Annotated in this window: 51 protein-coding genes, 2 tRNA genes and 2 pseudogenes (1 of these 55 running past the window's edge); 34 read left to right on the plus strand and 21 right to left on the minus strand. The window is 69.8% G+C overall.

The window, feature by feature from the left end; translation table 11 throughout:
* Together ISG29_RS19715 and ISG29_RS21165 are read left to right on the plus strand one after the other, a co-directional pair.
* Positions 1-824 (plus strand): annotated as a pseudogene (locus tag ISG29_RS19715) (IS3 family transposase); the annotation flags it as partial.
* Positions 812-2,219: pseudogene (locus ISG29_RS21165) on the plus strand (IS1634 family transposase); the annotation flags it as partial. The pseudogenes ISG29_RS19715 and ISG29_RS21165, both read left to right, overlap by 13 nt.
* Before the next feature lie 84 nt (positions 2,220-2,303).
* Here ISG29_RS21165 and ISG29_RS19725 read toward each other — a convergent pair.
* Positions 2,304-2,576, minus strand: coding sequence for a hypothetical protein (locus tag ISG29_RS19725; protein WP_194505172.1), 273 nt, complete (start codon positions 2,574-2,576; stop codon positions 2,304-2,306).
* A 536-nt stretch (positions 2,577-3,112) separates the two neighbouring features.
* On the opposite strand from ISG29_RS19725, the gene ISG29_RS19730 reads away from it, so the two are divergent.
* Complete coding sequence (locus tag ISG29_RS19730) at positions 3,113-3,625, plus strand: ATP-binding protein (RefSeq protein WP_207793395.1); 513 nt, start codon at positions 3,113-3,115, stop codon at positions 3,623-3,625.
* 935 nt (positions 3,626-4,560) lie between these two features.
* Positions 4,561-4,836 (plus strand): hypothetical protein, encoded by a 276-nt coding sequence (locus ISG29_RS19735; protein WP_194505244.1) that lies wholly within the window; start codon positions 4,561-4,563, stop codon positions 4,834-4,836.
* Positions 4,837-4,982: 146 nt separating this feature from the next.
* Here the strand turns inward: ISG29_RS19735 and ISG29_RS19740 are convergent, their stop codons facing one another.
* A complete protein-coding gene (locus ISG29_RS19740; protein WP_407940250.1) occupies positions 4,983-7,676 on the minus strand; it encodes a replicative DNA helicase in 2,694 nt (897 codons plus the stop codon).
* 455 nt (positions 7,677-8,131) lie between these two features.
* Between ISG29_RS19740 and ISG29_RS19745 the strand changes: the two genes are divergently transcribed.
* From ISG29_RS19745 to ISG29_RS19755, 3 genes are all read left to right on the plus strand, one after another.
* Positions 8,132-9,499, plus strand: a complete 1,368-nt coding sequence (locus ISG29_RS19745) for an MATE family efflux transporter (RefSeq protein ID WP_194505175.1) — start codon at positions 8,132-8,134, stop codon at positions 9,497-9,499.
* A gap of 38 nt (positions 9,500-9,537) precedes the next feature.
* Positions 9,538-10,107: a hypothetical protein gene (locus tag ISG29_RS19750; protein WP_194505176.1), complete on the plus strand. Its 570-nt coding sequence runs from the start codon at positions 9,538-9,540 to the stop codon at positions 10,105-10,107.
* An 81-nt stretch (positions 10,108-10,188) separates the two neighbouring features.
* Complete coding sequence (locus ISG29_RS19755; protein ID WP_194505177.1) at positions 10,189-11,385, plus strand: hypothetical protein; 1,197 nt, start codon at positions 10,189-10,191, stop codon at positions 11,383-11,385.
* Positions 11,386-11,490: 105 nt separating this feature from the next.
* Here the strand turns inward: ISG29_RS19755 and rplI are convergent, their stop codons facing one another.
* The 4 genes from rplI to rpsF all read right to left on the minus strand — a co-directional run bounded on the left by rplI (position 11,491) and on the right by rpsF (position 13,341).
* Entirely contained in the window at positions 11,491-11,937 is a 447-nt protein-coding gene (rplI, locus tag ISG29_RS19760) for a 50S ribosomal protein L9 (protein WP_194505178.1), read from the minus strand.
* Positions 11,938-11,951: 14 nt separating this feature from the next.
* The gene (gene rpsR / locus ISG29_RS19765) at positions 11,952-12,188 is read right to left on the minus strand and encodes a 30S ribosomal protein S18 (RefSeq protein ID WP_194505179.1); all 237 of its coding nucleotides are present in this window, start codon (positions 12,186-12,188) and stop codon (positions 11,952-11,954) included.
* 116 nt (positions 12,189-12,304) lie between these two features.
* Complete coding sequence (locus ISG29_RS19770; RefSeq protein ID WP_194505180.1) at positions 12,305-12,892, minus strand: single-stranded DNA-binding protein; 588 nt, start codon at positions 12,890-12,892, stop codon at positions 12,305-12,307.
* A 158-nt stretch (positions 12,893-13,050) separates the two neighbouring features.
* On the minus strand, positions 13,051-13,341 hold the full coding sequence (gene rpsF, locus ISG29_RS19775) for a 30S ribosomal protein S6 (RefSeq protein WP_194505181.1): 291 nt from the start codon (positions 13,339-13,341) through the stop codon (positions 13,051-13,053).
* A gap of 166 nt (positions 13,342-13,507) precedes the next feature.
* Here rpsF and ISG29_RS19780 point away from each other — a divergent pair, with 166 nt between their 5' ends.
* The 3 genes from ISG29_RS19780 to ISG29_RS19790 are packed head-to-tail and all read left to right on the plus strand — an operon-like array spanning position 13,508 to position 16,600.
* The gene (locus ISG29_RS19780; RefSeq protein ID WP_194505182.1) at positions 13,508-14,332 is read left to right on the plus strand and encodes a deoxyribonuclease IV; all 825 of its coding nucleotides are present in this window, start codon (positions 13,508-13,510) and stop codon (positions 14,330-14,332) included.
* Positions 14,333-14,367: 35 nt separating this feature from the next.
* Complete coding sequence (locus ISG29_RS19785) at positions 14,368-15,534, plus strand: lipid II:glycine glycyltransferase FemX (protein ID WP_328829951.1); 1,167 nt, start codon at positions 14,368-14,370, stop codon at positions 15,532-15,534.
* 10 nt (positions 15,535-15,544) lie between these two features.
* Complete coding sequence (locus ISG29_RS19790) at positions 15,545-16,600, plus strand: alanine racemase (protein WP_194505183.1); 1,056 nt, start codon at positions 15,545-15,547, stop codon at positions 16,598-16,600.
* A gap of 447 nt (positions 16,601-17,047) precedes the next feature.
* Here the strand turns inward: ISG29_RS19790 and ISG29_RS19795 are convergent, their stop codons facing one another.
* Together ISG29_RS19795 and ISG29_RS19800 are read right to left on the minus strand one after the other, a co-directional pair.
* Complete coding sequence (locus ISG29_RS19795) at positions 17,048-18,481, minus strand: glycosyltransferase family 87 protein (protein WP_194505184.1); 1,434 nt, start codon at positions 18,479-18,481, stop codon at positions 17,048-17,050.
* A complete protein-coding gene (locus tag ISG29_RS19800; protein ID WP_194505185.1) occupies positions 18,478-20,844 on the minus strand; it encodes a transglycosylase domain-containing protein in 2,367 nt (788 codons plus the stop codon). Before ISG29_RS19800 ends, ISG29_RS19795 begins: the two co-directional genes overlap by 4 nt.
* A gap of 231 nt (positions 20,845-21,075) precedes the next feature.
* Here ISG29_RS19800 and ISG29_RS19805 point away from each other — a divergent pair, with 231 nt between their 5' ends.
* Positions 21,076-21,726: a PadR family transcriptional regulator gene (locus ISG29_RS19805; protein ID WP_194505186.1), complete on the plus strand. Its 651-nt coding sequence runs from the start codon at positions 21,076-21,078 to the stop codon at positions 21,724-21,726.
* Positions 21,727-21,754: 28 nt separating this feature from the next.
* Entirely contained in the window at positions 21,755-22,840 is a 1,086-nt protein-coding gene (locus ISG29_RS19810) for an inositol-3-phosphate synthase (RefSeq protein ID WP_194505187.1), read from the plus strand.
* Positions 22,841-23,112: 272 nt separating this feature from the next.
* Here the strand turns inward: ISG29_RS19810 and ISG29_RS19815 are convergent, their stop codons facing one another.
* The 3 genes from ISG29_RS19815 to ISG29_RS19825 form a co-directional block, all read right to left on the minus strand.
* Complete coding sequence (locus ISG29_RS19815; RefSeq protein ID WP_194505188.1) at positions 23,113-24,162, minus strand: MerR family transcriptional regulator; 1,050 nt, start codon at positions 24,160-24,162, stop codon at positions 23,113-23,115.
* A 121-nt stretch (positions 24,163-24,283) separates the two neighbouring features.
* Entirely contained in the window at positions 24,284-24,754 is a 471-nt protein-coding gene (locus tag ISG29_RS19820) for an SRPBCC family protein (RefSeq protein WP_194505189.1), read from the minus strand.
* A 9-nt stretch (positions 24,755-24,763) separates the two neighbouring features.
* Positions 24,764-26,194: a CCA tRNA nucleotidyltransferase gene (locus tag ISG29_RS19825; RefSeq protein ID WP_194505236.1), complete on the minus strand. Its 1,431-nt coding sequence runs from the start codon at positions 26,192-26,194 to the stop codon at positions 24,764-24,766.
* A 157-nt stretch (positions 26,195-26,351) separates the two neighbouring features.
* On the opposite strand from ISG29_RS19825, the gene ISG29_RS19830 reads away from it, so the two are divergent.
* The 7 genes from ISG29_RS19830 to trxA all read left to right on the plus strand — a co-directional run bounded on the left by ISG29_RS19830 (position 26,352) and on the right by trxA (position 35,292).
* Positions 26,352-28,697 (plus strand): DUF6049 family protein, encoded by a 2,346-nt coding sequence (locus tag ISG29_RS19830; protein WP_194505190.1) that lies wholly within the window; start codon positions 26,352-26,354, stop codon positions 28,695-28,697.
* Positions 28,694-30,334: a murein biosynthesis integral membrane protein MurJ gene (murJ, locus tag ISG29_RS19835; RefSeq protein WP_328829955.1), complete on the plus strand. Its 1,641-nt coding sequence runs from the start codon at positions 28,694-28,696 to the stop codon at positions 30,332-30,334. Before ISG29_RS19830 ends, murJ begins: the two co-directional genes overlap by 4 nt.
* 100 nt (positions 30,335-30,434) lie before the next feature.
* Entirely contained in the window at positions 30,435-32,255 is a 1,821-nt protein-coding gene (locus ISG29_RS19840) for a protein kinase family protein (protein WP_194505191.1), read from the plus strand.
* The gene (gene sigM, locus ISG29_RS19845; protein WP_328829958.1) at positions 32,252-32,938 is read left to right on the plus strand and encodes an RNA polymerase sigma factor SigM; all 687 of its coding nucleotides are present in this window, start codon (positions 32,252-32,254) and stop codon (positions 32,936-32,938) included. The genes ISG29_RS19840 and sigM overlap by 4 nt, the downstream gene beginning before the upstream one ends.
* 45 nt (positions 32,939-32,983) lie before the next feature.
* Positions 32,984-33,751, plus strand: coding sequence for a hypothetical protein (locus ISG29_RS19850; RefSeq protein ID WP_194505192.1), 768 nt, complete (start codon positions 32,984-32,986; stop codon positions 33,749-33,751).
* A gap of 100 nt (positions 33,752-33,851) precedes the next feature.
* A complete protein-coding gene (gene trxB / locus ISG29_RS19855; protein ID WP_194505193.1) occupies positions 33,852-34,856 on the plus strand; it encodes a thioredoxin-disulfide reductase in 1,005 nt (334 codons plus the stop codon).
* Positions 34,857-34,965: 109 nt separating this feature from the next.
* Positions 34,966-35,292 (plus strand): thioredoxin, encoded by a 327-nt coding sequence (gene trxA, locus ISG29_RS19860; protein WP_194505194.1) that lies wholly within the window; start codon positions 34,966-34,968, stop codon positions 35,290-35,292.
* Here trxA and ISG29_RS19865 read toward each other — a convergent pair.
* A complete protein-coding gene (locus tag ISG29_RS19865; RefSeq protein ID WP_194505195.1) occupies positions 35,264-35,920 on the minus strand; it encodes a GNAT family N-acetyltransferase in 657 nt (218 codons plus the stop codon). The two genes, trxA and ISG29_RS19865, sit on opposite strands and share 29 nt — an antisense overlap.
* A gap of 167 nt (positions 35,921-36,087) precedes the next feature.
* On the opposite strand from ISG29_RS19865, the gene ISG29_RS19870 reads away from it, so the two are divergent.
* Together ISG29_RS19870 and ISG29_RS19875 are read left to right on the plus strand one after the other, a co-directional pair.
* Positions 36,088-37,401, plus strand: a complete 1,314-nt coding sequence (locus ISG29_RS19870; protein WP_194505196.1) for an aminotransferase-like domain-containing protein — start codon at positions 36,088-36,090, stop codon at positions 37,399-37,401.
* A 47-nt stretch (positions 37,402-37,448) separates the two neighbouring features.
* Positions 37,449-38,210, plus strand: a complete 762-nt coding sequence (locus ISG29_RS19875) for a lysophospholipid acyltransferase family protein (RefSeq protein WP_194505197.1) — start codon at positions 37,449-37,451, stop codon at positions 38,208-38,210.
* 154 nt (positions 38,211-38,364) lie between these two features.
* On the opposite strand, the gene ISG29_RS19880 is transcribed toward ISG29_RS19875, so the two are convergent.
* The 8 genes from ISG29_RS19880 to rpmH form a co-directional block, all read right to left on the minus strand.
* Complete coding sequence (locus ISG29_RS19880; RefSeq protein WP_194505198.1) at positions 38,365-39,375, minus strand: ParB/RepB/Spo0J family partition protein; 1,011 nt, start codon at positions 39,373-39,375, stop codon at positions 38,365-38,367.
* On the minus strand, positions 39,372-40,343 hold the full coding sequence (locus ISG29_RS19885) for a ParA family protein (protein ID WP_235960461.1): 972 nt from the start codon (positions 40,341-40,343) through the stop codon (positions 39,372-39,374). The genes ISG29_RS19880 and ISG29_RS19885 overlap by 4 nt, the downstream gene beginning before the upstream one ends.
* A gap of 169 nt (positions 40,344-40,512) precedes the next feature.
* Entirely contained in the window at positions 40,513-41,163 is a 651-nt protein-coding gene (gene rsmG / locus ISG29_RS19890) for a 16S rRNA (guanine(527)-N(7))-methyltransferase RsmG (RefSeq protein ID WP_194505239.1), read from the minus strand.
* Positions 41,164-41,248: 85 nt separating this feature from the next.
* Positions 41,249-41,725 (minus strand): Jag family protein, encoded by a 477-nt coding sequence (locus ISG29_RS19895; RefSeq protein WP_194505200.1) that lies wholly within the window; start codon positions 41,723-41,725, stop codon positions 41,249-41,251.
* On the minus strand, positions 41,722-42,732 hold the full coding sequence (yidC, locus tag ISG29_RS19900; protein ID WP_194505201.1) for a membrane protein insertase YidC: 1,011 nt from the start codon (positions 42,730-42,732) through the stop codon (positions 41,722-41,724). The genes ISG29_RS19895 and yidC overlap by 4 nt, the downstream gene beginning before the upstream one ends.
* 3 nt (positions 42,733-42,735) lie before the next feature.
* Positions 42,736-43,047: a membrane protein insertion efficiency factor YidD gene (gene yidD, locus ISG29_RS19905; protein WP_194505202.1), complete on the minus strand. Its 312-nt coding sequence runs from the start codon at positions 43,045-43,047 to the stop codon at positions 42,736-42,738.
* A complete protein-coding gene (gene rnpA / locus ISG29_RS19910; RefSeq protein ID WP_194505203.1) occupies positions 43,044-43,397 on the minus strand; it encodes a ribonuclease P protein component in 354 nt (117 codons plus the stop codon). Before rnpA ends, yidD begins: the two co-directional genes overlap by 4 nt.
* A 15-nt stretch (positions 43,398-43,412) precedes the next feature.
* Positions 43,413-43,550 (minus strand): 50S ribosomal protein L34, encoded by a 138-nt coding sequence (rpmH, locus tag ISG29_RS19915; protein WP_109507056.1) that lies wholly within the window; start codon positions 43,548-43,550, stop codon positions 43,413-43,415.
* 546 nt (positions 43,551-44,096) lie between these two features.
* On the opposite strand from rpmH, the gene dnaA reads away from it, so the two are divergent.
* From dnaA to ISG29_RS19965, 11 genes are all read left to right on the plus strand, one after another.
* Positions 44,097-45,548: a chromosomal replication initiator protein DnaA gene (gene dnaA / locus ISG29_RS19920; protein WP_328829966.1), complete on the plus strand. Its 1,452-nt coding sequence runs from the start codon at positions 44,097-44,099 to the stop codon at positions 45,546-45,548.
* Between the two features lie 365 nt (positions 45,549-45,913).
* Positions 45,914-47,047 (plus strand): DNA polymerase III subunit beta, encoded by a 1,134-nt coding sequence (gene dnaN / locus ISG29_RS19925; RefSeq protein WP_194505204.1) that lies wholly within the window; start codon positions 45,914-45,916, stop codon positions 47,045-47,047.
* A gap of 30 nt (positions 47,048-47,077) precedes the next feature.
* On the plus strand, positions 47,078-48,043 hold the full coding sequence (gene gnd, locus ISG29_RS19930) for a phosphogluconate dehydrogenase (NAD(+)-dependent, decarboxylating) (protein WP_268927803.1): 966 nt from the start codon (positions 47,078-47,080) through the stop codon (positions 48,041-48,043).
* Positions 48,044-48,079: 36 nt separating this feature from the next.
* Entirely contained in the window at positions 48,080-49,252 is a 1,173-nt protein-coding gene (gene recF, locus ISG29_RS19935; protein WP_194505206.1) for a DNA replication/repair protein RecF, read from the plus strand.
* Complete coding sequence (locus ISG29_RS19940; protein ID WP_328829968.1) at positions 49,249-49,848, plus strand: DUF721 domain-containing protein; 600 nt, start codon at positions 49,249-49,251, stop codon at positions 49,846-49,848. Before recF ends, ISG29_RS19940 begins: the two co-directional genes overlap by 4 nt.
* A gap of 185 nt (positions 49,849-50,033) precedes the next feature.
* Positions 50,034-52,187 carry a DNA topoisomerase (ATP-hydrolyzing) subunit B gene (gene gyrB / locus ISG29_RS19945; protein WP_194505207.1) on the plus strand — a complete coding sequence of 718 codons (2,154 nt, stop codon included), beginning with the start codon at positions 50,034-50,036 and terminating at the stop codon, positions 52,185-52,187.
* Positions 52,188-52,368: 181 nt separating this feature from the next.
* Positions 52,369-55,104 (plus strand): DNA gyrase subunit A, encoded by a 2,736-nt coding sequence (gyrA, locus tag ISG29_RS19950; RefSeq protein ID WP_194505208.1) that lies wholly within the window; start codon positions 52,369-52,371, stop codon positions 55,102-55,104.
* Positions 55,101-55,649 (plus strand): DUF3566 domain-containing protein, encoded by a 549-nt coding sequence (locus ISG29_RS19955; protein WP_194505209.1) that lies wholly within the window; start codon positions 55,101-55,103, stop codon positions 55,647-55,649. The genes gyrA and ISG29_RS19955 overlap by 4 nt, the downstream gene beginning before the upstream one ends.
* Positions 55,650-55,721: 72 nt before the next feature.
* Positions 55,722-55,795 (plus strand) — tRNA-Ile (locus tag ISG29_RS19960).
* Positions 55,796-55,851: 56 nt separating this feature from the next.
* Positions 55,852-55,977 (plus strand): DLW-39 family protein, encoded by a 126-nt coding sequence (locus tag ISG29_RS21170; protein ID WP_235960463.1) that lies wholly within the window; start codon positions 55,852-55,854, stop codon positions 55,975-55,977.
* Positions 55,978-56,008: 31 nt separating this feature from the next.
* Positions 56,009-56,081: transfer RNA gene (locus ISG29_RS19965), tRNA-Ala, on the plus strand.
* 47 nt (positions 56,082-56,128) lie between these two features.
* Here ISG29_RS19965 and ISG29_RS19970 read toward each other — a convergent pair.
* Positions 56,129-56,794 (minus strand): SDR family NAD(P)-dependent oxidoreductase, encoded by a 666-nt coding sequence (locus ISG29_RS19970; RefSeq protein ID WP_194505210.1) that lies wholly within the window; start codon positions 56,792-56,794, stop codon positions 56,129-56,131.
* Between the two features lie 86 nt (positions 56,795-56,880).
* Here ISG29_RS19970 and ISG29_RS19975 point away from each other — a divergent pair, with 86 nt between their 5' ends.
* A complete protein-coding gene (locus ISG29_RS19975; RefSeq protein ID WP_194505211.1) occupies positions 56,881-57,591 on the plus strand; it encodes a FadR/GntR family transcriptional regulator in 711 nt (236 codons plus the stop codon).
* A gap of 26 nt (positions 57,592-57,617) precedes the next feature.
* Positions 57,618-57,671: the 5' portion of a sterol desaturase family protein gene (locus tag ISG29_RS19980; protein WP_194505212.1), read on the plus strand. It continues 798 nt past the right edge of the window; the window shows 54 of its 852 coding nt (coding positions 1-54); its start codon is at positions 57,618-57,620; its stop codon lies off the right edge, out of view.

Raw genomic sequence — 57,671 nt, forward strand, 5'->3', positions numbered from 1 at the left:
TTACGCCTGGCTCAAGTCAGCTCCCGCACGCGAGGAACGTGCCCGGGCTGATGCCGAGCTCGCGCAGCGGATCAGGGCCGTCCACGGCGAGGACAACACCCAGGGTGCGCCACGGATCACCGCTGAGCTCAACGACGGCACCCAGCCCCAACGATCGGGTCAACCACAAGCGCGTCGCCAGGGTGATGCGCGCCGAAGGCATCCGCGGCTACGCGAAGAAGCGCCGGGTGCGGACCACCATCCCTGAACCCTCGGGGCAGAAGTACCCCGACCTGCTCAAGCGGAACTTCACCGCCGATGCCCCGAACCGACGCTACGTCGGAGACATCACCTACCTGCCGTTGACCGACGGCACGAACCTCTATCTGGCCACCGTCATCGACTGCTACTCCCGGCGGCTTGCCGGGTGGGCTGTCGCTGACCACATGCGCACCGAGCTCGTCGAGGACGCGCTGAAGGCTGCCGCCGCAACCCGGGGCAGCCTCAAGGGCGCGATCTTCCACAGCGACCACGGGTCGGTCTACTGCTCGAAGGCCTACGCCAAGTTCTGCATCAAGCTCGGCGTCACCCAGTCGATGGGCGCCATCGGCTCCTCGGCAGACAACGCGTTAGCCGAGTCGTTCAACGCCACCATGAAGCGCGAGATCCTCCAAGACGCCGCCTGCTGGGCCGACGAGCTGGCCTGCCGCCGGCAGGTCTTCCGCTGGCAGGTCTTCAGGTGGCTCGTCCGCTACAACACCCGCCGCCACCACACCTGGTGCGGCTACGTGTCCCCGTCCACCTACGAGGCCCGCCGCGCCGCTACGCTGCCGACCGCCGCGTAATCACACCCCGTGTCCAAGATCCGGGGGTAGGGCCCAGGCGTCTGGTTACCCCGACCCGGATCCTGCGGACCTCCAGCGAGGTTCTTTACGAGGCTCTGAGGGCGGTCTATGCGGGGTTGGGCTTCGATGCCGTTGACGACGCGGTGTTCCGCGACCTGGTCATCGCACGCGTGGTCGAGCCGACCAGTCTGCTCGACGCCGATCGAGTGCTCGCTGACCTCGGGCGGGTCGCGGCCAGCCATTCCACCCGCAAACGCACCCTGCGCCGCGCTCAGGACGGCGGATACCGCGACCAGATCGCGGCTGCGTGCTTTGCTCACGCCGCCAGTGCCGGTGATGTGAGCTTGGTGCTCTACGACGTGACCACGTTGTACTTCGAGGCCGAGAACGAAGACGCGCTACGCCGGGTGGGGTACTCCAAAGAACGACGCGTGGACCCCCAGATCGTGGTCGGGCTGCTGGTCGACCGGACCGGGTTCCCGCTGGAGATCGGCTGTTTCGAGGGGAACAAGGCAGAGACCACCACGATCGTGCCGATCATCAAGCAGTTCCAGACCCGCCACGACCTGCTGGAGATGGTCGTGGTCGCTGATGCCGGGATGCTCTCCGCAGCGAACCTGCGGCAGCTGGACGAGGCCGGTCTACGGTTCATCGTGGGGTCGCGGGTCACCAAGGCCCCGGTCGATCTTCGAATCGCACTTCCGCTGGCACGGCGACGCCTTCGCTGATGGGCAGCTCATCGACACCATCACCCCACGGCACGGCAACCGTGCCGGCGCGTCCTCGGACCCGATGCTCAAGGCCGAACCGGTCTGGAAACCGAGCGTGCACACGGGCTCGTGGCGCGCGGTGTGGGCGTTCCCAGCCAAACGCTCCGCACGCGACAACAAGACCCTGACCCTGCAAGAGAACAAGGCCCGTGCGGCCGTGGCCGGTGAGAAGGCCGCCCGGACACCGCGGTTCGTCAAGACCCGCAACGGCGCCACCATGCTCGACGAGGCCTCGCTGGCCCGAGCTCGTCGGCTGGCCGGACTGAAGGGCTACGTCACGAACATCCCCGCAGACCTGATGCCGGCCGGGGAAGTCATCGCCAGCTACCACGACCTCTGGCGCGTCGAGCAGTCCTTCCGGATGTCCAAGACCGACCTACGCGCGAGACCGATCTTCGCTCGCACCCGCGAGGCCATCGAGGCACACCTGACCATCGTGTTCACCGCGCTCGCCGTGGCTCGCGAAGCCCAGATCCGCAGCGGGTACTCGATCCGCCACATCATCCGGGCCCTCAAGCCACTGCGCTCAGCGACCCTGCACACCAACGGCACCACGCGCAGCATCCCGCCCGCCATCGACCAAGCCCAGCAGACTCTCCTCGACCACCTCCACGCAAGGCACTAAGCCCCGTGACCCAACTCAGGTGGCCATTACGTATGCGATTGTTGCTTCTCGGGGCCGTCGCCTCCCGTCCTGAGCGCGACCACTTCACTGCGAGCCGCTATGTCCCGCCTCATACATGTGGGCAATCTTTGTCGCGACTTCGCTCCGGCGGTACGACGAAAGCGATTCGGCTGGCATCTGCAGGAGCAGTGTTGCAACAAACTGGTCAACATCAAGAAGTCCGCATATTTCATCTAGGAGTTCGTCCCTGTCGCTTGCAGCTCGAATCGCCCGCAGGAGATCCTCGGGATGCTCCAGAACTTTGAGAACTTTTGCCAAGTATTCTTCGGGGCCGAGGCCATCGCTAGACGCGTTCATCGTGGGTCTCCTGTCTCAATCCCATTCCGCTTCTTGCCGGTCTCTTGATTTTCATGACTCTTAACGTTGACAACTAGGCGGCTTGTGGGTTGCATCGGGCCGTGCTGCATTGGGGTCGGCTGAGCGTGAGTACCTCTACCTGCTGAACTCCATGGGGTCGTCACGGCCTGTGCATGGGGCGACGCCGGTGACCGTTCGAGAGCCCGTTCGAGGAGCTATCCACGCGCTTCGCGAGTCTGCACGGTTCGTGCTCTGGCCGAATATTCCGACGCGGTGAATTCAGCTGGGCGGCCTTGCGCAAGGCTAGAGAAGCGTACTGGGAGCCGATGGGATGTCGGCCCCCTTCAACTGCGTTGGATGCACTACGCGACGCGGTCTGAGCCCGAGGCCACATGAAATCAAGACCTTTCAAAGTTCGGCGCGACCAAAGCGCCCCGATTGGATGGCCTCGATCATGCCCCAGCCTACGGCCTGCCGTAACGCACGCCGTCCCTCTGCGACCTCGCCCATATGACCGCTTCGATCCTTTCGTCGAAGTGAACGTTCACGCCATCAAGGTCGCCGAGCGCGTTGGCTTCGCGGCCTTGGTTTTCGAGGCATCAGCTGGTGCGATGCGACTTGGACCGCCAGGAGTGAGGCGGACGACAATCACTGTCGGGCTCGCCGTAGCGGCCTGTCAGGCCGGGTTCTCGATCTACTTCACTATCCTCGACGATGTCGTCCGCAAGCTACGAGCCGCTGGGGCCGTCGGCAGGTTCAACCGGCAACTCGCCTCTTACCTACGCCTCGCAGTGCTTGTCGTCGAAAAGGTCGGCTACCTGTCTCTGGACCGCGACGAGGCCAACATGGTCTTGCAGCTCGTCTTACTCCGCTACGAACGCGGCTCGATGGTCATCACCAGCAACAAGGCCGTCACCGAATGGGGCACCGTGGTCCGCGACGACGTCCCGGCCACCGCAATTTTTGACCGGCTCATGCACCAGCGCGACGTCCTCGCCATTAACGACCCTCGGACCGACTCACGGACCGCCTCAACCTCGTCGCCGTGAGCCCATGCCATGATCCGCAGGCCGGGGCCGACACGTCGGGCTGTACTCCAACGGACACCTGACGTCAAACGCCGAAACGCGCGAGCCTCGGCCGTCAAGGGGTGCCCGGATCCGTCTGAGCCGGGCAGGTCGTCCAAGGCACCGGCGGCGCAGGTGAAGTCGAAGTCTGTACGCCCACGATAGCCGATCGCCCGCGTCGTTGCCCGGCAGGTCACACGACCCGGTGAGCGACTTGGTCGCAGGCTTCATACACGGCCGAGAACGGGTCTCCATGCCCCTCCCTGGGCTCGATACGCCCGATCTTGCCTGCGCCATCGTCGCAGGCCTGTTCCCCCGGCTTCCCGGATGGAACCGGCACCAACCCCTCACCGCCGAGACACGCGGTCGGTGGCGTGGTCTCGCGCGCGCGGCGCAACACCGCTGACGGGTGGCGCCAGGCCGTAACCCGACCGGGCCGGGCTCCGCATCGGCGCCGACCGCACCAGCGTTCACCTCGGCACGGGCGCGCACAGATGAACTAGAACCGCGTCGGGCAACGCCAACCCGTGGGACACCCTCCCGCCCGAGGGAGCGTTCGCACCGATGGTTGCGGGCGATCACGATGCGGTGCGGCGCTCCTACACTGAGTTGATGGAGGAACTCCCGCAGCGCGAGAAGGATCTGCTGCACGGGCTCGGAGTGCCCTACGAGTCGATGACCGCAGAGGCGAACGCACGGGCCATCGCAGCGTCGACCGCCAAAGGAGAAGAAGTCCGAGCGGCTCTTCCAGAAGACCCCTACGCAGACATGCCAGGCGCTAAGGAAGTCCTCGCCACGGCGAGCACGTTGGGAATGTCTCCGCTGACTCTGTACGACGTCATGACATGCGACACGCCCTGCCAGATAGGGGGTGTCAGATGGTCTGTGTAAGCGGTTGGTCCTGAGAAGGGATCAAGATGGCTGCTGTGACCACTGAGAACGATGAGGTAGACGTGACTGTGAGCAGCTGGGGGAGCGGCGTGGGACGTGCTGCTGCTCGGCGTACCGCACGAGCTGAGATGCCGGGCTATCAGGCTGCGGCCGACCTCGCGGCTTCGGGCGCGCTGGATGAGCTGTTCGCTCAGATCGATGCCGGTGAGATTGAGTTGACTGGCGATGGTGGGTTCAAATGCATGGGCAATCTTGCCCTCCCAAGATCAACGGATCATCACCCTGCTTGGGTTCTTCCCTGACTGACACCGGCTGGCGACCCCTAAGCGTGCGGCTCACGGATCCGTCGTTCGCAATCGTAGCGACGCTTTCGTCCAGGAATCCGCCTCGCTATCCGAGAATTCTGCGCTTCGTCCGGAAATCGGCGAGCGTCGGCAACACTGGAGACTCAGTGCGCCATGTCGACGAATCGGCTGTAGTGGCCCTGGAAGGCGACGGTGATGTCGCGGGTGGGGCCGTTGCGGTGCTTGGCGACGATGAGGTCGGCCTCGCCGGGGCGGGTCGACTCCTTCTCGTAGACGTCTTCGCGGTGCAGGAGCACGACCATGTCGGCGTCCTGCTCGATGCTGTTGTGCAGGGCGATGCCGTTGGCGACGAAGTTGTGGACACCGAGCACGGTGGCGTCGTAGACCTCCTCCTCGCCCACGGGTTCGATGCGGGCGATGGAGTCCCAGTAGATGTCGTTGGTGGCCATCACCTCGAGGTCGACGTCGCCGAGCACCTCGGCGACCTTCGCCATCCGCTCACGACTCGGGGCGTGCTTCCACATCGTGGAGCCGGAGAACGACGTGCCCATCGCCGACGCGAACTCGCGGTGGGTCAAGCCCTGGTCGTTGAGCACACCCCGCACCTTGTTCCACACCTCCACCGGGACGGTGTCGAGGTTGGTGTTCGGGCGCACGTCGCGCAACAGCGCGGCTACGCGCGTGACGGCCTCACCGCGAGCACCGTGCACGCCGATGTCGTCACAGAACCGAAGCTGGTTCTCGGCGCCGACCACGTGCACGTGCCAGCTGTCGCGGTACCCCGCCTTGCGGGCGCGCTTGATGCGCGTGAACACGTTGTAGCGGGCGAGCAGGCGGGCGACGTCGTCGGCCAGGCGTCGGCTCGTGGAGGCGTAGTAGATGCGGCCCATGCCGCGCTTCTCGTCGAGGTGCACGCAGCCATCGGTGGCCCAGAGGTGGCGAAGGAACAGCCCGACCTGGTCCTTCGGCAGGCCGAACACCCAGTCGGGGACGAACTTCTCGTGGCTGCGCAGCCCGAAGAGACCGTCCTCGTCGAGCCAGGCGGCGATCGGGTTGCGACGTCCGCGCGCCAGTCGGTACGGCGCGGGCAGACGCAGGGTGGTGACCCGGGCAGCCTCGTACTCGTCGCGCACCGCGGTGATGCCGAAGCGGCGGTGCGCCGCCTCGGCGACCGCAGTGAGGTTGGCCTCGTCGATGCTGGCGTAGCGGATCGGCTGACGCTTCACGAACGAGCCGTCGCCCAGCAGGTGGGCGAGCAGCAGCACCTCGTCGGGGTCGCGTGGGGTGATCAGCATCGGCGGCGGCACGTGGCGAACCGACCCGACCCGGGCTCCCGGAGGGATCTCGGCCAGCGGCATCCAGCCGTCGTAGGTGAGGAAGGGATGGTTGCCGGTGGCGCGGACTCGGCGTCCGGAGGCGAGCGTGACCTCGAAGGTCTGCTTCACACCGCTCGGGAAGGCGTGGGTGAGCGTGCGGGGCACCAGCTTGAGCCGCTCGTCGAGTGCCCAGACCGGCACGTCGCGCGCCTCGCCGGCCATGAGGTCACCCAGCGTGATCTCGGCGTTGGTGTCGGCGCGAAGCAGGCGGGTGTCGGCGGTCAGGCAGCCGGACTCGCGCAGGTCGCTCATCATCGGGCGCTTGTCGCCACGCTGCTCGGGGCCACGGTTGAGCTGGGAGAGCGCGATGATCGGCACCTCGAGCTCCTTGGCCAGCAGCTTGATCTGCCGGGAGAACTCCGAGACCTCGAGCTGGCGCGACTCGACCTTCTTGCCCGAGCTCATCAGCTGGAGATAGTCGATGACGACGAGCTTGAGGTCGTGCTTCTGCTTGAGCCGCCGCGCCTTGGCGCGGATCTCCATCATCGTCATGTTCGGGGAGTCGTCGATGAACATCGGGGCGCCGGAGACCTCGCCCATCTTGCGGGCCAGTTTGGTCCAGTCCTCGTCGGTCATCGCGCCGTTGCGGATGTGGTTCAGCGGCACCTTCGCCTCGGCCGAGAGCAGGCGCATGGTGATCTCCGAGCGCGTCATCTCCAGGGAGAAGAAGCACGAGGCCAGGTTGTTGTGGATCGACGCGGCCCGACACAGATCGAGAGCCAGCGTCGACTTACCCATGGCCGGGCGCGCCGCGACGATGATCATCTGACCCGCGTGCAGGCCGTTGGTCAGCTCATCGAGATCGGCGAAGCCGGTGGGGACGCCGTAGAGACCGGCCTCGCGGTTGCTGATGGCCTCGATCTCGTCGAGGACGCCGTCCATGATGTCGGCGAGCGGGGCGTAGTCCTCACCGCCGCGCTTGTCGGCGATCTTGTACACCTCGGCCTGCGCCTCGTCGACGATGTCGTCGACCTCTCCGGCGCCGGCGTAGCCGATCTGCACGATGCGGGTACCGGCGTCGACCAACCGGCGCAGGATCGCCTTCTCGCGCACGATCTCGGCGTAGTAGGCCGCGTTGGCCGCGATCGGCACGTTGGCCGACAGCGTGTGCAGGTAGGGGGCCCCGCCGATGCGCTGGAGCTCGCCGCGCCGGTTCAGCTCATTGGCCACCGTGACCATGTCGACGGGCTCGCTGCGGCCGTAGAGGTCGATGATGGCGTCGTGGATGGTCTCGTGGGTCGGGCGGTAGTAGTCGGCGCCGCGCAGCACCTCGGAGACCTCGGCGATGGCGTCCTTGCTGATGAGCATCGAACCCAGCACCGACTGCTCGGCCGCCATGTCCTGCGGTGGCGTGCGGTCGGTCGGCCCGCCGCTCGGACGCTCGCCCGGCGCGTAGGAGACGGGGCCGTCGCCCCAGTCGTCGAAGGGCGGCTGCGGGGTGTAGCTGGTCTCGTCGGTGATGCTCACCTGGTCTCCTCCTCGCCGATGCACGAGACGCTAGCCACGGGCACCGACACCTCCGCTCCGAGAACATGCGGCGGAGTGCTCGAGAGCCGCCTGGAGGACGCGACGCTACGTGCCGGAACGGGTCCGGGAACAGGGCCCTATCCACAGGCATTGGGGATAACTCGGCGACTTCCGTGGAGGACGGGGGATTTCATGTGCACAGGGTGGGGAGAGAGCTGTGGAGAACTCCCGTCCGGGTTGCCGCAAACCCATCCTGACCTGCGACGATGGTCAGTCACACGTGTGGAGCGAAAACAATCGGGAAATCGGTGGCGTTCACCTGCGTGTTACCTGCGCCACACCTGTCGGTATGTCGACACAAACGGCTCGGTTCCTGATATCCACAGAGCCCACGGAGTTATCCACCGCATGGTCCGAACGGACTATCGCCGCTCGAAAGGCCGACTGGTATGACCGGGCCATCGCGCCGTCCCAGACTCCGCCATAGCCACCCCGACGCCGGCCATCGAGCCACCGACCGTGCGATCGTGCGGCTCGCCGTGCCGGCGTTCCTGGCCCTCGTCGCCGAGCCCTTGTTCCTGCTGGGCGACGCCGCCGTCGTCGGGCACCTCGGCACCGCTGAGCTGGCCGGACTCGGGCTGGCCTCCGTCGTGCTCCAGACGATCGTCGGACTCTGCGTCTTCCTCGCCTACGGCACCACCGCGGGCGTGGCCCGCAGGCTCGGTGCGGGCGATCGCGCCGGTGCTCTGGCTCTCGGTCTCGACGGCGCATGGCTCGCCGTGATCATCGGCGTCGTCGCCACCGGCCTGGGCCAACTGCTCACCACACCGGTGCTCTCGCTGCTGGACGTACCGGCCGCGACCCTCGACCACGCCACCACCTACCTGCGCATCGCCCTGCTCGGCGTCACCCCCCTGCTCGTCATGCTCGCCACCACCGGCGTGCTGCGCGGTCTCCAAGACACCCGCAGCCCGCTGCTGGTGGCCGTGATCGGCAACCTCGCCAACCTGGGACTCAACGTCGTGCTCGTCTTCGGTCTCGGGCTCGGGATCGCCGGCTCGGCACTCGGCTCCGTGCTCGCCCAACTCGGCAGCGCCGCCGCCCTGCTCGTCGTCGTGGTACGCGGAGCCCGTCGCGAGGGCGCTCGCCTCCGGCCCGACGCGGACGGCGTCCGCCAGGCCGCGCGCGCCGGCGTCCCGCTCGTCGTGCGCACCCTCACCCTGCGCGCCGCCCTGCTCGCCACCACGGTGGCCGTCACGGCCGGCAGCGCGGTCGGGAGCACCGACGTCGATCTCGCGACGCACCAACTCGCCATGACGCTGTGGGGGTTCTTGGCCTTCGCCCTCGACGCTCTCGCCATCGCCGGCCAAGCGCTGACCGGGCGCAGTCTCGGGGCCGGTGACCTCGAGCAGACCCGGGCCCTGACCCGCCGTCTCGTGCGGTGGGGTTGGCTCGGCGGCCTCGTGGCCGGAGTCGCGCTCGCCGCGGCCAGTCCGCTGCTCGGGCCGTTGTTCACCTCCGACCCCGACGTGCACCGGCGGCTGGTCCCCGTGCTCGTCATCGCCGCCCTCGGCCAGCCGGTCGCGGGGGTCGTCTTCGTGCTCGACGGCGTGCTCATCGGCGCCGGCGACGGCCGCTACCTCGCCTGGGCCGGAACCCTCTGCCTGGTCCTCTACCTGCCCCTGCTCGGCTGGGGAGCCAGCGCCGGCGGCCTGCTCGGCACCTGGGTCGCGTTCGCGGCCGGGTTCATGGGCGCCCGCTGGGCGGTGCTGGTCCGGCGAGAGCGCGGCACCGCGTGGCTGGTGACCGGGGCGTGAACGAGGTCACTGCGAGCGGTGCTGCGTAGGTTGGCCCCATGCCACCCCTGCAGCTGGTCGCCCTGGGCCTGGCGGTCATCACCCTGGTCGCCCCCGCCCACGGGTACGACCTGCTGCCCGACCCGGTCGGCTGGGTGCTCGTGCTGGTCGGCCTGCGCCGGCTGCCGGCCTCCGACGCCGTGCGCCGCACGCTCCTGACGACGGCGCTGATCGCCCTGGTGGTGGCCGGCATCGTGTGGATCCCCTCGGTGCACGCCCGCGTCGACGGCGCCGACCCCTCGATCTCGTGGGCGCTCAGCCTGCCCCAGCTGGCCGTGCTCGCACTGCTCGGCCGGCACCTGCGCGCGGTCTCGGGCGAGGCTGGTGACCGCCGGGCCTCGGCGTGGTGGGCGACCTTGACGTCGCTCGTCGTCGCCGCGGCCCTGCTCCCGGTCGTCGTGCTCGGTGCCGGCGTCGGCCGGCTCACGACCGTGACCGCAGCCGTGGCCGCGCTGAGCCTCCTCGGCACGATCCTGCTCTGCTTCGCCCATGGGCAGCGCCCCTGGGCGATGCCACCCGCTCCGGTCGAGATCGACGGTTCGGCCACGAAAGGCCGCGCGGATTCGTAGCCTGGCCACTCGGCGCTCGTTGGATGACTCGGCACCACCCGGCTGCCGTCGTCGTCCGCACTCCCCCCGCCGAGGCCCTTGATGCGTGTTCCTTCCCCGTTCCGCCGCACTCCCGCGAAGCCGCTGACGTGCGCCCTGGCCGCCTCGGTCGTGGCCGGAGCGCTGCTCCCGGTCGCCTTTGGCACCAGCGCCCACGCCGCGGACGCCTGCACCACCGAGGTCGCGCCGACCAACCAGCTCGGCGTCCGCTCGGGGGCTCCGTGTGACGACCAGTCGCCTCCGGAGACCACGATCACCGCTCAGCCGCAGGTGAGCGCGGCCGGCTACGCCTCCACGCACACGCTGACCTTCGACTTCACCGGCGCCTACACCGACGCCGACACCGACCCCATCGTCTTCCAGTGCCAGTTCTTCCAGGGCACCGCGCCCACCGACTGGAGCGACTGCACCAGCCCCGTGACCTACGACGAGTCCGACGGCGTCAAGGACACCACCGACACCCCCTTCACGTTCCGCGTCCGGGCCATCGACCGCGCCGACCACCAGATCGACGCCACCGCAGCCGGCCCGTTGGGCCCGACCCTGCAGCCGGGGGCGGCCACCGACCTGCCCGACCTCGACGAGAGTCCCGCGCAGGCCCAGGTCTTCGTCGACACGACGGCTCCGCAGACCTACATCTTCGGCACGCCCAGCGACCTGGAGTCGCCCCAGCGGCCGATGACCACCACCAACAGCCCGACCCTCCAGCTCGCCGCCTCCGAGCGCTCGGTGGCCCTGGCCTGCACGGTCAACGACCGGAGCGTTCCGTGCTCGACCGGCAAGCAGACCTTCCGGCGGTTGGCGCCCGGCGAGACGACGATCACCGCCCAGGCCACCGACCGCGCCGACAACGTCGGCAACATCGCGCAGACCACGTTCTGGGTGCCCGCCGACATCACGGTCTCCGACCAGCCGAAGTGGACGACCTACAAGAAGGGCGGGTACTTCGGCCGCACGCTCGCACGCACCACCCGACGAGGCGCCACGCTGTCGTTCGAGGGCACCGATGTGCGCGAGGTCCGACTGCTCGCCACCACCGGCCCCGGACAGGGTCTGCTGAAGTACAAGACGCCCGGCATGAAGTGGTGGAAGAAGATCCCCCTCGGCGGGAAGACCCTGGAGCGTAAGGACGTCGTGCTGGTGCGGGGCACCCACGCCAACTCCTTCACCGGGGCCTTCCGGCTCAAGACGTTCCGCGGCGGCAGGCCGGTGAGTCTCGACGCGATCATGATGCGCTGAGCGCGTCGGCCAGCAGATCAGCCGGAACGGCAGCGGGGCCGGACCCCTCCGTGTGGGAGGGATCCGGCCCCGCTGTCGTCATCGGGTCGTGCCGGTGGGCCGAGGTCAGCCCTTGACGACGTTGAGCGCGACGGTGGCGCTCACCTCGTCGTGCAGGCGCACGGTGACCTGGTGGGCACCGAGGGACCGGATCGGGTTGCTGATCGCGATCGTGCGCTTGTCGATGGTCTCGCCGCTGGTCTCGGCGACCGCGCCGGCGATCTCCGCCGGCGTGACCGAGCCGAAGAGGCGTCCGCTCTCGCCGGCCTTGACCGTGACGTTGACCGTGCCCTGCTCGAGGGCGGTCTTGATCTGCTCGGCGTGCGCGAGATCGCGCACCGAGCGGGCCGAGCGAGCCGAGCGGATCGACTCGACGGTCTTCTCGGCGCCGCGGGTCCAGCGGATCGCCACGCCCCGCGGGACGAGGTAGTTACGGCCGTAGCCGTCCTTCACCTCGACGATGTCGCCGGGGCCACCGAGTCCGGTGACCTCCTGGGTCAGGATGAGCTTCATGGTGCGACTCCTCCTCAGCGACCGGTCGAGGTGTAGGGCAGCAGAGCCACCTCACGGGCGTTCTTGACGGCGATGGCCACGTCGCGCTGGTGCTGGACGCAGTTGCCGGTCACCCGCCGAGCGCGGATCTTGCCGCGGTCGGAGATGAACTTGCGGAGCAGGGTGGTGTCCTTGTAGTCGACACTGCCCGACTTCTCCTTGCAGAACTGGCAAACCTTCTTCTTGGGCTTGCGCATCACTGCCTTGGCCATTGTGGTGCTTCCTCTCGTGAAGCCCGTTCCGGAGTGGCTACCGGATCGGAATGGTTGGGGTGTGGATGGATGGGTTGATCGATGCGATCAGGGAGCGTGAGCGCTCAGGCGGGAGATCAGAACGGGGGCTCGTCGCCCACGCCCGGGGCACCCCAGGGGTCGCCGCCGGAGGGACGAGACGAACCGCCCCCCTGGCCACCCCCCTGGCCGCCGCCGGAGTCGCCCCAGCCGCCCTGACCACCGGAGCGTCCACCGCCCTGCTGGGGACCAGACGTCGCCCACGGGTCGTTCTGGGCGCTCCCGCCACCGCCACCGCCGGAGTAACCGCCCCCGGAGCCCCGAGAGGCCTTGGTGACCTTGGCCGTGGCGTACTTCAGCGACGGGCCGACCTCTTCGACGTCGAGCTCCATGACGGTGCGGCGCTCGCCCTCGCGGGTCTCGTACGAGCGGCTCTTGAGCCGACCCTGCACGACGACGCGGGCTCCCTTGGTGAGGGACTCCGCGACGTTCTCGGCCGCCTGCCGCCAGATCGAGCACGAGAGGAAGAGGGCTTCGCCGTCCTCCCACTCGTTGGTCTGGCGGTTGAAGGTGCGCGGCGTCGAGGCGATCCGGAAGTTCGCCACGGCCGCACCCGACGGGGTGAAGCGCAGCTCCGGGTCGTCGACGAGGTTGCCGACCACCGTGATGACGGTCTCGCCTGCCATGGGGTCTCCCTAGATGGTGATGTCAGTGGATCCGTGGGTTGGCCACCCTCGGTGGCCCCGGTCAACGCGTCGATCCTCGCAGGGATCTTCGAGCACCGGGAGGTGGTCGTCCACAGGTCCAGCGATCGATCGATCAGCCGGATCGTTGCGGTTCGGGCTCAGCGGAGCTCGGGCCGCAGGACCTTGGTGCGCAGGATCGCCTCGTTCAGGCCGAGCTGACGGTCGAACTCCTTGACCGTCGCGGGCTCGGCGGTGAGCGAGATGACCGCGTAGATGGCCTCGGTGTTCTTCTTGATCTCGTAGGCCAGGCGACGACGGCCCCACACGTCGAGGGACTCGACGGTGCCGCCGTCCTTGGTCACCACGCCGAGGTACTTCTCCAACGACGGATTGATCGTCCGCTCGTCGAGACTCGGGTCGAGGATGACCATCACTTCATAGGCACGCACAGCGGTCTCCACCTCCTCTGGACTGGAAACGGCCACGGTCTCTCCGTGGCAGGAGGGCTTTGCGTAGTGTGCGCCGACCCATCGGTGGGCACGACGCGACAGGGCAGGCTACCAGCGCGGCGACCGGGCCGGCGATTTGTCGTCGACGCCTCCTAGGGTGGCGGGCATGAGCAGCCAGACCCCCGCCGGCAGCGCGCCCCAGATCATGATCGGTGCCCACGTCGAGCAGACCGACCCGCTGGCCGAGGCGGCCCAGCGCGAGGCGCCGCTGGTGCAGTTCTTCCTCGGTGACCCGCAGGGCTACCGGGGCCCCGAGATCCGCTACGAGGGTGGGGCCGCGAAGCTGCGGGCCGACGCCGAGGCGGCCGGTGTCGCCCTGTACGTGCATGCGCCGTACATCGTCAACGTCGCCACGACCAACAACCGCATCCGCATCCCGAGTCGCAAGCTGCTCCAACAACACATGGACGCCGCCGCCGAGATCGGCGCGCGAGGCCTGATCGTGCACGGCGGTCACGTCAACAAGGCCGACGACCCGGCGAAGGGCTTCGACAACTGGCGCAAGGCCATCGAGGCGACCGACCTCAAGATCCCGCTCCTGATCGAGAACACCGCCGGTGGCGACAACGCCATGGCTCGCCACCTCGAGCGCATCGAGCGGGTCTGGGAGGCGGTCGGCCGGGCCGAGGGTGCCGACCGGGTCGGGTTCTGCCTCGACACCTGCCACGCCCACGCGGGCGGCATCGAGCTGACCGACGTGGTGGCACGGATCCGCGCGATCACCGGGCGCATCGACCTCGTGCACTGCAACGACAGCCGCGACGAGTTCGACTCCGGCGCCGATCGGCACGCGAACTTCGGCGCGGGCCTCATCGAGCCCGACCTGCTGGCCCACGTGGTCCGTGAGGCCGCCGCGCCCGTGGTGTGCGAGACCCCGGGGCCCGCAGAGGCGCACGCCGCCGACTTCGCCTGGCTGCGCGAGCGGCTCTGATCGATCACCCCCACGGCGCCGGTAGCCTCCCGACTGTGTCTGCCAACGATCCCCTGACCGTCCGCGCGATCGACGAGGCCGACCACCTGGCCTTCATCGCCACGCAGCCCTCGGCCAGCTTCCTGCAGACCCCGGCCTGGGGCCGGGTCAAGGCAGAGTGGCGCCGGGAGTCCCTCGGGTTCTTCGACGGGCCCGACCTCGTCGGCACCGCGCTGGTGCTCTACCGCCAGCTGCCGAAGCTCAAGCGCTTCCTCGCCTACGTGCCCGAGGGGCCGGTGCTCGACTGGAGCTCGGAGTGGGCGGGCTCGCAGTTGGCTCAGGCCCTGGTGCCGCTGGCCCGCCACTGCAAGGCGGCCGGCGCCTTCGGCGTCCGTATCGGCCCTCCTGTGGTCACGGCCCGCTGGAGCGCGCAGCAGGTCAAGGACGGCATCGCCGATGAGTCCGTCGCCCGGCTCACCGACCTCGCCCCCGACGAGCGCGGCCCCGCGGGGGCTCGCGTCGTGGCTCAACTGCGCGAGCTCGGCTGGCAGCAGCAGCTCACCGAGGGCGGCTTCTCCGCCGGCCAGCCGCAGTACAACTTCTGGGTTCGGCTCGCTGGCGACGACGGCGCGCCTCTCGACGAGGACGCCGTGCTGAAGACCATGAACCAGCAGTGGCGCCGCAACATCAAGAAGGCCGCCAAGGCGGGCGTCGAGGTCAGCGGCACGACCGGAGCCGACGAGGCGCTCGCGGTGCTGGAGGAGTTCCACGGCCTCTACGTGCACACCGCCGAGCGCGACCACTTCACCCCGCGCCCGCTCGGCTACTTCCGCACCATGGTCGAGGCGATGGCCGCCGAGGCTCCCGACCGGATCCGGCTCTACACCGCCCGGCACGAGGGCGACCTCGTGGCCGCGACCATCGCGGTGCGGGTCGGTCGGCACGCCTGGTACTCCTACGGCGCCTCCTCGACCGAGAAGCGCGATGTACGCGGGTCGAACGCCGTGCAGTGGCAGATGATGCGCGACGCCCTCGCGGCGGGCGCGACCGTCTACGACCTGCGCGGCATCACCGACACCCTCGACGCCGACGACCCTCACGTGGGGCTGATCCAGTTCAAGGTCGGCACCGGCGGCGAGGCGGTCGAGTACGCCGGCGAATGGGATCTGCCGCTGAACCGGGCGCTGTACAAGGCGTTCTCGCTCTACATGGCCCGGCGTTGAGGGTTCTGCCATGAGCCTCGTGCTGCACGTCGACGGCGACCGCTGGCGCAACCACCTGCGCGAGACGCACGCCGCGTCACCGGGCCTGGTGCCGGTGGCCAAGGGCAACGGCTACGGTCTCTCGGTCGGTCGGCTGGCGCGGCGGGCCCAGTGGCTCGGCGTCGACACGCTGGCCGTGGGCACCTACCCCGAGCTGCCCGAGGTGGTGCAGCGCTTCGACGGCGACCTGCTGGTGCTCACTCCGTGGCGCGCGACCGACCCACCGCTCGCCGCCGCCGCCGAGCGCGTCGTGCACACCGTCTCGCGCGGCGACGACCTCGTGGTCCTCCTCGAGCGCAACCCGCGTGCGCGGTTCGTGCTCGAGCGCGCCACCTCGATGCTGCGCCACGGCATGACCGCACGCGAGCTCTGGGACGCCGCACGCGTCGTCCGCTCGACGCGCGGCGCTCGGTGCGAGGGCGTGGCACTGCACCTGCCGCTGGGCCGGGGCGGCAACCTCGCCGAGGCGGAGCGACTGCTCACCGAGGTGGTGGGCGCCGACCTGCCCGGCGCCGCGAGGCGCACCGTATACGTCTCACACCTCTCTCGTGCCGAGCTCGGCACCCTCACCCAGCGGTGGCCCGACCTCGTCGTCCGGCCCCGCATCGGCACCTCGCTGTGGCTCGGCGACCGCGACGCCTTGCGGGTCAGCGCCGAGGTGCTCGACGCGCACGAGCTGCCGCGGGGCACCGCCTTCGGCTACCGGGGGCGCAGCTTCGCGCGCAGCGGACACCTGCTCGTCGTCTCCGGCGGCACCGCCCACGGCATCGGCCTCGAGGCACCCACCGGGGATCTCGGCGCCCGCGGCCGCGCCGCCACCCTCGCGCGGGGCGGTCTCGGGGCGCTGGGCCTGGTGCGCTCGCCGTTCTTCGTCGACGGTGCCCAGCGGCTCTTCGCCGAGCCGCCGCACATGCAGGCCTCCATGCTCTTCGTGCCCGCCGGTGACCGCGTGCCCGCGGTCGGCGACCGAGTCGACGTCCGGGTGCGCTACACGACCACGACCGCCGACCGCGTCGAGATCGACTGAGCCGCAGGCACCGAGTCGGTACGAGCCCCGCTCGCGCCGGATCCACCTCGAGCCGGCTCGGTGTGGGGCTGGGTTCCCCTGGGCGAGTTCGTTCACCTCTTCGGGTGAAGTGCGGTGGGACGAGCCCGCCCGACACTGCTCCGGGTTTGGGGCCGGTGCTCTGGATCCCCCCAGGGGGGCGCACCGGCCCCACCGCCGTATCCGTGCCCCCGCACGCGAAACGACGAACGGTGGGCCAGCGGTGTGAGTGCGGTGGCCCACCGGATCGCCGTCGCCCCCCGAGCGACGGCGATGAGACCACTGTGGGCGGTGACGCGAACCGAACACAAGGCTCTGGCCATCGCGTCTGCGCCTGAGCGGATTTTGTTGCTTGTGTGTGCAATCTTTGTGGAGGGTTGTTGGAAGAGGCCCGGGCCGGAGGCGCGCCGCCCGGTCTCTCGGGAGCCCTCAGCGACCCACGGGTACGGCGGACTCCGAGACGTCGGGCCGTATCCGCGGCGCCGAGGGCCCACGCAGCAGGTCGCGCACGATCAAGGCGACCAGGTACAGCTCGCCGGCCATCCGCACCGCGATCGCGAGCCAGTAGAACCCGGCGTCACCGCCACCTCCCGGCTTGAGCTCACCGCCGAGGTACCACCAGACGGAGGCGAAGTAGAGCACCTCGCAGGCCTGCCACACGATCTGGTCGCGCCAGCGCGGCCGAGCGAGCACCGCGAACGGCAGCAGCCACAGCGCGTACTGCGGGGAGTAGACCTTGTTCACGAGCAGGAAGCCCACGACCAGCAGGAAGCCGAGCTGCGCGAACGTCGGTCGGTTCGGCGCCCGGAGGCCGAGCACCAGCACGCCGAGGCACCACGCCGCGAAGAAGACCAGCGACACCTCGTTGATCGTGGACGGCGAGATCGTGGTAGCGAACGCCTGGTCGATGACCAGCCAGATCGAGCCGAGGTCGGCACCGCGATCGGAGTTGAAGGTCCAGAAGACCTGCCATTGCGAGAACCCCGAGATCATCGCCGGCAGGTCGACCACCAGCCACGCCACTGCTGCCGCCACGCTGGCCAGGGCGAGGTCGCGCCACCGCCGTTGTCGCCAGCAGAGCACGAGCAGCCCGCCGAGCAGGAACAGCGGGTAGAGCTTGGCGGCGGTGCCGAGCCCGATCAGGACTCCGGTGAGCAGCGGACGGTCGCGCGCCCACGACCATAGGATCCCCGCGACGATCGCGACGGCGATGAGATCCCAGTTGATCAGCGCGGTGAGGGCGAGCACCGGGGCCGCGGCGAACGCGGCGGCGTCCCACGGACGACGCGGTGTCACGCCGGCGAGCAGCCACGTGGCCAGCAGCGCCAAGGCAGCGAACCCGAGCGCGTTGACGATGACGAACGCCCGGATCTCGCGCTGCACGTCGGGTCGGCCGTAGAGGTCCGCGGTCGGCCCGGACTCGCGGTCGGCGAGATCCGGCCAGCCGGTCAGGGCCTGCGCCGCGAGCGCGGTGCCGTAGGCCCAGTACGAGATCCCGACCGGATACTCCATGACTTGCGGGTAGCGGGCCCGCACGTCGGGATCCTCGGAGTAGGGCCAGGCGCGCTCGGCCAGCCCGCGACCGGTGTAGAGGTAGGGCAGGTCGGAGTAGCACATGTGCGTGTAGCGCTGCTGCCCGTTGGTCCAGGTGTCCTCGTAGCAACCCGACTTCTGCGCCATGCCAAGCACGAAGCACAGCGCGGTGAGCGCCAGCAGCACCCGCACCGGCGTCCAGAACCAGTGCCGACCCGCATGCTGACCCCGAGGGCCCCCGACGACGGCACTGAGCCGGCCGACGACGGGGTCGTCGAGCGTCGGCGCCACGACGGCGTCCCGCAGAGCGGGTCTGCCAGGACCGGTCACGACAGGAGCATCCGCCACAGCAGCAGACCCGCCGAGACCTCCTCGGCCATCGGCTGACGCCCGTTCGGGTTGCCACCCGCGGACGGCGAGGCGCTGGCGCCGCCGCTCGAGCTGGCGCTCGGGCTGGGACTGGAGCCGCCGGAGCCGGAGGAGGAGGGCGAGTCCGAGGGGTTGCACAGGATGCCACTGCACCCAGACGACGACGCCGTGGGCGAGGGGGTCTTGGTGGGCGTCGAGCTCGAGGTCGGCGAGCTCGACTTCGTGGGCGAGGGCCTCGTGGTGGGCGAGGCCTTCTTCGTCGGCTGCGGAGTCAGGGTCGGCGAGGGGTCGTGCCCGCTGGTGGGCGCGGTGCCGTCGACGTAGGCCGGCTCGGGGAAGTCCTCGACCTTGCGGCCGGCCATGATCGGCTCCATGATCGCGGCCCACGTGTCGGTGGGGTAGTCGGCGCCGAAGTACGACGGCAGCCACCCGTCGAGCTGGTCGTCACCGTCGCCGCGCACGTACATGACCGCGGTCGAGACCTGCGGGGTGTATCCCACGAACCACGCGGAGGAGACCTCGTCCTTGTCGTTGGTGGCCGTGCCGGTCTTGCCGGCTGCCGGTCGCCCGATGGCCTGCGCCGCCTGACCGGTGCCATCGGTCACGTTCTCCTGCAGCGAGTAGGAGACGTCGGAGGCGATGTCGGAGCTCATCGCCTTCTCCTGGGACTGCTTGTAGCTGTAGTCGTCGGCCTGGCCGTCGGTGGACTCCACGCTCTCGATGAGATGCACCGGCACCCGCTCCCCGCCGTTGGCGATGGTCGCGTAGGTGTTGGCCATGTTGATCGGGCTGACCCTTGCACGGCCGAGGGTGATGAGGGTGTCATCGGGGCTGAGGTCGCGACTGGTGCTGGGGATGCCCGGGTAGGCGTCGTCGGCCTCGGTCGGCGGGATGCCCATCTTCTCGGCCTCGGCGTAGATCTTCTTCGGACCGTCGGGGATCGAGTTCGACATGTCCACGAAGGCGGTGTTGATCGACTTCTCCATCGCGGTGATCGCGTCGACCGACGTGCCGTAGTCCTCGCCCTCACCGTCGGGTCCGGTGCCCTCGTTGCGCACCTTCAACCCGTCGGGGAACTCGAAGGGGGAGTTGCCGGCGAAGCGGTCCTTGAGCGAGAAGCCGGCCTGGAGAGCGGCGGTGAGAGTGATCGGCTTCATCGTCGAGCCGACCATCCCGCCCGCCGTGGCCCAGTTGATCTGGGAGTCCAGGAAGTCCTGGCCGGCGTAGAACCCGAGCAGCTTGCCCGTGCCGACCTCGACGCTGGCGCTGGCGGCGTGCAGCTGCTTGTCGCCGAACCCGTCGGGGCGCGCCGAGATGATGCCGTCCTCGTTCGCCTTCATCGCCTCGGGCGTGAGCGTGGTCGTGACGCGCAGGCCGCCGCCGTCGATCTGGTCGTCGGTGTAGCCCAGCGCGTGCAACTGGTCGCGCACCAGCGTGAGCACATGGCCCTTCTGGTCGCCGTAGCTGCTCTGCGCGTCGATCTCGGGGAACTTCGGCAGCCGCTTGATGGCCTGATCGTGCTCGGCGGCGTCGATGGTGCCCATCTTGAGCATGGAGTCGAGGACGTACTCGTAGCGGCCCTTGAGCGCCCGCTTGTTGGCCTTGCCGTTGGCGGGGTCGAAGCGGCTCGGGTTGTTGAGCACCGCGGCGAGCACCGCCGACTGCCGCAACGTGAGTCGTCGTGCGGGCTTGTCGAAGTAGGCCTTGGCGGCGGCCTGCACGCCGTAGGCGCCGCGGCCGAAGTAGATCGTGTTGAGGTAGTTCTGGAGCAGCTCGGTCTTGCTCACCTGGCGCTGGAGCTTCAGGGCCAGGATCGCCTCCTTCAGCTTGCGCTTGTAGGACTGCTCCTGGGTCAGGTACATCACCTTCACGTACTGCTGGGTGATGGTGGAGGCGCCTTGGGTGCTGTTGCCCGAGGCGTTGTTGAACACTGCACGCAGGATGCCCTTGACGTCGATGCCCGAGTCGGTCCAGAACGTCTGGTTCTCGGCCGCCACCACGGCGTCCTTCACCGTCTGCGGCATCTGGCCGTACGGGATCGACGTGCGCCGCTGGGTCGCGAACGAGCCGACCTCCGTCTTGCCGTCGGCGTAGTAGACGAACGACGTCTGGGTCTCGAAGTCCTCGTTCGGCGTCGGGATGGGTGTGGTGCGGTAGAGGTAGTAGAAGGCACCTGCACCGATGAGGGCCACGACGACGAGGCCGACCGTGCCCCAGAGGGCGAGGCGCCCCAGGCGCTGCTTCCAGGTGCGCTTCGGCTTAGCCGCCTTGCTGGTGGGCTTCCGCGTCTCAGGAGGGCCTGCGGCCCGGCGCTTGCCAGTCACGTGCTCGTCTACTCCGGTGCTCGGGGGGCGAAGAGGGCGCCCCCGGGAGGAGTCGCCGACGCCCCAGGGTACGGCCCGACGGGTCGACGGGCGGACGCCTCGCTCGCGCCGACGCCCGTGGCGGCGTCCCGACGACGAGGTGGCGGGATCCTGATCGACGCGGTCGGGCGTGACACGCGTCTCGATAGGACGAGTTGTGGGATCGGGTGGATATATCGCTACGATGCATCCATGGCACGTCGTGGTGAGACCATCGAGCTGGCAGTCCTCGGGCTGCTGCACGAGGGCCCCATGCACGGCTACGAGCTGCGCAAGCGGCTGAACCTCATGCTCGGGTGGGGGCGGGTGCTCTCCTACGGCTCCCTCTACCCGGCGCTGAAGAAGATGCTGCGCGCGAACCTCATCGAGGAGGCGACCGTGTCGCCGGCCCCGGTGAGCAAGCGGCAGCGGATCGTCTACGAGGTCACCCCCACCGGGCACGACGAGTTCGAGCGGCTGATGTCGGAGGTCGGTCCCGCCGCGTGGGAGGACGACACCTTCGACATCCGGTTCGCCTTCTTCTCCTCCACCGACATGGAGATCCGGCTGCGCGTGCTCGAGGGCCGTCGCACCCGGCTTCAGGAGCGGCTCGAGAGAGTGCAGCAGCAGCTGTCGATGACCCAGGCCGAGGTCGATCGGTATGCGGCCGAGCTCCAGCGCCACGGCGTCGAGTCGGTCGAGCGTGAGGTGCGCTGGCTCAGCGAGCTCATCGACGCCGAGCGCGGCGTCCACGTCCGGGATGCCGAGCAGCCCGGTCCCGGTCCCCAGTTCCAACAGACCACGTTCCAACAGACCACCACGCCTCACACCGGTGAGGACGTTCGGCCGCCCACAGGCCGTTGATCACCCAACCAAGGAAGGAAGCGACCCCATGGGTTCGGTTCGAGTAGCGATCGTCGGAGTCGGCAACTGTGCCAGCTCCCTGGTCCAGGGCGTCGAGTACTACAAGGACGCCGACCCCGCCGGCACCGTGCCCGGCCTGATGCACGTCACGTTCGGTGAGTATCACGTCAACGACGTGGAGTTCGTCGCGGCGTTCGACGTCGACGACAAGAAGGTCGGCAAGGACCTCTCCGAGGCCATCAACGCCTCGCAGAACAACACCATCAAGATCTGTGAGGTGCCGACCCTCGGTGTCGAGGTGCAGCGCGGCCCGACCTACGACGGCCTGGGCAAGTACTACCGCCAGATGATCGAGGAGTCGGCGGCCGACCCCGTCGACATCGTCGCCACCCTGCGCGAGACGCAGGCCGACGTGCTCGTCTCCTACCTGCCGGTGGGCTCGGAGGAGGCCGACAAGTTCTACGCCCAGTGCGCCATCGACGCCGGCGTCGCCTTCGTCAACGCACTGCCCGTGTTCATCGCCTCCGACCCCGAGTGGGCTCAGAAGTTCACCGACGCCGGCGTGCCGATCGTCGGCGACGACATCAAGAGCCAGATCGGCGCCACCATCACCCACCGGGTGATGGCCAAGCTGTTCGAGGACCGCGGCGTCACGCTCGACCGCACCTACCAGCTCAACGTCGGCGGCAACATGGACTTCAAGAACATGCTCGAGCGCGAGCGTCTGGAGTCCAAGAAGGTCTCCAAGACCCAGGCCGTCACCTCCAACCTCAAGGGCGAGCTGGCCGACAAGGTCTCCGACCGCAACGTGCACATCGGTCCCTCCGACCACGTCGAGTGGCTCGACGACCGCAAGTGGGCCTACGTCCGCCTCGAGGGCCGCAACTTCGGCGACGTCCCGCTCAACCTCGAGTACAAGCTCGAGGTGTGGGACTCCCCGAACTCGGCCGGCATCATCATCGACGCCCTGCGCGCCGCGAAGATCGCCAAGGACCGCGGCATCGGCGGCCCGATCGTCTCGGCGTCCTCGTACCTGATGAAGTCCCCGCCGGTGCAGCTGCCCGACGACGAAGGACGGCGCCGGGTCGAGGCGTTCATCGCCGGAGACGAGTAGCCCGACGGAGGAGGGCCACTCCTACCGCCCGCAGGTCGAGCAAGCCCGCGACTGAGGAACGAAGTCGCGCCCGGTGTGTCGAGACCCCGGGAGACGAGTGACCCTCACTCTCGTCTGACTCACCCACAGCCCGCCCGGATTCGATCCGGGCGGGCTGTGGCGTTCGGCGGGAGTTTTATCGGGGGCCCGATAGAACTGCGACTCCCCCGATGAGGCTTCATCGGTGAACCGGAGGATTCAACGGCCCCCCGATAAATCTCCCGGCCACCCGCCTAGGCGTCGACCACGACCACGCTGTAGTTGTCGTCGGCACCATGGGTCTCGACGGCGTCGGCCACGGTCGCGACCACCGCCTCGGGCGGTCCGGGGTCGAGCAGGAGCGTGGCGAGGTCGGCGGGGTCGAGTCGGCCGTGCACGCCGTCGGTGGTGAGCACGTAGCGGTCCCCGGGGTGCAGGGTGTGGACGGCGAGATCCGGCTCGCACGCCACCCCGGCCGCGACGGCACGGTTCAGCTGCACCCGGCGGTCGTCGTGCCGTGCCTCCTCGGTGGTCAGCCGACCCTCGTCGACCAGCGTCTGGGTGACGGTGTGGTCGCGGGTGAGCAGTTCGAGGCGCCCCTCGCGCACCCGGTAGCAGCGCGAGTCTCCGAGGTGTCCGATGAACACCCGGTCGGCGCCGATCACCAGCGCCGTCAGCGTGCAGCCCGCCCGGCCCGCGGCGTCCAGCCCGGTGACCACAGCCTGCGCCGACCCGAACGCGGCATCGAGCGCCGCAACCGGATCCGGGCCCGTCAGGCTCCCCACGTCCAACGCGGCCAGCGCCGACTCTGCGATGGCGGCACTCGCCCCGAATCCGTCGGCGACGGCGTGCAGCGCTCCCTCGCTCCGGAGCGCGTCCAGCTGGAGCTCGCGGGCGCCCTGGGCGAGGCAATGGGCCACCGCAGGAGTGGGTGTGGTGAGGGTGGTGGACATGTCGGCCTCCTGACCGCTCAGTCGCCCGGCGAGGAGGAGCAGGTCGGCCGACCGGCTGCCGGCGTCGGCCCGCAGCTGCCGCGCGAACGAGGTGACGGCGGCTGCCACCACGTCGTTCGGCTGGCCGATGACACCGCGGATGTCGGTCAGCCCCACGCCTGCTCGGCGCAATGCTGCGACCAGGCGGGCGTCGTCCAACTGGGACGCCGCGTAGCGGCGGTACCCGTTGAACGGGTCGACCTCGACCGGCCGCAGCAGATCGAGCTCGTCGTAGAGCCGCAGCGCCTTGGGCGTCAGACCGCTGGCGCGGGCGAAGTCGCCGATGACCATCAGGTCGCTCGGTGTACTCACGTCGGCACCTTCCTCGTCGTGCACGGCCGGTGACTCTCACCGGCCGATCACGACGCTCGGCCCTACCCCTGGGGGAAGGTCAACCGGAGATCACGCGATGCAAGGGCCGGCCAACCCGAGCTCACGCAGCCGCGGAGGCCTCGACGTCGGCCTTCAACTTGCTGAGGGTCTCGCGCATGCCCGACTCGAGGCGCGCGGTGAACCTCGCCACCCCTCCGAGCGCGACCCTGGTGAGCACGATGGACACCGTCGAGATGCCGTGGGGCAACTCGCGACGCTGGGTGACCAGGGTGCCGCCCTCGATCGGGGTCAGCTCGAAGGACCACACCGTGCCGTTCTCGTTGATCCGGAAGGCCAGGTCACGACAGGGCTCGAAGCGCACGACCTTGCCGTGGGTGGGCCATCGCAGCCAACCCTGGCCGTTGAGGTTGGTGAAGGTGGCGCCCTGCTCCACCACGCCGTCCTTCACGGTCGAGCGGATCACCTGCGGGCTCCACTGCGCCATCCGCGGGATGTCGGAGACCAGCGCCCAGACCTGCTCGGGCGTGGCGGCGATCTCGATGCTCTCGGAGAGCTCCTTGTACCGGGTCATGGCCGGACGCTAACGCCCGGCGCCACCCTCGGCCTGTGACGCCCACCACGCGCGGAGCTCGGCGGTGGCACGTTCCTCACCCAGCGGACCGTGCTCCATGCGCAGCTCGAGCAGGTACCGGTAGGCCTCGCCGACGACACGGCCCGGGCCGATGTCGAGCAGGGCCATGATCTGGTTGCCGTCGAGGTCGGGGCGCATCGCGTCGAGCTCCTCGGCCGCGGCCAGGCGGTCGATGCGGGCCTCGAGGTCGTCGTAGGTGCGGCGCAGCCGGTCGGCCTTGCGCTGGTTGCGGGTCGTGCAGTCGGCCCGGGTGAGCACGTGCAGCCGGGCCAGCTGGTCGCCGGCGTCGCGCACGTAACGGCGCACCGCGGAGTCGGTCCACTCCCCCGAGCCGTAGCCGTGAAAGCGCAGGTGCAGCTCGACGAGGTGCGAGATCGCCTCGATGTCGTCGTTGGCGAACCGCAGCGCCTTGAGCCGCTTGCGGGTCATCTTGGCGCCGACGACGTCGTGGTGGTGGAAGGTCACCGTGCCGTCGTCGGCGAAGCGGCGCGTGCGCGGCTTGCCGATGTCGTGCAGCAGTGCCGCCCAGCGCGACACCCGGTCGGGGCCATCGCCGGGCAGCCGCTCCTCGAGCTCGATGGCCTGCTCGAGCACGGTGAGGCTGTGCTCGTAGACGTCCTTGTGCCGGTGGTGCTCGTCGCGCTCCAGACGCAGCGCCGGCAGCTCCGGCAGCACCCGCTCGGCCAACCCCGTGTCGACCAGGAGCGTCAGGCCGCGCCGAGGGAACGGGGCGTCGACCAGCTTGACCAACTCGTCACGCACCCGCTCGGCGGAGACGATGTCGATGCGCTCGGCCATCTGCGTCATGGCCTCCTGCACGTCGTCGCGGACGGCGAACCCGAGCTGGGCGGCGAACCGTGCCGCCCGCATCATGCGCAGCGGGTCGTCGCCGAAGGAGTCCTCCGGCCGACCGGGCGTGCGCAGCAGGCCCTGCGCGAGGTCGATCACCCCGCCGAAGGGGTCGACCACCTCGCGCCCCGGGAGCATGACGGCCATCGCGTTGACGCTGAAGTCGCGTCGTCCGAGGTCGCCCTCGAGGGAGTCACCGAACGCGACCTCCGGCTTGCGCGAGGTCGCGTCGTAGCTCTCCGAGCGGTAGGTGGTGACCTCGACCTGCCAGGGGCCCTTCCGGCACCCGATGGTGCCGAAGGCCCGCCCCATGTCCCAGGTCGTGCCGGCCCAGCGCCCGAGCAGCTCCTCGGTCTCGTCGGGACGGGCCGAGGTGGTGAGATCGAGGTCGTGGTGCGCCCGCCCGAGCATGGCGTCGCGCACCGGGCCGCCCACGAGCGCCAGCTCGTGACCCGAGCCCGTGAAGAGGGCACCCAACTCCTCGAGCAGGGGTGCCAGTCGGTCGAGCTCCGCAGCGAGGTTGCGCTGCATCTCGACCACGCTGGGCACGGTGGGCCGCTCGGCGCTGGTCGACGTCGGATCGGGTGCTGGCACGGGCGGTCACTCTAAGACATCGCGCGATCTCCCACCGCCCGCGCCCGCGCTCGGCGCCGCGGCGGGCGCCCGACCACCCACTACAGTTCCGCAGGTGGTTCCTCCCCGACCCCCGGCTGCGGCAGCGCGCCGTCGGGTCGTGTCCGCGCTCCTGCTCGCCTGGCTGACCAGCGCCGTGGCCCTGACCGGCGCCGTGATCGCGCCCGCCCACGCCGAGCTGCCGGACGGCGCCGACCCGCTCGCGGTGACGATCGACCGGCTCACACCCGGCCAGATCCCGCGCAGCGGGAACATCACGATCAGCGGCACCATCACCAACCGCGACGACCAGCCCTGGACCACCCTCAACGTCTACCCGTACCGCAGTCTCACCCCGATGACCACGGCCGCCGAGGTCGCCGGCAGCCTCTCGGTCGACACCCACCAGGAGATCGGGGCTCGGGTCACCGACCCGGGTCCGTACCAGACCATCGACGAGCTCGACCCCGGACAGACCACCACGTACTCCATCACCGTGCCGCGATCTCGGCTCGGACTGACCGAGCAGGGCGTGTACTGGTTCGGCGTGCACGTGCTCGCGCAGCGCGATGCGCCCCGCGACGGGATCGCCGACGGGCGGGCGCTCACGCTGATGCCGCTCGTCGACACCGGGCGCCGGGTGCCCGACCGGCAGCCCGTCTCCGTCGTCGTGCCGCTGCGCTCGCAGGTGACCTACGCACCCGACGGATCGCTCGCCGACCCGGAGGGCTTCGCCGAGCTGCTGGGGTCCGGCGGACGGCTCGGGGCCCTGGTCGACCTGGGGCTCCAGGCGGCGCGGCGCGGCAAGGCCGCCCATCTCACCTGGCTGGTCGACCCCGCCGTCGTCGACGCGGCGGCGCGCCTGGCAGCGGGCAACCCGCCCCGCTCGATCGCACCGACGATCGATCCCGACGCCACGTCGGGTTCCAGCGCCTCCCCCGACCCGACCGAGAACCCGACCGACGACTCGACCGACGACTCGACCGACGAGCCCACCAGCCCGGCGTCCACGCTCACCGCGAGCGGCCAGGCGAGCGCCGGCAGCGACGACGCCTCCCCGAGCGGGGAGACCAGCTCGACCAGTCCGGTGCCGAACCCACCCGACTCCGTCGACCCGTCCTCGCTGGATCCCACCCTCGAGGCAGCCGCCGACCGGGCTGCGTCGTTCCTCGCCGACCTCTCGCGGGTCCTCGAGTCCGGCGGCCAGGTGCTCGCCCTGCCGTACGGCGACGTCGACCTCGCCGCCGCGGCGGAGTACGACGACGAGGCCTATCCCCGGGCGCGACGACGTTCCGGCGACACGCTCGGAAGCCTCGGCATCGCGACGTCTCCCGGTCTCGCGACGCCGTCCGGCTTCCTCGACCTCGCCGGGATCGACGCCGCCGAGCCGGACGAGACGCTGCTACTCACCGACCGGGCGATCCGAGGCGGTGCGGCCGCTGCGGTGGTGCGCACCGTCGACGGGCACCGCGTGGTCACGACCTCCGGGGGCACCAGCGAGGGGGGCCCGGGAGCCCAGCCGTTGAGCACCCTCTCCCTGCGTCAACGGATCCTCAGCGACGCCGCCGTGCGCGCGCTCGCAGGTGAGCAGGGCCGGCCCCTGGTCGTGGTCCTGCCCAAGTGGTGGACCCCTGACGATCCGGCCGCTCTGCTCTCGCAGCTGCGCACCGCCTGGACCCGTGTCGCCACCGTCGGGAAGGCTACGGACGGCTTGGCCGCCACGCCGGTGCGCGGCGACCTGCGCTACCCCGGCTGGGAGCGCGACGCCGAGCTCCCGGCGTCCAGCTTCGCGACCTCCGCGCAGCTCGTCGACACCGGCGACACCCTCCAGCAGGTGCTGACCCTCAACGACCAGGTCGGCAGTCTGGTCTCGGCCCAAGCCTTCACGGGCGTCTCGTACGCCGACCGCCGCAACCCCGCCGTGGCGTCGCGTGCGCTCATCGGGGCCACGAGCTACCTGACGACCCTCCTGGGCCGGATCACCGTGTCGACGCCGCCCGGCGTCACCCTCTCCAGCGCCAGCGGCGGACTGCCCGCCACCATCGTCAACCACCTCGACCAGCCGGTGACGGTGGCGCTCGACGTGCACTCGACCCCACCGATGAAGGTCCGAGTGCCGCAGAGCGTCGAGGTCGAGCCCGACGGGCAGGTGAGCGTGCTGCTCGAGGCGACCACCGAGCAAGAAGGCCTGCACAACGTCACGATCTCCCTCACCGACCGCAACGGCGCCGCGATCGGCAGCGAGGCCTCGCTGCCGATCCGCGCCGCCGAGGTGAGCAACGTGATCTGGCTCGTGATCGGGTCCGGTGCCGGCCTGCTGCTGGTCGCCATCGTCGTGCGCGTCGTCCGCCGGATCCGCGGCGAGCGCCCCGGCTCCCAGCGCACGAGCGGTCCCGCGGAGCTGGCGGAGCCGACATCGTGAGCGACGCCACGGCCGAGCGCAGCTCGGTGCTGTCGTCGTCGGCGGTGATGGCCGCCGGGACGACGTTCTCCCGGGCCAGCGGCTACCTGCGGGCCCTGCTCCTGGCCGCGGCTCTGGGCAACGCGGTGCACGCCGACGCGTTCACGATCGCCAACACGATCCCGAACATGCTCTACATCTTGTTGGCAGGCGGCGTGTTCAACGCCGTCCTCGTGCCGCAGCTGGTGCGAGCCCTCAAGGTCGACGCAGACGGCGGCGCGGCGTACACGAACCGCGTCATGACCCTGGCCGTCCTCTTCCTCGCGGGCGTCACGCTCGTGCTGGTCGTGGCCGCTCCGCTGGTGGTCGACCTGCTGACGTCGTCGCGCTTCCCGCCCGACGTTCGCGACTCCACCGTCGTCTTCGCCCGGCTCTGCCTACCGCAGGTGTTCTTCTACGGCATGTTCGTGCTGGTCGGGCAGGTGCTCAACGCCCGCGGCCGGTTCGGGCCGATGATGTGGGCGCCCATCGCGAACAACGTGATCGCCGTCGGCACCCTGATCGTCTACCTCGTGGTGTTCGGGGCGGCGCGAGGCCCCGAGCGGGTCGGCGGCTACACGGGTAGCCAGGAGCTCCTGCTCGGCGTCGGGTCGACCCTGGGCATCGCCGTCCAACTCCTGGTGCTGCTGCCGTATCTGCGCGCCACCGGGTTCCGGTTCTCGCCGCGGTTCGACTTCCGCGGCACCGGACTGGGCCACACCCTGCGGCTGGGCACCTGGACGGTGCTGTTCGTCGTCGTCAACCAGATCGCCTACACGGTCGTGGTGCGGCTGGCCTCCTCGGGAACGGCCGGGGGCAACCCCGAGGGCACCGGCAACACGGTGTACTCCAGCACCTTCCTCATCGCGATGGTGCCCCACTCGATCATCACCGTCTCGCTGGCGACCGCGATCCTGCCGCGTCTCTCGGCCGCGGCCGCCGACGGCCACCTCTCCGACCTGGCTGACACCGTGGCGGGAACCCTGCGTACGGCGCTCGCGGTGATCGTGCCGTTCGGTGCCCTGCTGCCGCTGTTGGCGCCCGACCTGGCGCGCATCCTCTTCGGCTACGGCGCCGCGGCGGCGACCGTGGAGAACTTCGCCCCCACCCTCGCGCTGTTCGGCCCGGCCCTGGTGTTCTTCACGATGCACTACTTGATGCTGCGTGGGTTCTACGCCCTCGAGCAGACCCGGGGGGTGTTCATCAACCAGTGCGCGGTGGCGACGGTGAACATCGCGGTCGCCGTCTGTCTCGTCGCGCTCACCGACGCCGCGGCCACCGCACCCTCGCTCGTCGTGGCGTACGGGGCGGCGTACCTGGTCGGCGCCGTGCTCTCCTACGTCACGCTCGGACGCCGGGTGGGCGGCCTGCCCGGCGCCACGCTGCTGCGCTTCGGCATCCGGCTCGTCGCCGTCACGGCCATCTCGACCGGCGTGGCCACCCTGGTCATGGTCGGGCTGCGAGAGGTCGTGGCCGACGAGTCCAAGCTCGGGGCTCTGGCCGTCGTCGCCGCGGCCGGGGCCGCCGACGTCGTGTGCTTCGTGGCGCTGGCCCGCGTGTTCGGTCTCAGCGAGGTCACGGCCGTGCTCAGCACCGTGCTGCGCCGCGCCGGACGCTGACGCAGCTTCTCGAGGTCCACCCCTGCGTCGGCTCCGGGATCTACCATGGCCTCACAGCCACCAGACCGTCGCGCCCTCGCGGGCCAGTCCTAGGAGCAGCGTGCCCACCTCGATCCGGCCCGGCGACGTGCTCGCGGGCCGGTACCGACTCGTCGACCTCCTCAGCGAGAGCGCAGGGGGCCGGTTCTGGCGCGCCTACGACGGAGTGCTCCAGCGGCACGTGGCCCTGCACGTCATCGCGGCCGACGACCGGCGCGCCGGTGGACTCATGGAGGCGGCGCGGCGCTCGGCCACCGTCGTCGACCAGCACCTGCTGCGCGTCCTCGACGCCGAACGCGAGGGCGACCTCTGCTACGTCGTCAACGAGTGGGGCAAGGGCACCTCGCTCGACATCATGCTGGCCGCCGGCGGCGTGCTGTCACCGCGTCGGGCCGCCTGGGTGGTCTCCGAGGTCGCCGCGGCCTGCGTCGTGGCGCACCGTGGTGGGGTGCCGCACGGTCGGTTGAGCCCCGAGAGCGTCCTCATCGACACCTCCGGAGCCGTCCGGGTGATCGGCTGGAGCGTCGATGCTGCCCTGCACGGTCTCCCGCCGGGCGATCCCGCTCACGACGTGCAGGATCTCGCGGGCCTGCTCTACGCGGCGCTGACCGGACGCTGGGCCGGGCCCTCGCCGTCCGCCATGCCGCCGGCCCCTCGCGATCACGGGCAGGTGCTGCGTCCCCGTCAGGTGCGCGCGGGCATCCCGCGCCAGCTCGATGTCGTCTGCGAGCAGATACTCGGCTCGACCGAGGGCCGGGCGCACGCGCGAGGCGTCGAGTCGGCGCTCGACGTGCAGGCGGCTCTGACCGAGTTCGTCGGCGATCCCGCGGGCATCCCCGAGGCGCTGCTGGTGCGGCTCGTGCACCGCCACTCCCCGGTCGTGCTGCCCGGCGTACCCGAGTTCGAGATCAAGGATCCCGACGTGCCGACCCGCGCACCGGAGCCGGATCCCGCTCCCGAGCCCGACCCGGAGCCGGAGGGCGAGCCGACCCAGGCCTCGCTGCCGGCCTTCATCGCCGAGCCGGAGCCGCGAGACGACGACGCTCCCACGCTCGCCACTCCCGCCGTGCCGCCGCCGGAGCCCGAGCCCGAGCGCCCGCTGTTCGCCCCAGATCCCACCGACGGTGGCCCGGTGCGGCGGGCCCGGGTGCGCAACGAGCCCGGACCCGAGCCGGCCGACTACTGGCCGTGGGAGACCGACGCCGGCCGCGTCACCGGCTCCGTGCCGGTGTACGAGGACCCCGACGAGGCCGACGACGGCGTGCCGGGCCGCAGCACGCTGCGGCTGGCCGTGCTGCTGCTCACCGCCATGGTGCTGCTGGTCGGCATCGCGGTGGCGTTCAACCTCGGACGCGGTCGCACCCCGCTCGGAGCGGTGCCCGACGACTCCTCGAGCCAGTCCTCGAGCAGCACGCCGACCACGGCGGCTCCGTCTCCCGTCGCGGGCATCACCGCGACCTCGCTCGACCCCCAGGGTGACGACGGCGAAGAGCACCCCGAGGAGGTCGGCGACGCCCTCGACGGCAACCCCGACACCGCGTGGAGCACCCTCACCTACAAGCAGCAGTTCGGCCCGGCCGGGCTCAAGACCGGGCTCGGGCTGGTGCTCGATCTCGGCTCGAGCCAGCAGGTCAGCGAGGTCGACCTGAGCCTGGTCGGCCAGCCGACCGGCGTCCAGGTGTTCGTCACCGACGCCGCGCCCACCACGAGCCCGGCCGATGCCGGCCTGGAGCCACTCGCCGAGGTCTCGGCCGGGGCCCAGGAGAAGATCCCGCTCGACCAGCCGCAGGAGGGGCGCTACGTCGTGATCTGGCTGACGTCGTTGCCGTCGGTGTCGGGTGGGTTCCGCGGCGGCATCTCCGAGCTCTCGGTACTGTCGTGATCCCGGGCGCCGGCAGCCCCTGGGGCGACCACGACGACCACGCGTTGCTGGCCGCCCACGTGCGGGGCGAGCCCGACGCGTTCGGCGAACTGTTCGCCCGGCACCGCGACCGGCTCTGGGCGGTGGCGCTGCGCACGATGGGCAACCCGGACGACGCCGCCGACGGCCTCCAGGACGCTCTCATCGCCGCCTACCGCCGCGCCGAAACGTTCCGCGGCGACTGCGCAGTCACGACCTGGCTTCACCGGGTGGTCGTGAACGCCTGCCTCGACCGGCTCCGGGCGCTGAATGTGCGCCGCGCCGAACCGCTGCCCGACGACGTCGAGGAGTACGCCCGGGCGGGCCGCGACCGTCCTGCCCCGCTCGACCCCTCCGTCGCGACCGAGGTCTCGGAGCAGCGCGGTCTCGTACTGCGGGCGCTGCGCGAACTGCCCGACGAGCAGCGGGCCGCGATCGTGCTGGTCGATCTCGAGGGTCACTCCGTCGCCGAGGTCGCCGAGATGCTCCAATGCGCTCCCGGCACCGTGAAGTCGCGCTGCTCGCGTGGCCGGGCCCGGCTGGCCCGGCTGCTCGCTCCTCTGCTCGAGGAGGCCGACGGCGGCCCCGGAGCCACGCCGGCACGGAACCCGCAGTCCGCGCGCGCCGTCCCACCCACGCAGCCGCGGGCTCCTCCCGCGGGCTGAGCGACCCGACCCGAGTCCATCCCCGTCCAGCACCCCGAGGTTCTCGTGCCCGATCCGCTGCCCCATGAGCAGGATGCGCACCTGCGCGCCCTCCTCGCCGGTGCGCGCCATCGCGAGCCGATGCCGGCCGAGGTCGTCGACCGGCTCGACGGCGTCCTCGCCCGACTGGCCGCCGGCGAGCTCGGCCCGCCGGCCGAACCGGTCCCGGACTCACCGCCCGCGTCGGCAGCGGTGGTCGATCTCGGGCGCCGACGCCGACGCCGCGTCGGCGCGCTGCTGGCCGCCGCTGCGGTCGTGCTGGTCGTCGGTGCGGGCATCGGCCAGCTCGTGCGCTCCGGCGTGTCGTCCGGAGACGACAGCGCCTCCTCGGCCGCCGCCGACCGCGACAGCAGTCTCTCGGAGTCCGCGCAGTCGCCGGACGCCCGGAACCCCCAGGACTTGGCCTCCTCCGAGAGCCTGCTCACCGATGGCTCGGGGGCGGCCGGGGGCGAGGCCGGCCGCATCATCGTGCTCGAGGGGGCCCTACCGGCCGTCACCGACGACGGCTTCGCCACGACCGCCTCACGCGTGCGCCAGCGGCTGGGGGCCCGCAACGCCGCCTCCTCCGCCTCCGACAGCGCCGCACCTCGCGCGAGTCGGGAGTGGCAGGGCTGCGCACCCGCCGACTGGGGCAAGGGTCGTCTGGTCGCGGTGCGCTACGACGGCGGCCCGGCCGTGCTCGCCTTCCGGCCCGCCGTGGGCGAGATCGAGGTGGTCGACCTGCTCCAGTGCGGCACGGCCGCCGTGCTGCGCACCGCCACGCTGCAGCGCTGAGGCCGTCGCAGGGAACAACGCTCCCCTACGATCGGTTCCACCCATCGGGCCGGTACCGACCGGCTGCACGGATTCGTGAGTCTTGAGGAGTGAAGCCTGCATGGCCGAGAACCAGGCCGTTCGCAACGTCATCGTCATCGGTTCGGGGCCTTCGGGGTACACGGCGGCCGTCTACGCGGCGCGCGCCAACCTCGAGCCCCTGGTGTTCGAGGGCTCGGTCACGGCCGGCGGCGCCCTCATGAACACCACCGAGGTCGAGAACTTCCCCGGCTTCCGCGACGGCATCATGGGCCCGGCGCTCATGGACGAGATGCGCGCCCAGGCCGAGCGGTTCGGCGCCGAACTCGTCGCCGACGACATCGTCGAGGTCGACCTCACCGGCGAGGTGAAGGTCGTGAAGACCGCTACCGACACCTACTCGGCGCACAGCGTGATCCTCGCGACGGGGTCGGGCTACCGCAAGCTCGGTCTGCCCAACGAGGACGCGCTCTCGGGCCGCGGCGTCTCGTGGTGCGCGACCTGCGACGGCTTCTTCTTCCGTGAGCAGGAGATCGTGGTCGTCGGCGGCGGGGACTCCGCGGTCGAGGAGGCCACCTTCCTCACCCGGTTCGCCAGCAAGGTCACCATGCTGGTGCGCCGCGAGGAGCTGCGCGCCTCGGCCATCATGGCCGAGCGCGCGTTCGCCGACCCGAAGCTCGAGATCCGTTGGAACTCCGCCGTCGACGAGATCCGCGGCACCGACAAGCTCGAGGGTCTCACCGTGCGCGACACCGTGACGGGCGAGACCTCCGACCTGCCCGCCACCGGTCTCTTCATCGCCATCGGTCATGACCCCCGCTCCGAGCTGCTCACGGGCCAGGTCGACCTCGACGACGAGGGCTACGTGCTGGTCGAGCACCCCTCCACCGGCACCAACCTGCCCGGTGTCTTCGCCTGCGGCGACCTCGTCGACCACGTCTACCGCCAGGCGATCACCGCCGCTGGCACCGGCTGCGCCGCCGCCCTGGACGCCGAGCGCTACCTGGCCCAGCTCGATCACGTCGCTGCCAACGGTGCCGAGGCGCAGCAGCGTGCCGACGCCGAGATGGCCGTCGCCGGCGACTGACGACGTCCTCACCGGCCTGCGGTCGGCCAGGAATGGCCGCGGGCCCGGCGGCGTTGGGTCCACGGTCGCCGATCCACCTCGCATCAATCTCCGACGAAAGGGAACCACCATGGGAGCCATGTCAGCTGTCACCGACGCCGAGTTCGAGAGCCAGGTCCTCAAGGCCGACAAGCCGGTCCTCGTCGACTTCTGGGCCGAGTGGTGCGGTCCGTGCCGCCAGGTCTCGCCGATCCTCGACGAGATCGCGTCGACCCACGGTGAGAAGATGACGTTCTTGAAGATGAACGTCGACGAGAACCCGGTGACCCCGTCGTCCTACCGGGTCACCGGCATCCCGACGATCAACGTCTACTCCGGTGGCGAGGTCGTCAAGAGCATCGTCGGCGCCAAGCCCAAGGCGAGCCTGCTCAACGAGCTGAAGGACTTCTTGGGCTGATCGTCCCATCCCTCCTCGCGGGCGCCGGTGCACTACGCACGGCGCCCGCGATGCGTTCGATCGCCGCCTCGACCTCGCCGCGCCACGTCACCGTGGCCCGTAGGTCCATCCGCATGCGCGGGGTCAGCGGGTGGGCGCGCCGGGTGCGGAACCCCAACCGGCCCAGCACCTCGACCGACGTCGTACAAGGGGTCGGAGTCACGCCGATCCGGCCGAAGCTCTCGACCGCCTTCACTCCCGGCCGGCCCACCAGGTCGCGCGCCATGCCCTGCACCAACATCCGGGCCAGCCCGCCGCCCCGGTGCACCTCGTGTACCCACAGCACCGTCATCTGCACCGCGTCGACCGACACCGGCGCGGTGGCGAAGCCCGCACTGCCCGGTAGGTAGGCCGGAGGGGCGTAGAGCACGACGCCGACCGGGTCGCCGTCGACCTCGACCACGCGACCGCACGATCCCCACTCGCGCAGCACCTCGGAGATCCACGTCGCCTTCTCCCGGGTGCGCTGATCCGAGCTCACGAAGTCGGCTCGACGCACCGGGTCGAGCTCCCAGAACAGGCAGTCGTGACAACCCCACGGCAGGTCGGCGAACCGGTCGGGCGTGAGCGGCACGATGCGACGGGCCATGACACCTCCAGGTTGTTCTCCTGCGAGCATGCACCGCGAGACGCCGAAGGGGTAGGCCGCGCCCCCCGTCAGGCGTGGGCCGGAGTGTGAGGAGCGCCACGCCACGCCCACGGAGTCCCGCCCAACCCTGGGTCCCGGGCGTCCTGATGCCGCATGCTAGGGGCACCATGACTTCCGACGTGCAGCGCACCCACGCCCGACTCGACTCGTTCGTCGACCGGTACGCAGCGCGCACGGCCGGCATGACGGCCTCGGAGATCCGCGCTCTCTTCTCGGTGGCGTCGCGCCCCGAGGTGGTCTCGCTGGCCGGCGGTATGCCGAACATCTCCGGCCTGCCCCTCGATGTGGTCGGTTCCGCCATCGGCGACCTGGTCGCCGAGCAGGGCACGGTGGCCATGCAGTACGGCTCCGGCCAGGGCGTGCCGGCGCTGCGTGAGCAGATCACCGACGTCATGCGCCTCGAGGGCATCGACGCGCACGCTGATGACGTCGTCGTCACCGTCGGCTCGCAACAGGCCGTCGACCTGGTCACCCGCGTCTTCTGCGACCCCGGCGACGTCGTCATCTGCGAGGCGCCCTCCTACGTCGGCGCCCTCGGCGTCTTCCGGGCCTACCAGGCCGAGGTCGTGCACGCCGAGATGGACGCCGACGGACTGGTGCCCGAGGCCCTGCAGCAGGCCATCACGGCGGTGAAGGCCGCCGGACGCACCATCAAGTTCCTCTACACGATCCCCAACTTCCACAACCCTGCCGGCGTCACGATGTCTGCCGAGCGCCGCCGTCAGGTCCTCGAGATCTGCCAGCGCGAGGGCGTCTTGGTGCTCGAGGACAACCCCTACGGGCTGCTCGGTTTCAGCGGTGAGCCGATGCGCGCCCTGCGGGCCGACGACCCCGACAACGTGATCTACCTCGGCTCCTTCTCCAAGACGTTCGCTCCCGGATTCCGGGTGGGCTGGGCGCTCGCGCCGCACCCCGTGCGCGAGAAGCTCGTGCTGGCCCAGGAATCCTCGACCCTCTGCCCGCCCCAGTTCAGCCAGATGGCGGTGTCGGCGTACCTGGCCGCACACGACTGGCAGGGGCAGATCAAACAGTTCCGCGAGATGTACCGCGAGCGGCGAGACGCGATGATCGACGCCCTCGAGGACCTGTTGCCCGCGGGCTGCTCGTGGAACGTGCCGGAGGGCGGCTTCTACGTGTGGCTCACGCTGCCTCCCGGGGTCGACGCCAAGGCGATGCTGCCCCGTGCGGTCACGGCGCGGGTGGCCTACGTGCCGGGCACGGCCTTCTACGCCGACGGATTCGGCTCCTCGGCCATGCGGCTCTCGTTCTGCTACCCGACTCCCGAGCGCATCCGCGAGGGTGTGCGCCGGTTGGCCGGTGTGCTCGAGACCGAGATGGAGCTGCGACGCACCTTCGGCGCCCAGGCGCCGGAACGCGGTCTGCCGGGCGGCTACGACCGTCCAGGCACCCACGTGCGCTGAGCCGTTCCCGCCCGCGGTCGCCTACGCGCGCGTGAGAGCATCACCGCATGCTCGACCTCACCTATCCGCCGATCATCCTCACGGCCAAACTCGCCTTTCGGGCTCTCGGTCAGCGGTTCATCATGTCGGGCACCGAACACGTGCCCCGCAAGGGCGGCGTGCTGCTGGCCTGCAATCACGTCGGCTACGTCGACTTCATCTACGGGGGATTGGCCGCGAACCCCTCGGGCCGCAAGGTCCGGTTCATGGCGAAGCGTGAGATCTTCGACAACCCCTACTCCGGGCCGTTGATGCGCTCCTTGCATCACATCGAGGTTGATCGCGGCGAGGGGCTGGCGTCGTACAACACGGCCGTCGACTACCTACGGCGCGGTGAGGCGGTCGGCATCTTTCCCGAGGCGACGATCTCCCGCTCCATGGAGCTCAAGGAGTTCAAGACCGGTGCCGTGCGCATCGCCGCGGACGCCGGGGTTCCGCTCGTGCCGGTGATCCTCTGGGGCACGCAGCGGATGATGACCAAGGACCACCCCCGCGACTTCTCCCGCGGCAAGACGATCGCGATCACGGTCGGCGAACCGCTGCACCCCGACGGCGAGGATCCGGTCGCCGAGACCGCCGAGCTCCGCTCGGTCATGACCTCGATGCTCGAACGCACCATCGCCGCCTACCCCACCGACGAGCAGCCTCCGGGCAGCTGGTGGGTGCCCAGCCGACTCGGCGGCACCGCCCCCACCCCCGACGAGGCCGCTCGGCTGGACGTCGAGGAGAGGCGCGCCCGCGCCGCCAAGCGCGCCAGCCGTTCTCGCTGACCCGTCGCTGGTTTTCCCGTGACCCGTCGCTAGTTTTCGGTCGACCTGCCACGACTTTGCGTGGGTACTGCGGAAACGCACTGGTCAGCAGGCTGCGTGAGATAGACAAGCTTCTAAAGCGCTAAAGCGCTAAAGCGTTTTATCGACTTATAGTCTAGGAATGCCGTGGGTCGATGATGTCGATGATGCGTCGCAGATCCTCCAGCGAGGCGAACTCCACGGTGATCTTTCCCTTGCTCTTGCCGAGGTCGACCTTGACCCGGGTCTCGAGCCGATCGGCCAGGCGTTCCGCGATGTCGGCGAGACCAGGGGCGGTCGGCTTGCGGCGTCGCACCACCGGCTCGGCGCCGTCGCCCGCGACGTCGCCCAGAGCGACGATCTCCTCCAGGCCGCGCACGCTGATGCCTTCGGCCACCACCCGCTGAGCCAGGCGGTCCTGCACCTCGGGATCCTCAACGGCCAGCAGCGACCGCGCGTGCCCCGCCGACAGCACGCCGGCGGCCACGCGCCGCTGGACGGCGGGGCTCAACCGCAGCAGCCGGATCGTGTTGGAGATCTGCGGTCGCGAGCGGCCGATCCGCTGAGCGAGCTCGTCGTGGGTACAACCGAAGTCCTCCAGCAGCTGCGCGTAGGCCGACGCCTCCTCCAGGGGATTGAGCTGGGAGCGGTGCAGGTTCTCCAGCAGAGCGTCGCGCAGCATGTCGGTGTCGTCGGTGCGGCGCACGATGGCCGGGATCGTGGTGAGGCCGGCCTCCTGGGAGGCCCGCCACCGCCGCTCGCCCATGATGAGCTCGTAGCCCCGGTCGGCAGGGCGCACGACGACCGGCTGCAGCAGCCCCACCTCGCGGATGGAGTGCACCAACTCGGCCATGTCATCGGCGTCGAAGACCGTGCGCGGCTGCACGGCGTTGGGCACGATCTCGGCCAAGGGCAGCTCGGCGAAGTAGGCGCCGTCGACGCGTGCCAGCTCGGGCCCGCCCTCCTTGGCCGGGGCGGACGGCGCGCCGGCATCCGCCGGGCGCACACTCTCGGCAGTCGCGTTCCCCTCGGACGACGACGCGGCATCGCCGCGTGGGGTGTCGGGCGCCTCGACTGGTGCCGTGGGGATCAACGAGCCCAGGCCGCGACCCAGGCCTCGTCGTGCCGGTGGACGCGGACTGCTCACGAGGTGACTCCCTTGGCAGCGATCTCACGGGCGGCCTCGAGGTACGAGAGCGCCCCCGAGGAGCCCGGATCGTAGGTGACGACGGTCTGGGCGTAAGACGGCGCCTCCGAGACCCGGACCGACCGGGGAATCATCGTGCGCAGAACCTGCTCGCCGAAGTGGGCCCTGACCTCCTCGGCCACCCCTGCGGCCAGGCGAGTGCGTGCGTCGTACATGGTGACCAGGATGGTGGAGATGGCCAACGCCGGGTTGAGGTGGGCCCTCACCATGTCGACCGTCGCGAGCAGCTGGCTGAGCCCCTCGAGCGCGTAATACTCCGCCTGGATCGGGATCATCATCTCCTCGCCCGCAACGAGCGCGTTGAGGGTCAACAGGCCCAGGGACGGAGGGCAGTCGATGATGACGTAGTCGAAGCGGTCCTCACCGAGCGCAGCAGCGGCTCCGATCCTCGGGTGGGCCGCAATCGCCTTGCTCAGTCGATTCTCGCGAGCGACCACGCTGACCAGCTCGATCTCGGCGCCGGCCAAGTCGATCGTGGCCGGGACGACGAAGAGATCAGGCACGTCCGGACACGGCACCATGATCTCCTCGAGCGGCGTTCCCTCCACGAGAGCGTCGTAGACCGACGCCGTTCCCTGACGGTGCTCGACGTTGAGGGCCGTCGAGGCGTTGCCTTGGGGGTCGAGGTCGATCACGAGGACGCGCTGGCCCAGTTGGGCCAGTCCCGCGGCGACGTTCACCGTGCTCGTGGTCTTACCGACCCCGCCCTTCTGGTTCGCGACCACGAACACGCGCGTGGCAGCCGGCCGGGGGGCGGGTGGACGGCTGCGCTGACCTGAGCGTGCCCACAGGCTCTGCTCGGTCGCGCGGGCCAGGGGAGTGCTGTGGTCCTGCTCGCCAGCCGAGTCGTAGTCGGCCATCTCGGCCGCCGTGCGCACGCGCACAGGTCCCTCGTTGCTCTCCGTCATCCGACACTCCATCGTTCGCTCGCTCGGAACTGACCGTGCGGTCTGCGCATGGTTTCACGTGAAACAGCCGCACCGACACTCGTCATCGACACCTGTGGACAAACCCGCCCAATCTGTGGAGAGCCCGCCTGAGAAGCCCGTCGACACCGGTGGAAAACTCGTGCTTCGGTCATCCGCGACGCCCCTTCGACCCCGGAGCCCGCCGGGGCTTCTGCCGCCGAGCGCCCCACGGCACCCGCGGCTCCCCGGCCCATCCGACCCGGACCACGAAGGTGGGCTCCTCCAGAACCTCGACCCCCACACTCCGGACCTCGGGTGCGGTTCCACCCGCCGCCAGGATCGCTTCGTGGCACGACGCCGCCTCGCTTGCAGCGCGGTCTCCCTTCAGGGCCACCATCGCGCCCTGGCTCGACACCAGTGGCATGCACCAGGACAGCAACTTCGGCAGAGGAGCCACCGCTCGTGACGTCACCAGATCGAACATGTGACTCCCGTGCAACTCCTCAGCGCGCGCTCGGACGACCTCAACGTTCTCCAGCGCCAGGGACTCGCGCACTTCCTCCAGGAAGGTCGTACGTCGCAGCAACGGCTCCACCAGCGTCACCTGGAGATCCGGTCGCGCAATAGCAAGTACCAGCCCCGGGAGCCCGGCCCCTGAACCCACATCGGCCACGGCGACTCCCTGAGGGATGCATTCGCCCACGACGGCCGAGTTGAGCAGGTGCCGATCCCACAGCCGAGGCGCCTCTCGCGGACCGATGAGGCCGCGGAGCACGCCGTCGTCAGCGAGACGGTGGGCAAACGCCACTGCTAATGGCATCTGGGCACGCGGAAACACCCTCTCCGCCACCGACGGCGGGGAGGGTGTTTCACGTGAAACCGACTCAGTGGGGTCGGAAGGCTGCTCAGCCAGGGAGGATCACCACGAAGCGCCGCGGCTCCACGCCCTCGGATTCCGAAGCCAGTCCAGCCTCGGCCACTGCGTCGTGCACGACCTTGCGCTCGAACGGCGGCATCGGGTCCAAAGCCACCCGCTCACCGGACTCGCGGACCCGAGCCACGCTCTCCTCGGCTAGCTTCGTCAGCGCAGCCCGCTTGTCAGCACGGAAGTTCGCCACATCAAGCATCAGGCGGGAACGTGCCCCGGTCTCCCGGTACACGGCCAGCCGGGTCAACTCCTGGAGGGCCTCCAACACCTCGCCGTCGCGCCCCACGAGCTGGGCCAAGTCACCGCCCACGATCGACACCGCCGCCCGATCTCCCTCGACATCCATGTCGAGGTCGCCGTCGAGATCGGCGATGTCGAGCAACTCCTCGAGGTAGTCGGCTGCGATGTCGCCCTCGTTCTCGAGAGCACTGACATCCTGCTTGTGGTCACTCACTGGGAACCTCCCTTGGTCGGACCGTCCGGCTTCTGACCACCGGACTTCTTGCGCTGGGACCGGCTCTGCTTCTTCGGCTGCTGGCGCTGCGAGGGGCGCGCCTCCGGAGCACTGCCGGTGTCGGTCTCGGGGGCCTTGTAGACCTCGCCGTGCTTGTCGGCCTTCGCCTTGTCTCGATCGATCTTGGCCTGGAACGCAGGCGTCCCCGGAGCTGGGTTGTTCCGGATCACGTAGAACTGCTGACCCATGGTCCAGAGGTTCGAGGTGGTCCAGTAGAGGAGCACACCGATCGGGAAGGCGACGCCACCGAGACCGAAGGCGACGGGGAGGATGTAGAGCAGCATCTTCTGCTGCTGCGCGTACTGACCCGTCATCGCATCGGCCGGCATGTTCTTGCTCATCAGCTGACGCTGGGTCGTGAAGGTCGTAGCCGTCATGGCGATGACCAGAAACAGTGCGAGCAGCATGACGCTGAGCTGGCCGCCGTCCGGTTGCCATACCCGGGATCCCCAGAAGCTCTCCTTGAGCGGAATCGCCCCGAAGAGAGCCGACTTGCCGAAGCTCGAGGCCAAGTTGTCAGTGAGGAAGCCGTGCGGCGTGTTGTTGCGGGCGGCCTCGTTGAGCAGATGGAACAGCGTGAAGAAGATCGGCATCTGGAGCAGGATCGGCAAGCACGAGGCGAACGGGTTGGTGCCCGACTCCTTGTAGAGCTTCATCGTCTCCTGGCCGAGACGCTCGCGATCGTGCCCGTACTTCTTCTGCAGCTCACGCACCTGCGGCTGCAGCAACTGCATGTTGCGACTGGACTTGATCTGCTTGACGAACAGCGGGATCAGCGCCGCCCGGATCACGAGAGTCAGCCCCACGATCGAGAGAGCCCACGCCACGCCGCCGTCGGGGTTGAGACCCAGCAGGCTCAGCAGCTTGTGCCAAGCGATGAGCACACCCGAGATCGCGTAGTACAGCGGTGTCGCGATGAAGCCGAAGAGATTGCCGATGGCACCCACGGTTCAGACTCCTTGCCGTTGTGGCCGACGACGAGAGGCCAGCGTCCAAGGCTGGTCGACGTCGGATGATTGCTCGTGAGGAATGCTCGCCACGGACCGCGACACACCGGGCACCGGATCGTAGCCGCCGGGTGCCCACGGATGGCACCGAAGGAGTCGTCGCGTCGCCAGCCACGACCCGCGCGAGGCTCCGTGGTGCGTCACGGCATCGAGTGCGTAGGCCGAGCAGCTCGGGTAGTAGCGGCAGACCTGCCCGTAGAGAGGGCTGATCGCGAAGCGGTAGGCCCGCAGGAAACCGATGAGCACCATCCTCATGGTCGAACTCGCTTTCCGGCCCGGGCCAGCGCCTCGTCGAGGTCGCGACCGAGCTGGCTCGCGGAGACCGTCGCCGAGGCAGGCAAGGCACGCACGACGACCGCCGTACCCGAAGGCAACTGGGAGAGCCGAGAGCGCAACAGGTGTCGCAGGCGCCGCTTGACCCGATTGCGCACGACAGCGTTGCCCACCCTCTTGCTCACCACGAGACCAGCCTGCGACGCCTTACCGAGCGAACCGTCGCTCGGCAGCAGGTGCACGACCAGCGAGTCGCGCCCTGCTCTGCTTCCCGACCGCGTCACGGCTCGGAACTGAGCCGAGCGACGCATCCGCTGGTCCGCGGCTAGCACCGTCGTGGAGCGGTGTCAGACGCTCAGGCTCTTGCGACCCTTGCGCCGACGCGAGCTCAGGATGGCCCGACCGGCGCGCGTGCGCATGCGCAGTCGGAAACCGTGCACCTTGTGGCGACGACGGTTGTTCGGCTGGTACGTACGCTTGCTCACGGCACTTCCCTACTCACTGACCCGGCTGTGCCGGGTCGCCTATTCGATGGTCATGGTGCGACTGGGTGCGTGCACGCACATCGCGCGGCGCCGGAGCGCCGAGGAGGTCCGGCGTGGCGACCGCGCAGACATGGACGCCACGCCTACGCTGACACACACCCCCAACACCACGCTTCGCTGGAGCGAAGGCGCAGGCTGACGGCAGTGACCGGCCAACGGTACGCGGCTGCGTCGAAGAGGGTCAAACCGTGCTCCACCCCGCGGCCGGCCTCCTGGCCCTCCCCCTGTGGAGAACATCTTGCTCGGGCGAGTGCGAGGGGTTAGGTTCGCCCGACACCACGACATCGTGGCCCGGCGAGACCCCAATGGTCTGGCGCGGGCCGGATCGGGCGACGCCGCGGCTTCGAAAACGCTCCTGACCTGCACCGAAGCATGCGGGACGGGCCTCGGGGTGCGACCCGCCCAGCAGTACTCGCACGGCCACGGAGCCTGGTCCACAACCTGTGGAGCAGCCTGTGGAGAACAACTGACGATCATCCGGGAGAGGTGGCAGCAGGCGTGGACGACGGCGCGCAGCAGGCCCAGACATTGGCTCAGGCCTGGCGTGACGTGGTCGGCGGCCTCGAACCCAAGCAGCGCGCCTGGCTGCGAGCCAGCGAGCCGGTCACGATGCACGGCACGACCGCGATCATCGCGGTCCCCAACGACTTCACCCGTCATCAGGTCGAGGGTCGCTTGCGCCCGCAACTCGAGGACTCGCTCTCCGTGGCGTTCGACCACGAGGTGCGCATCGCCGTGACCGTCACACCCGAGCTCGACGAGGAAGAGTCGGCCCCGGCAGACGAGGGCAATATATCGACATATCAACAGATCGATGAATCTTCCTCCTCCGTGCCCGCCGACGAGAACCCACCCCTCGCCGACGTCGTCAGCCTCGAACAGCGCACCAGCGCCCACGAGGCACGCCTGAACCCGAAGTACTCGTTCGAGACGTTCGTCATCGGATCCTCCAACCGCTTCCCGCACGCCGCCGCCGTCGCCGTCGCCGAAGCACCGGGCAAGGCCTACAACCCGCTGCTCGTCTACGGCGACTCCGGGCTCGGCAAGACGCATCTCCTCCACGCCATCGGCCACTACGTCCGCAGCCTCTACAGCGGATCCCGCGTGCGCTACGTCTCCAGCGAGGAGTTCACCAACGAGTTCATCAACGCCATCCGCGACGACCGGCAGGACCGCTTCAAGCGGCGCTACCGCGAGGTCGACGTCCTGCTCATCGACGACATCCAGTTCCTCGAGGGCAAGACACAGACCCAGGAGGAGTTCTTCCACACCTTCAACACCCTGCACAACGCGAACAAGCAGATCGTGCTGACCTCCGACCGCGCCCCCAAGCGACTCGAAGCCCTCGAGGACCGACTGCGCAACCGCTTCGAGTGGGGCTTGATCACCGACGTCCAGCCCCCCGACCTCGAGACCCGCATCGCGATCCTGCGCAAGAAGGCCGCGATGGACCGCCTCACCGCGCCGCCCGACGTCTTGGAGTTCATCGCCTCCAAGATCCAGACGAACATCCGCGAACTCGAGGGGGCGCTCATCCGGGTCACGGCCTTCGCCAACCTCAACCGCCAAGAGGTCGACATGACCCTGGCCAGCATCGTGTTGAAGGATCTCATCCCCGAGGGCGCCGAACCCGAGATCACCGCCGGCCTCATCATTGCCCAGACCGCGGCGTACTTCGGTCTCTCCATCGACGAGCTGACCGGCCCCAGCCGCGGCAGACATCTGGTGATGGCGCGCCAGATCGCCATGTACCTCTGTCGCGAGCTCACCGACCTCTCCCTGCCCAAGATCGGCGCCCAGTTCGGCAACCGCGACCACACGACAGTCATGTACGCCGATCGCAAGATCAACACCCTGCTCGCCGAACGCCGGGCGGTGTTCAACCAGGTCAGCGAGCTCACGAACCGGATCAAGGTGCAGGCCCGCCAGTCAGGGTGAGCCCGAGCATCTACTCGAGCACTGTGGACGGCTGGTCCCGGAACCTACGAACTACACGGGGAGGATCTGTGGAGGAGTCGCCGCGACCGTGCAGGTTCCCCGGCGCCGTGCACACCGAGAGCCCGCCCCTCCCCTGTGATTCCACAGCCCCTGTGCACCTCGATTGAGCCTTGCCACCTGCGCAAACGGACCTCCTCCACAGTTTCCACCGCTCCTACTCCCACCACTGGCCCCTACTCATCCCTCGAGACCTGCACACCTCTGCTCGATCGCGAACAGGGGAAAACCACCCTGGCGCTCCCTCAGTGCCACGAGCGCGTGGCAGGATTCGACTCCCACCTCGACAAGCGAAGGATTCGACTGAAGTGAAGTTCCGCGTCGAACGCGACGTCCTGGCCGACGCCGTCGCCTGGGCAGCGCGAAGCCTGCCGCTTCGTCCCAGTGCCCCCGTGCTCGCCGGACTCCTCATCGAGGCAGGAGGCGACGGACTCGTGCTCTCCTCCTTCGACTACGAGACCTCCGCTCGCGCCACGCTCGAGGCCGAGGTGCTGGAGGCCGGCCGTGCGCTCGTCAGCGGTCGGCTGCTCGCCGACATCTGCCGAAGTCTGCCCGCCAAGCCGGTCGAGCTCTCGCTCGAGGAAGCCCGGGTCTCACTGACTTGTGGCTCGGCCCGCTTCAGCCTCCAGACGATGCCGGTCGACGACTACCCCTCGTTGCCCACCATGCCCGCCGCCACGGGCACCGTCGACAGCGATCTCTTCGCTCATGCCGTCCAGCAGGCGGTCACCGCGGCCGGCCGCGACGACATGCTCCCCGTGCTCACCGGTGTGCGGCTGGAGATCGACGGAGACAGCGTCTCGCTGCTCGCCACCGACCGCTTCCGACTCTCCCTGCGCGAGTTGGTGTGGCGCCCAGGCACGCCCGACGAGACCCTCGCCGCCCTGGTGCCCGCCAAGGTGCTCGCCGACACGGCGAAGTCACTGACCGCCGGCAGCCAGGTCACCATCGCGCTCTCCGCAGGTGGCAGCGGTGAGGGGCTCATCGGTTTCGAGGGAGCCGGGCGCGGCGGAGTGCGCCGCACCACCACCCGGCTGCTCGACGGCGAGTTCCCGAAGGTCCGCAGCCTCTTCCCGACCGAGCACCTCACCACGGCGAGGGTCGAGAAGGCCGCCCTCATCGAGTCGGTCAAGCGCGTCGCTCTCGTCGCCGAGCGCAACACCGCCGTGCAGCTCGCCTTCACCGACGGCGTGCTCACGCTCGACGCGGGTTCGGGCGACGAGGCGCAGGCTTCGGAGTCGGTCGAGACCCAGATGACCGGTGAGGACCTCACCACCGGGTTCAATCCCCAATTCCTGCTCGACGGCCTCTCGGCGATCGACGAGGACACCGTCGAATTGGCGTTCACGCAGGCCTCGAAGCCGGTGGTCATCACCGGAGTCGGCGCCGACGACGACCCCGGGTTCCGCTACCTGCTGATGCCTCGGCGCCTGTTGTCGTGACCACCCACTCCTGACCGCGGACGACCGGCGCTGCGTACCGCTGGCTACCGTGGCCGCGTCACCGAAGGATCTGCCGCCAGCGCTAGAAGGAGCCGCCCCATGCATCTCGGTCTCGTCGGTCTCGGAAAGATGGGTGGCAACATGCGCACCCGCTTGCGCAACGCCGGGCACACGGTCGTGGGCTACGACCGCAACCAGGATCTCTCCGACTCCACCTCGTTGGCCGACATGGTCGATCAACTCCCGGAGCCGAAGGTCGTGTGGGTGATGGTGCCGGCCGGGGATCCGACGCATGGCACGATCGATGAGCTCAAGGGGCTCCTGGGCGAAGGTGACCTGGTCATCGATGGCGGCAACTCGCGCTACACCGACGACCAGGCCCACGCAGCGCAACTGGCAGAGCGTGGCATCGGCTTCGTCGACTGCGGCGTCTCCGGCGGAGTCTGGGGTCTCGAGAACGGCTACGCGCTCATGTGCGGCGGGGCAGACGAGTTCGTCGCCACGGCGCAGCCGATCTTCGATGCCCTCAAGCCCGACGGCGGCGGGTTCGTGCACGCGGGGCAGAAGGCGGGCGCCGGACACTTCGCCAAGATGGTCCACAACGGCATCGAGTACGCCATGATGCAGGCCTACGCCGAGGGCTGGGAGCTGCTCGAGGCGGTCGACCTCGTCGAGAACGTGCCCGAGGTCTTCGCCTCCTGGCGCGAGGGCACCGTCATCCGATCCTGGCTGCTCGACCTGCTCACCACCGCACTCGAGGACGACCATCACCTCGAGGCGCTCGAGGGCTGGGCCGACGACTCCGGTGAAGGTCGCTGGACCGTTCAGGCCGCCATCGACCACGCCGTGCCGATGAACGCCATCGCCGCTTCGTTGTTCGCCCGCTTCGCCTCGCGACAGGACGACTCCCCGGCGATGAAGGCGATCGCCGCGATGCGCAACCAGTTCGGCGGCCATGCGGTGCACGTCGGGCCACCCGCCGGCGCCCAGGGCTGACCGGCCGGCCCCTCACCCCACCTGATCGCGTTCGTCGTGCACGTCAGTCACCTCTCGCTGTACGACTTCCGCTCCTACCCGGTAGCGGAGGTCGCGCTGGAGCCAGGCGCCACGGCGCTCGTGGGTCGCAACGGGCAGGGCAAGACGAACCTCGTCGAGGCGATCGACTACCTCTCCCGCCTCTCCTCGCACCGCGTCGCCTCCGATGCCCCCCTGGTGCGGGCGGGTGCGGAGCGAGCGGTCGTGCGTGCCGCGGTCGTGCGCGAGGGCCGGACGGCGGTGCTCGAGGTCGAGATCAACCCGGGTCGCAGCAACCGGGCCAAGGTCAACCGCTCCGCGCTGCCACGCTCACGCGAGCTCATCGGGCTGGTCCGCACGGTGCTCTTCGCACCCGACGACCTCACCCTGGTGAAGGGCGACCCCGGTGACCGCCGACGGTTCCTCGACGATCTGCTCGTGCTGCGCGCGCCGCGGATCGCCGGCCTGCGCGCCGACTACGACCGGGTGCTGCGCCAGCGCAACAGCCTGCTCAAGACCGCGGGGGCCGCTCGCCGGGGCAGCAGCAGTGCAGAGGGCGCACTGGCCACCCTCTCGGTCTGGGACTCACACCTGGCCTCACTCGGTGCGGAACTTCTGGTGGCACGTCTCGACCTGGTCGATGCGATGCGCCCCTACGTCGCAGCCGCGTATGCGGCGGTCGCGCGAGGAGCCGGTCGCGACGCCGCCGATCTGGAGTACCGCCCCAGCGTCGAACTGCCCGACCAGCGTGACCTGCCCCAGGTCGAGAAGACCCTGCTGGCCGCGCTGGAGGACCGCCGTCGCGACGAGCTGGACCGCGGCGTCTCCCTCGTCGGGCCGCACCGCGACGAACTGCTTCTCACCCTGGCCACCGGGAGCGGCCCCGTCGACGTCGGCACCCGACTGCCGGTGAAGGGCTACGCCTCGCACGGGGAGTCGTGGTCGTTCGCGCTGGCCCTGCGGCTGGCCTCCTACGACCTGCTCCGCGACGACGGCGACGACCCGATCCTCATCCTCGACGACGTCTTCGCCGAGCTCGACTCCACGCGGCGCGACCAGCTCGCCTCTCTGGTGGCCGATGCCGAGCAGGTGCTGGTCACCGCCGCCGTGCCCGAAGACGTGCCCGCCGCACTCGCCGGACGCCGCTACACGGTGGCCGGCGGCGAGGTGCACGCCGAGGACGGGTCGTGACCCAGCCCCCCGGCCAGGACGGCGAGCACGAGGATCCGGATCGCAGCCGGGATCTCGACGAGGAACTGGCCCAGGGTCCGGCAGAGGACGAGGGCGAGGAGCACCGCACCGACGGACTCGACCTGGCCCGGCGCGCCGCCCGCTCCCTGGCCGCCGCGGGTGGCGAACCCGCCCGCAGGCGCCCGGGCCGTCGTCCGACCGGAGCGCCGAAGGCCGGACGCCGAGGCCGGCCCGACGACCGCGACCCGCAACTGCTCGACGGCAGCCTCTCCCGCCTGGTCTCCGACCGCGGCTGGGAGCTCGACCTGCGCGTGCACGGCATCTTCGGTCGCTGGCCCACCCTGGTCGGCGAGGAGATCGCCGCGCACTCGACACCGGAGACCTTCGACGACGGCCGCCTCGTCCTGCGCACCGACTCCACCGCCTGGGCGACCCAGCTCCGGCTGCTCACACCCCAACTGATCGCCCGGCTGGCCGACGAGCTCGGCGCCGGCACCGTCGCCTCGATCGAGGTGCTCGGCCCGCACGGCCCGTCCTGGCGCAAAGGCCCCCGCAGCGTGCGCGACGGCCGCGGCCCGCGCGACACCTACGGCTAAGGTCTCGGGCGTCAGCGCGCAGGCACTCAGCGGCGCCCTGGCGGGTCAAGGGACGTATGGGGCCACCACTACGGGGTCGCTCGTGCCTCTGAGCCGGGTTCTGGAGCCGCTGAGCGGCGGTCCTGAGACGACACGGACCCCTCGCCTGGGGACGACGCGTGTTCTGAGGCTCTCAGACCGGTATCATGGCGGGTGGGGGTCAGGCGTCGTCGACGCACACCCCCGCCATCTCGTGGTGCGATGCGCCGCCCCCTGCCCAGAAGAGGTCAGCAGTGTCCGAGCAGAGCCCCGTCGAACCGCCCAACGGAGTCGAATATGACGCCTCGGCCATCCAGGTCCTCGAAGGCCTCGAGGCCGTGCGCAAGCGTCCCGGCATGTACATCGGCTCCACCGGTGAGCGCGGCCTGCACCACCTCATCTGGGAGATCGTCGACAACGCGGTCGACGAGCGGATGGCGGGCTACTGCGACCGCATCGTCGTCACGCTGTGCGATGACGGCTCGATGCGCGTCGAGGACAACGGCCGCGGAATCCCGACCGACACCGCCGCCGGCCAGGAGTTGCCGGCCCTCACGCTCGCGCTCACCGTGCTGCATGCCGGCGGCAAGTTCGGAGGCGGTGGCTACAAGGTCTCCGGTGGCCTCCACGGTGTCGGCGTCTCGGTCGTCAACGCACTGTCGACCAAGGTGGTGGCCGAGGTGAAGAACCGCGGCCACCTCTGGCGCCAGACCTTCTCCAAGGGCGTTCCCGACGGCGGCCTGGAGCAGGTGCGCGCCATGGAGCCCGACGAGCGCACCGGCACCACCATCACCTGGTGGGCCAGCCCCGACATCTTCGAGACCACGGCGTACTCCCTGGAGACGATCACCTCCCGCATCCGCGAGATGGCGTTCTTGAACAAGGGCCTGGAGATCGTGGTCCGCGACGAGCGCGCAGGTGCCGAGGAGGTCGCCGAGGCCGTCGAGGACGACACCGTCTCGAACGACGTCGACGGCGGCGCCGACGCGCCGAAGTCGTCGTCCGGTGCCCTGGAGCAGGTGTTCCGCTACGACCGCGGTCTGGTCGACTTCGTCGAGCACCTCAACCGCTCGAAGACCGCCGCCAACCCGACCGTCATCAGCTTCGAGGCCGACAGCCCGGCGGGCACCGACAACGAGATGAGCCTCGAGATCGCGATGCAGTGGGCCGATGCGTACACCGAGTCGGTGCACACCTTCGCCAACGCGATCAACACCGCCGAGGGCGGCACGCACGAGGAGGGCTTCCGTGCGGCGCTGACGACCCTGGTCAACTCCTGGGGCGAGGACTGGGGCCTGATGAAGAAGCCCGATGACCGCGTCAAGGGCGAGGACATCCGCGAGGGCCTCACCGCGATCATCTCGATCAAGCTGGCCGAGCCGCAGTTCGAGGGCCAGACCAAGGGCAAGCTCGGCAACACCGAGGCGCGCGGGTTCACCCAGCGAGTCGTGCACGACCAGCTCGGCGCCTGGTTCGAGGAGAACCCGGCGGAGGGTCGCGAGATCATCCGCAAGGCCCAGGCCGCGGCCAACGCCCGCAACGCCGCGCGCAAGGCCCGCGATCTCGCCCGCGACCGCAAGGGCCTGCTCGGCAAGTCCGGGCTACCCGGCAAGCTCGCCGACTGTCAGTCCACGAGTCCCGGCGAATGCGAGATCTTCGTCGTCGAGGGCGACTCCGCCGGCGGCTCGGCCAAGTCCGGTCGCGACCCGCGGGTGCAGGCGATCCTCCCGATCCGCGGCAAGATCCTCAACGTCGAGAAGGCGCGCATCGACAAGGTGCTCGGCAACACCGAGGTGCAGTCGATCATCTCCGCGCTCGGCACCGGCATCCACGACGAGTTCGACCTCGAGAAGCTGCGCTACCACAAGGTCGTGCTGATGGCCGACGCCGATGTCGACGGTCACCACATCAACACGCTCCTGCTCACGTTGCTGTTCCGGTTCATGAAGCCGCTCATCGAGCATGGGCACGTCTACATGGCCCAGCCACCGCTGTACCGGCTGCGGTGGAACAAGCCGGCCGAGCACGAGTTCGTCTACTCCGACGCCGAGCGCGACGCGCTGCGCGACGCGGGCCTCGCCGCCGGCAAGAAGCTGCCCAAGGAGAACCCGGTCCAGCGGTACAAGGGTCTCGGTGAGATGAACGCCGACGAACTCTGGGAGACCACGATGGACCCCGACAACCGGCTGCTGCTCCAGGTCACCCTCGACGACGCCGCGCACGCCGACGAGATCTTCTCCATCCTCATGGGCGAGGACGTCGACCAGCGCCGCTCGTTCATCCAGCGCAACGCTAAAGACGTCCGATTCCTGGACATCTGACAGGAGCCACGATGCACGCACGCTCGCCGCGTTGGCAGAGCTCGACGACCCGCTTCGCTCAGAGGTCGCCTTCGCTCCGCCGCCTTGCGATCGCACGCACCTCGTGACGCCTGCCTAGATGCCTATCCGGCTATCTAATGAATCCTCTAGAAATGCTTAGAGCAACACAGAGAGAGACATCGTGACCCAGACCCCCACCGACGGCGGCACCCCGGGCGGACGGATCGAGCGCGTCGAGCTCCAGACCTCGATGCAGCGCTCCTACATCGACTACGCGATGGCGGTCATCGTCGGCCGTGCGCTGCCCGACGTCCGCGACGGCCTCAAGCCGGTGCACCGCCGGGTGCTCTACGCGATGGACGACGGCGGCTACCGCCCCGACCGAGGCTTCTCCAAGTGCAGCCGCGTCGTCGGCGACGTCATGGGTCAGTACCACCCGCACGGCGACTCCGCCATCTACGACACCCTCGTGCGGCTCGCGCAGCCGTGGGTGATGCGGGCGCCACTGATCCAGGGGCAGGGCAACTTCGGCTCACCGGGCAACGACCCGGCCGCGGCCATGCGGTACACCGAGTGTCGGCTCGCCCCGCTGGCCATGGAGATGGTCCGCGACATCGACGAGGACACCGTCGACTTCCAGCCGAACTACGACGGCCGCTCCTCGGAGCCGACGATCCTGCCCGCCCGCTTCCCGAACCTGCTGGTCAACGGCTCGGCCGGCATCGCCGTCGGTATGGCCACGAACATCCCGCCGCACAACCTGCGCGAGGTCGCCGAGGGCGCCATCTGGGCGCTCGAGCACCCCGATGCCACCCGCGAGGAGCTCCAAGATGCGCTGATCGAGCGCATCAAGGGCCCCGACTTCCCGAACGCCGCCCTCATCGTGGGCCGCGAGGGCATCGAACAGACCTACCGCACCGGCCGGGGCTCGGTCACCCAGCGCGCGGTCATCGAGGTCGACGAGGACTCCAAGGGCCGCACCTGCCTGGTGATCACCGAGCTGCCCTACATGGTCAACCCCGACAACCTGGCGCTGAAGATCGCCGAGCTGGCCGACTCGGGCAAGGTGCAGGGCATCGCCGACGTCCGCGACGACACCTCCTCTCGCACCGGGCAGCGCCTGGTCGTCGTCCTCAAGCGTGACGCCGTGGCGCGGGTGGTGCTCAACAACCTGCTCAAGCACACCGAGCTGCAGACCAACTTCAGCGCCAACATGCTGGCGCTGGTCGACGGCGTGCCGCGCACCCTGACCATCGACCAGTTCATCAGCAACTGGGTCGCCCACCAGATCGAGGTCATCCAGCGGCGCACCCGCTACCGCCTCGCCGAGAAGCAGCGCCAGGCCCACATCTACCGCGGTCTGGTCAAGGCGCTCGACGCCCTCGACGAGGTCATCGCGCTGATCCGTCGCAGCCCCGAGGTCGACGACGCACGCACGGGCCTGATGGAACTGCTCGACATCGACGAGGTGCAGGCCAACGCCATCCTCGAAATGCAGCTCCGCCGTCTCGCGGCCCTGGAGCGGCAGAAGATCGTCGACCACCTCGCCCAGCTCGAGGAGGAGATCGCCGACCTCGAGGACATCTTGGCCAACGAGGCCCGGCAGCGCTCGATCGTCGCCGAGGAGCTCACCGGGATCGTCGACAAGTTCGGCGACGACCGACGCACCCAGATCATCGCGGCCGACGGCGACCTCTCGATGGAGGATCTGATTCCCGACGAGGAGGTCGTCGTCTCGATCACCCGCGGCGGGTACGCCAAGCGCACCCAGCGCGGGCTCTACCGCACGCAGAAGCGCGGCGGCAAGGGTGTGCGCGGTGCGAGCCTGCGCGGCGACGACGTCGTGGAGCACTTCATCGCCACCACCAGCCACCACTGGCTGCTGTTCTTCACCACCGCCGGCCGGGTCTACCGCACCAAGGCCTACAACCTGCCCGAGGCCGCGCGCGACGCCAAGGGTGGCCACGTGGCCGGGCTGCTGTCGTTCCAGCCGGACGAGCAGATCGCCCAGGTGCTCGCGATCCGCGACTACGAGCAGGCGCCGTACCTGGTGCTTGCCACGCGCAACGGCCTGGTCAAGAAGACCCGCCTCGGCGACTACAACTCCCCGCGGCAGGCAGGCGTCATCGCCATCAACTTCCGCGATCCACACCCGACTCTGGGGCAAGACGAGCTGATCGGCGCCGAGCTGGTCTACGGCGAGGACGACGTGCTGTTGGTCTCGCGGCTGGGTCAGGCGATCCGGTTCCGCGCCGACGACACCCAACTGCGCCCGATGGGGCGTGCGACGTCCGGCGTCACGGGCATGAAGTTCCGCGGCGACGACTCGCTGCTGTCGATGTCGATCATCCGCGCTGCGCAGGTGGCCGCCGAGGAGGCCGCGGGTCTCGCGGAGCAGACCGAGGAGTCGCCCGACGTCGAGGCGAGCGCCGAGCAGGTCGCCGAGGTCAAGCCGCAGTACGTCTTCACCATCACCGACGGAGGCTTCGCCAAGCGCTCGCGCATCTCCGAGTACCGCCTCCAGTCGCGAGGCGGCCTCGGTATCAAGGCGATGGCGCTCACCAACGCCGACCGTGGCGGACTCGTGGGCGCATTCATCGTCGAGGACGGCGACGAAGTGCTCTCCATCACCGCCACCGGTCAGGTCGTTCGCAGCCCCATCGACGACGCCTTCCGCCCGACGGGCCGCTCCACCCAGGGCGTGAAGTTCGTGACGCCGAAGCGGGGCGACACGGTCGCGGTCGTCGCCCGGTCGGTCGAGGCCACCGAGGACGACGCGGCCGACGAGGTTCCCGCTGTCGAGGGGGCACCCGACGCGGAGACATCGCCCGATCTGGGGTCGGATGCAACAATCGAGGCCGACGACGCGTCAACGGATGTGTCCGACTCGACCGAAACCCCCGAGGATGACCGATGACCGAACGGACCACCGAGACCCGTGCCGGCGGCAGCGCCGGCACGAGCACGAGCGGGTCCCTGGCAGATCGTGTGCAGGCTCGGCTGAGCCGGGCCTCGGAGGAGCACGAGGCCAACAAGTCCGCCGCAGCCGGGTCCGCGACGACCCCGAAGACGTCGTCCGCGGCCGCCCGCAACCCGCGCCGCGCCCGCCTGCGGCTCACCCGCATCGACCCGTGGTCGGTGATGAAGACCGCGTTCCTGCTCTCGGTCGCCTTCGGCATCGTCACCGTCGTCTCCGTGCTGGTCGTGTGGACCGTGCTCGGCGGTGCCGGCGTGTGGGACTCGCTGAACAAGACCGTCACCGACGTCGTCGGCCCGAACTCCGCGTCGTCCTTCAACGTCGAGGACTACATCGGCACCTCGCGCGTCATGGGCTTCTCGATGCTCGTGGCCGCGATCGACGTCGTGCTCATCACCGCCGCGGCGACGCTCGGAGCGTTCCTCTACAACATGGCCGCAGCCCTACTCGGCGGCATCGAGGTCACGCTCGCCGAGGACAACTGAGCCGTTTTGTCGCCTGACCTGCGGGTCGGGTAACGTCTCGCCTCGGTCCGCGGGGTACCGCGACCACCTCGAGGGCCTATAGCTCAGACGGTTAGAGCGCTTCCCTGATAAGGAAGAGGTCACAGGTTCAAGTCCTGTTAGGCCCACTCACACGGGGGCTCCGCCCCCACACCCCGATCCCTCGGAATCCGCGGAGGCCGACATGAAGAAGATCCTTCTCCTCGCACTCGCCGCCGGCGGCGCGGTCTTCGCGAAGAAGAAGATGGACGGTTCCCGCGCCGAGGCCGCACTCTGGGCCGAGGCCACCGACCCGGTCGCCCGCAACTGACCCACCACCTCGACGGCCTCCGCCGTCGCCAGGGGCCTTGGCGCAATTGGTAGCGCACCTGCTTTGCAAGCAGGGGGTTAGGGGTTCGAGTCCCCTAGGCTCCACCGATGAGACCGCAGGTCGGCTCGCGCAGCGCACCCTCCGCGGATCCTCACCCGTCGTAGGGCACATGAGCCGTCCAGCCGTCGGCGTCCCGCGCGACGGCAGCCCACATCGCGTCGGCGATGGGGGTGGGGGAGAACGGGCCCTCCTTCGCCAGCGCCCCGTTGATCTGGACGGCGACCGCACGGATGTCGTCGTCCGCGAGCACGCCGTCGAGGCTGGCGACGAGGTTGCGGACGGCGGCCTTCTGCACGCCTAGCGACGCAGCGGCCGGGTTCGGTTCGTCCGCGGCCATGCTGCCGGTCACCAGCACGCGCGACCCGGAGGACTGGAACGGGCGGGCGGCCTGGACGGCCGGGAGGAGGACGCCCGCGCCGAGGGCGACGTCCTCGAGCAACTCGGGCACGGTGAGCTCGAGAGGGTTGCGCTCACGCCAGAAGCTGGGGTTGAAGTGCAGCACGTCGATGCGGCCGTGCCGCTCCCCGACCCCACGCACCACGGCCGAGACGTCGGCGGGATCGGCCAGATCGACGGCCACACCCTCGGCCGCGAAGCCCTCGGCGACGAGCGCGGCCGCCAACGGCTCGGCGTCCGCTTCAGTGCGCGTGGCGAGCACGGCGAGGTACCCCTCGCGCGCGAACCGGCGGGCCACGGCCAGCCCGAGGCCCGGGCCGGCACCGAGGACGAGCAGGACGGGGCTTTCAGTCGTGTTCATGGCCGGACCCTAGCCAAGAACCGTCGTGATCCAGGTAACTGGTCCAACCAGTTGACCTCAGACCAACGACGACGCATCCTCTTCGCATGGACATCACGCCGGTCACCCGCAGCGCCGTCTCCGACGTGGTCTTCGGGCAGCTCGTGGCCGAGATCCTCTCCGGCCGCCTAACACCCGGCGACGCGCTGCCCGGCGAGCGCGAGCTGGCCGAGCGGTTCGAGGTGAACCGGCACGCGGTGCGCGAGGCGCTCAAGCGCGTGCAGCAGGCCGGGCTGGTGCGCATCAGCCAGGGCGGCAAGACCCGGGTGCTCGACTGGCGCGGACACGCCGGTCTCGACACCCTCTCGCAGTTGGCCGCCGCCGGCGCCCTGACCCCGCTCGAGATCCTGCGCGACATCAGCGAGATGCGGCGATCGGTCGCCGCCGACGCCGCCCGGCTCTGCGCCGAACGGGCCAGCGACGACCAGATCGGCATCGTCCTCGCCGCGGCGCAGGCCTACCCGATCGACTCCTCCGCGATCGCCGACACCTTCGCCCCCGACCTCGACTTCTGGACAGCCGTGATCGAGGGGTCGGGCAACATCGCCTACCGCCTCGGCTTGAACACGCTCGTCGCCGGCTTCACCGAGATCGGCTGGCAGACCGTCGTCGACCTCGGCCTCGGCGAGGAGTACGTCGACCGCGACGCCCACCAGCACCTCGCCCGCCTCATCGCCGACCGCGACGCCGACGGCGCCCAGCGACTCGCCGCAGACCTGCTCGGCCGCACCGTCGCGCGCATCGCCGCGCACCTCTGACACCCCTGCTCACCCGAGGAGCACCCATGTTCGACCTGATCCAGCACGCGATCCCCGTGTTCATCGTCTGCCTCGCGCTC

This window comes from Nocardioides acrostichi, from assembly GCF_015319165.1.
Classification (GTDB): Bacteria; Actinomycetota; Actinomycetes; order Propionibacteriales; family Nocardioidaceae; genus Nocardioides; species Nocardioides acrostichi.

Excerpts from the sequence above, each read along its gene's own strand:
- ISG29_RS19820 (WP_194505189.1), bottom strand. The coding sequence starts at position 24,754 with ATGACCCGGTACAAGGAGCTCTCCGAGAGCATCGAGATCGCCGCCACG.
- ISG29_RS19970 (WP_194505210.1), bottom strand. The coding sequence starts at position 56,794 with ATGAACACGACTGAAAGCCCCGTCCTGCTCGTCCTCGGTGCCGGCCCG.
- ISG29_RS19725 (WP_194505172.1), bottom strand. The coding sequence starts at position 2,576 with ATGAACGCGTCTAGCGATGGCCTCGGCCCCGAAGAATACTTGGCAAAA.
- gyrB (WP_194505207.1), top strand. The coding sequence starts at position 50,034 with ATGGCGGGTGGGGGTCAGGCGTCGTCGACGCACACCCCCGCCATCTCG.
- ISG29_RS19955 (WP_194505209.1), top strand. The coding sequence starts at position 55,101 with ATGACCGAACGGACCACCGAGACCCGTGCCGGCGGCAGCGCCGGCACG.
- rplI (WP_194505178.1), bottom strand. The coding sequence starts at position 11,937 with ATGAAGCTCATCCTGACCCAGGAGGTCACCGGACTCGGTGGCCCCGGC.
- ISG29_RS19865 (WP_194505195.1), bottom strand. The coding sequence starts at position 35,920 with ATGGCCCGTCGCATCGTGCCGCTCACGCCCGACCGGTTCGCCGACCTG.
- ISG29_RS19770 (WP_194505180.1), bottom strand. The coding sequence starts at position 12,892 with ATGGCAGGCGAGACCGTCATCACGGTGGTCGGCAACCTCGTCGACGAC.
- ISG29_RS19870 (WP_194505196.1), top strand. The coding sequence starts at position 36,088 with ATGACTTCCGACGTGCAGCGCACCCACGCCCGACTCGACTCGTTCGTC.
- ISG29_RS19735 (WP_194505244.1), top strand. The coding sequence starts at position 4,561 with ATGGCTGCTGTGACCACTGAGAACGATGAGGTAGACGTGACTGTGAGC.
- ISG29_RS19825 (WP_194505236.1), bottom strand. The coding sequence starts at position 26,194 with ATGCAGCGCAACCTCGCTGCGGAGCTCGACCGACTGGCACCCCTGCTC.
- ISG29_RS19810 (WP_194505187.1), top strand. The coding sequence starts at position 21,755 with ATGGGTTCGGTTCGAGTAGCGATCGTCGGAGTCGGCAACTGTGCCAGC.
- yidD (WP_194505202.1), bottom strand. The coding sequence starts at position 43,047 with ATGAGGATGGTGCTCATCGGTTTCCTGCGGGCCTACCGCTTCGCGATC.
- rpsR (WP_194505179.1), bottom strand. The coding sequence starts at position 12,188 with ATGGCCAAGGCAGTGATGCGCAAGCCCAAGAAGAAGGTTTGCCAGTTC.
- rsmG (WP_194505239.1), bottom strand. The coding sequence starts at position 41,163 with ATGCCATTAGCAGTGGCGTTTGCCCACCGTCTCGCTGACGACGGCGTG.
- ISG29_RS21170 (WP_235960463.1), top strand. The coding sequence starts at position 55,852 with ATGAAGAAGATCCTTCTCCTCGCACTCGCCGCCGGCGGCGCGGTCTTC.
- ISG29_RS19750 (WP_194505176.1), top strand. The coding sequence starts at position 9,538 with ATGCCACCCCTGCAGCTGGTCGCCCTGGGCCTGGCGGTCATCACCCTG.
- trxA (WP_194505194.1), top strand. The coding sequence starts at position 34,966 with ATGGGAGCCATGTCAGCTGTCACCGACGCCGAGTTCGAGAGCCAGGTC.
- ISG29_RS19790 (WP_194505183.1), top strand. The coding sequence starts at position 15,545 with ATGAGCCTCGTGCTGCACGTCGACGGCGACCGCTGGCGCAACCACCTG.
- ISG29_RS19745 (WP_194505175.1), top strand. The coding sequence starts at position 8,132 with ATGACCGGGCCATCGCGCCGTCCCAGACTCCGCCATAGCCACCCCGAC.
- ISG29_RS19780 (WP_194505182.1), top strand. The coding sequence starts at position 13,508 with ATGAGCAGCCAGACCCCCGCCGGCAGCGCGCCCCAGATCATGATCGGT.
- trxB (WP_194505193.1), top strand. The coding sequence starts at position 33,852 with ATGGCCGAGAACCAGGCCGTTCGCAACGTCATCGTCATCGGTTCGGGG.
- ISG29_RS19805 (WP_194505186.1), top strand. The coding sequence starts at position 21,076 with ATGGCACGTCGTGGTGAGACCATCGAGCTGGCAGTCCTCGGGCTGCTG.
- ISG29_RS19755 (WP_194505177.1), top strand. The coding sequence starts at position 10,189 with ATGCGTGTTCCTTCCCCGTTCCGCCGCACTCCCGCGAAGCCGCTGACG.
- ISG29_RS19975 (WP_194505211.1), top strand. The coding sequence starts at position 56,881 with ATGGACATCACGCCGGTCACCCGCAGCGCCGTCTCCGACGTGGTCTTC.
- ISG29_RS19885 (WP_235960461.1), bottom strand. The coding sequence starts at position 40,343 with ATGACGGAGAGCAACGAGGGACCTGTGCGCGTGCGCACGGCGGCCGAG.
- ISG29_RS19875 (WP_194505197.1), top strand. The coding sequence starts at position 37,449 with ATGCTCGACCTCACCTATCCGCCGATCATCCTCACGGCCAAACTCGCC.